Here is a 53,302-nt window from a genome sequence, read left to right on the forward strand (position 1 = left end):
ACCAACCGATCACGCGCGACCCGTCGTCTCCAGAGTTAGCTCGCTTCGGGTGGGAGCGGATCTTTGAGCGTCAGTGCGATGGAGGCGAGTCCACTGAGGAGAATCGTGAACCAGTAGGTTGCGAAGCGATACAGGAGCGCGATAGCGAGTGCGACCGCGCTGTTCATGGGGAAGAGCAACAATAGTGCTCCCGCCAGTGCCGCCTCGACGCCACCCAGTCCGCCCGGAGTCGGAACCACGAACCCGACTTTACTGATTGCAACGGCTGCCATCGCAACACCGAAGGGGATCGATGTGCCGACTGCGGCGGCCGAGATGTAGAGGGCCGCTGCGAACGCGAGCCATGCGACGTGGGCATAGACGAGTGCGATGCTCATTGCGCGTCGATCACGGGAGACGAGATTGAGGGTCGTATAGAACCCTTCGAACCGGGTGACGACGTTCTCACGACGGAAATGGTCAGCTTTGTCGGGTGCGATACGCTCGAGGACGCGTCGAAGCCCGGTCGCGAGTCGCAAAAACGCCTCGAGTACCAGTTCGTGACGCAGCCATACGGTGGCGGTGAACAGGAGGACAGCAACGATGATCACGGCTGCCATAGGTGCGTACTGGCTGAGATCGATCGGTGGCGAGTACACCAGCAGGACGAACGCGAACCCGATCGATCCGAACGTGTAGTAGGGAACGTAGTTGAGGAAGTCTGCACCGACGACGGCGGCGAGGGCTTCTTCGTAGGCCGAATCGTAGTATCGGCTGACGACGGCGGCGATACCGACGCCAGAGGTCACTTGTCCGTACGGCGTCACGTACTTTGCGAACATCGCGGTCAGGAACAGGCCACCGACGAGCCAGTACGGTCGTGGTTTGTCGACGATCGAGAGCAGTCGATGCCAGACCAGGGTTCGACAGAGCAGACAACACAGCGTCGCCACAAACGCCAGCATGTAGAGTCGAACGTTCGCTCGGCCGATTGCTGCGAGTACCTCCTTCCAGCCGACTGTGAGGACGAATAAGACGAGCAAGAGAAGTGAGATCGCCACCGCAACGACGGCTTGTCGCTTCATCGTCTGTTTGTTTCTGTTCCCACCCCACTTACCAGTATGGTCCTGTGGTATCCAGTTCGATCCCGACGAGGAGTTCGTAGAACTGTTCCAATCGCACTACACGAACGTCCGGTGCGAGCGGGCGCTGTCACCCCCGGAAGACCACGGCCACTCGCATAGCCACCAGCACTGAGTGACGACTCCGCCACCTCACGATAGTCTCGCGCTGTCCCCGCCAAACCCGAGGGGTGGCATTTTTTCCGCGAACAATACCGCGAGCAGCAGAACTCCACCGGAGCGAATTTGAGCTGAACACGTCGCGGCCCTTACAAACACGGTGATGAGGAGCGTCTTAACGTAGTTCACAATCTGCGTCCCGAGGAGTCCTCTCGAGCACAGATGACGACTACGAGACGGCATTCGGTGCCCAAGGACGGTTTCGATCTGATAGCGATCGGTCGGTCGTCCGATATCGAACCGTGAGTCCGAACCGATCCAGTCTCAGTCCGACCGAAGCCGGTCGGAAACGTCTCCCGACCGACCTCACTCACAGATTCTCGAGGTCCCACCCGACGAACTCGTCCTCGAGGTCCACCTGCAATCCCTGCAGTACTCGCGCCAGCCCCAGATAGCAGCCCGAAAGCATCCCGACGCCGAGGATGACGGCTTCGTCGTAGTGGGCAGCGAGACGCTCGTGGGTGTCGTCCTCCACCTCGCCTTCGACGAATTCCTCGACGTACGCGACGAGGGCCGCGTGCTCGTCCGCGAGGCGGTCGGGTTCCTCGCGCGAGATGGCGAGAAGTTGCTCCGGCTCCATCCCTTCGTCGAGGGCGACGCGAACGTGCTGGTGCCACTCGTAGGCCGTCTCCGCGTAGTAGGAGGTCGTGAGGATGACGAGCTCCCGTTCGTGCGGCGAGAGACCGCTGTGGTTCCACACGACGGAGCCGTAGGCTCGGAACCCCTCGAGCAATGCGACGTTCCGCCCGAGCGTCCGGTAGACGTTCAGGGTGCCGCCTGTCAACGAGTGGCCGCGGTCCGCGTCGTCTACGTCCGCGTCGGAGAGGGTATCGAGCAACTCTCGTTTCTCGGCCGGCAGGTCCGCCGGATCGACGTAGCTGATTCGTGCCATACCGTGGCGTTTCGCTCGAGGGCCATATAGTCACTTCCAGCGGAGCAGCGACTGGGGTCGATTCGAAACGGCGGCCGTCGGGTCCAAACACGCACATCTCCCGGACGGAGCGTCGAACACGTCCCCTATCGTGTCGTTCCGAGATACATTCTTGACATCCTCCCCGCGCTAAAGCGCGAGGATTCTCGAGTCAAGCGAATCGTAGATTCGCGTACCTCGCAAATCTCCGATTTGCTCAGCGTTGGGATATTACGGTTTGCAACCTGCCTGTTCGCTCGGTACGAAACGCCCCGAGGTTTGATTGAACAGGTAGGCTACTGGCCGTGCCAAACGACCGTTACTCATATCCCCCGTAGGAGGATTCTGAGTTACCTTTCTGCGAATGTTGACTGCAGCGCGTATTCCCGAGCGAGCCGTCCGAGAGCGACGACTCGAGCGGCCCAGCCGAAAACAACACCGAGAACAACGACTGATCCAACGGGCCCACGGGAGGCGTCACAGTCGTGGCAACTGAGCGGCGAACGATTATCCGTCTCGTTCCTGTTGCTCCGTCCGTGAGCAGCGAGACGACCAGCAACGAGAGCGACACGTTCGAGATCGGCGACACGACTATCCACCGACTCGGCTTCGGGGCCATGCGCCTCTGTGGCGAGGCGATCATCGGTCCACCCGAGGATGATGAGACGGCACGTGAGGTCCTCGAGCGCGCGGTTGACTGTGGCATCGACTTCGTAGACACGGCGGATTCCTACGGCCCCGGCGTCAGCGAACGCCTCATCGGCGAGACGCTCGGCGATCCAGACGACGTGCTGGTCGCAACCAAGGCCGGTCTCCTTCGCAATCGCGACGGAGAGTGGCTCGCCCACGGCGACCCGGACTACATCCACAATCAGGTGCTCGCCTCCCTCGATCGACTGCGGACCGACACCATCGATCTCTACCAGTTCCACCGTCCAGATCCGGACACGCCCTACGAGGACTCCGTGCAGACGTTCGCGGAACTGCAGGACGACGGACTCGTCGACCAGGTCGGCGTCAGCAACGTCTCCGTCGAGCAACTCGAGACCGCCCGCGAACACGTCGACGTCGCGACGGTCCAGAACCGGTTCAATCTGGACGACCGCTCGAACGCCGACGTGCTCGAGGTCTGTGCGGAGAACGAGATCGGGTTCATTCCGTGGGCACCGATCGACGGCGACGATCTCGAGGAACACGGCCACCTGCTCGACGGACTCGCCGAGGAACACGACGCGACGCGGCGGCAGGTCGCCCTGGCGTGGCTGCTCGAGCGCTCCGACGTGATCCTCCCGATTCCGGGCACGTCGGATCCGGACCACCTCGAGTCGAACGTCGCCGCCTCGAAGCTGTCGCTTTCGGAGGACGAGATTCAACGGCTGACCGACGCGTCGGAGTGAGAGACGGGGATCACTCGCCGACGTAGACCGTTTGCAGCCGCGAGCCACAGTCCGGACAGCAGAGCGTCTGCCACTTCGTGGGGTCGAGACCCCCAATCGTTTTCGTGCGGCGGGCGTCCTCGAGTGCTATCGCGGCACCACAGCCCTCACAGTCGAAGGGACCGTCCGAGTCGGACATCGACCGATCGTACGCGCGGGTGGGTATTGGCTTGTCGGTCCCGCGATCGACGTTCGAGTAGTCCCAATCGTGCAGTTCGCTTGTCAGCAACCGAAGAGTAAACTGACTGTGTGCGAACGGGTAGCGCATGGGAACCACGGCCGATATCGACGAGTTGGACGACCTCGAGCACGGACTGGCTCGCGTCAACGACACCAAACTCCACTACGTAACGGCCGGCAACGGGCCGCCGCTGGTCCTCTGTCACGGCTGGCCCCAGACCTGGTACGAGTGGCGCGAGGTAATTCCCGCCCTTGCGGCCGACTACACCGTCATCGCGCCGGACCTTCGCGGGATGGGCGACTCCGAGACGCCCCGTGCGGGCTACGACAAGGACACCGTCGCGACCGACGTCCGCGAACTCGTCCACCACCTCGGCTTCGGTGACGATTCAATCGCGCTCGTCGGTCACGACTGGGGGATGCCGACGGCCTACGCGTACGCCGCCCAGTACCGCGACGAAGTCGCCGCACTCTGCGTGCTCGAGGCCGGACTCCCGGGGATCAACGAGGACGGGAAGCGAAAGCTCTGGCACACGCGCTTTCACACCGTTCCGGATCTGCCGGAGCGGCTGGTCGCCGGTCGGGAACGGCTCTACCTCTCGTGGTTCTACACGGAGGGGGCCTACGACCCCTCGGCGATCAGTGACGACGCTCGCGACGAGTACGTCCGCTGTTACTCGCAGGCCGGCGGGCTGCGGGGCGGTTTCGAGTACTACCGGGCCTACGACGACGATGCCGCGAACAACGAAAGTCACGCCGAGGCGCCGCTCGAGATTCCGGTCCTCGCTCTGGGCGGTGCCGAGTCGTTTCGCGAGCTACCGATTCGCGATATGGAGGCCGTTGCGACGAACGTGGAGGGGGAAGTGCTCGAGCGAGCCGGCCACTGGATTCCGGAGGAACGGCCGGCGTACTTCGTAGAGCGGTTGCGTGGGTTTTTCGCGGACGCGATGTAGTTCCGAGAGTGAAAAACAAGCTCGAGGGGTGATATCGACCTCGACGCACGTTCTCGAGGCTTAGGCTACCAGAATGCCTTCTGACCGATCCGCATCCGATTCGAACCGCGAAATCGCCTCGGCGACGTCTTCATCGGTTGCGTTCGGTGGGTGCTGCTCGTCGTCCGTTTCGTCAGTCATTTCTCGTCTCCTTGTCTGCCTCCTGTCTGTATAGTGAGTGGTGGAGATAGTTCACAATCCGTTCCGCTGGGTATCCACACCGCTGGCAGATGCTCTCCCCTTGCTGGGGATCCCACACGGGCTTGTGTTCTCCATCGTCACACGCCGGTTTCATTTGCTATCCCTTCTCTTCCCCATGCGGTCGAACGGAGCCAGCATGCATAGTTGTCAGGTAATGTTCACGTTAGCTCGTAGGTTACCCTCGAGTAATTGCGATTCTCGGTTCCACCCCGACGAATTTCTGTGGCTCACGAGGTCCTTTGCCGGAGCAGTACGGCTACTTCGAGCCATCGAGAACGGAGTGATCGATGGCGTCACAGACGGTCCGGGTGCGAGAATCGAACGACGCCGAGACGTGCTCGCTGACGCTGCGCGCGACTCGTCTAGTTCGATTTCGATCGGACTTTCGACTCCTCCGTGAAGTCGTCGTCAGAAAGTCCGGGTGCGAGAATCGAACCCGCGTCTCAGCCTCCACAAGGCTGAAGGATAACCACTACCCCAACCCGGACACGCTTGCAAGAAAAAATACGCGCGGTCGGACTGAAATACGTTACGACTCGAGTACGCACCCGTGCGACTCCGTACCGCGGGATTTCCAGACGCACTGCCGACGAGGCGGTTGTACGCCATCCCAGCGAGCGTCGACCGGGACGTTTTTCGGCACACAGGCCCTAGCACCGCCAACGCGTGGCCATCACCGACAAAATCTACGTCAAGAATCACCGCCAGCTCAGCTCCCAACTCGAGACGAACATCCCGAAGGGCGCGTTCAAGGGTGCGACGCTGGACATGCTCTTCCAGGGCCAGGGACTCGAGAAGCTCGACGACGCGACCCGCGACCGCGTCCTCGATTTCACGGAGGACTTCCTCGACTGCGGCTGTGACAACAACCCCTACTGTGGCTGCCCGGAACGGAAGTTCCTGCAGTATCTCCTCGAGTTGCGCGCACAGGGGCTGGGGCCGGACGCCATCGTCGACGTGATGACCGACGATTACATGGTGTACGCCTACCCCGGCGACGTGCTCTCCTTTCTCGACAACGCGGTGCGGACGCTCGAGGCGGCCGAGGGGCTCGCCCAAGTCGACGGCGCGGACGAGAAGTACGACGAGATTCGACGGGAGAAGCAGAATCTCACCCGCTGATCGCAATCCTCAGGGAACCACTACGTCGCAGTCCGTGCACGCGCGCTACCGCAAACGCTGACTCCTGTCGCGTTCTATCGCAACTGGTAGGACTCGTCTTCTTCGTCCAGTTCGTCGAGTAACAGCACTTCGTCCTCCTCGTCCTCGAGTCGGTCTTGCAGGTCGTTGACGTAGCCCTTGTACTCGTCGAGCTGTTCCCGGAGGTGGTCGGCCTCGAGTTCGAGCCGTTCGTGCTCGCGGATGAAGCTCTTCGGGACCTCGACGCTCGGCGGGAACGTCCGGTCGCCGTCGTCGCCTCCCGGCCCGGCCGCGCCTCGCGCCTCGAGTTCGTCCTCGGGGACGACCTCGACCTGCCCGTCGTGTTCGACGAGCAGGTCGACGTAGTCCCGAAAGACCGCGGACAACGAGATGTCGCGTTCCTCGGCGATGTCCTGGAGCGCCGCGAACGCGTCCTCGTTCACGCGAAACGAGATCGTCTTGTTCTTGTTGCCCATTGGCATCCATTCGTCGGTCCTGATACTTAACGGTTCGTCAGACGAGATGCCGCGTTCGCCACCTGTAGGCCTCGATGACCGGACAGGCTATCCGACTCCGGGCCGAACGCCACCCATGCTCACCGACACGCCGGGACTACACCACGTGACGGGGATCGTCGGGGACGCCCAGGAGGCGATCGATTTCTACGCGGGCGTCCTCGGCCTGCGACTCGTCACGCAGACGGTGAACTACGAGGACATTCTGCAACACCACCTCTACTTCGGCGACGCGGCCGGGACGCCGGGGACTGTTCTGACACAGTTTCCGGACCCCCACGCCGATCCGGGTCGTCGCGGAAAACCGCAGGTTGCGTCGGTCTCGTTCGTCGTTCCGGACGACGCGCTCGAGTTCTGGCAGACACGGCTCGAGGACCACGATATCACCGTCGAAGGCCCCTCCGAGCGATTCGACGAGCGCGTGCTGCAGTTCGAGGACCCCGTCGGAACGGCACTCGAGTTCGTCGCCGGACCGATATCGGATCCCGACTCCGACCTCGACACCGGTATCGAGCCGTGGACGGCGGGCCCCGTCCCCGAAGCCAGCGCCGTTCGTGGACTCCACGGCGTCTCGCTCCTGTCGGTCAACCCCTACTCGACGGCGAGCACGCTCGAGACGCTCGGCTTCGACCACGAGGCCGAATACGAGAACCGCATCCGGTATCGCGCGTCGGGGGCTCGAGGTTCGGACTCTCGAGCGACGGCGATCGACATCCTCGACCGCGAGGCCCCCTTCGGCCGCGAGGGACCGGGAACGCTCCACCACGTTGCGGTCCGAGTCGACAGCGAAGACGACCTCTACGAGTGGCACGACCTCTTCGATGACCGCGACTACGACGTCTCGCGGGTCAAGGACCGGCACTTCTTCCACTCGCTGTACGTCCGCGAACCGGGCGGCGTCCTCTTCGAACTCGCGACCGAGACCGACGGCGTCGCCGCCAGCGGCGAGACGGGCGGCACCGGCCAGTCGCTGTACCTGCCCGATCGGTTCGAGGCGGACCGCGACCTGATCGAGAGTCAACTTCCCGAACTGACGGCTCGAGACGGAGCCGACCTCGATCGATGACCGGCGCGAATCGATCGATGAGCGCAGTCTCGGGACCCCACGCCGGACAGCCGTTGCTCACAGCCGGTGCTCCTGCACTGGCCGCTGAGGCCGCGTTCGTCGTCTGCCACGGTCGTGGTGCGACAGCTCAGGGCGTCGCCAATCTCTTCGAGCCGACCTATCGCCACGGACTCGCAGTGCTCGCACCGCAGGCCAACCGAAGCCGCTGGTATCCGCGACCGGCGAGCGTCTCGCGAGCGGAGAACGAGCCGTGGCTCTCCTCGAGCGTGGACTGCGTAGCTGCCGCGCTCGAACAGGCCCAGTCGATCGGTATCCCGCCCGAACGAACCGTCCTCGGCGGCTTCTCGCAGGGCGCCTGCGTCGTCGCGGAGTTCGTCCACCGAAACCCGATCCGATACGGCGGCCTCGTCGTCCTCTCTGGTACGCTTCCCGGAACGACCGACGGCCACGAATCGACCGAAATGGACGGCTCACTCGAGGGAACGCCGGTCCTGCTCGGCTACGGCGCGGACGATCCCCACGTCGATCCCGATCACGTCACCGAAACGGTTCGCATCTTTGAACGGGCTGACGCGACGGTCGACGAGCGGCGCTACCCCGAGACGGGCCACGAGGTCACCGACGACGAGTTCGACGCGATCGGCGGACTGTTCGAGCGCGCTCTCGAGTCGTAACGAGCTACGTCGAATCCGGGCCGAGCCCTTTCTCCGAAAGCTCCGCCAGTGCATCCTCGCTTTTCTCGAGGTCGCCGAGTCCCATCCCTTCGAGGACGTGGTCCGCCTTCGTGAACTGGATCTCCTCGTAGTCGACGATCTGGAACCGGTTTCCCCACGGATCGTGGAACTCGAGTCCCGGCACGTCGAGGCGGTCGATCTCGAGTTCTGCGAGTCGCTGCTCGACGCAGTCCGCGTCGTCGACGACGAGTCCGAAGTGGCGGGCGTTGTCGGCCGTCTGGCCGGCCGCATCGGTTTGGACGAGTGCGACGAACTGGTCTCCCATGTCGATGAACGCCTTCGTGTCGCTTCGGCCCCGGAGATCGAACGCGAACAGCGAGCGGTAGAACTCGAGCGCGTCATCGATGTCGCCGACCTCGAGGGCGACGTGGTTCGTTCCCACGAGCCGTACGCGGTCGTCACGGCTGTCGTCTGTCTCGTTCATACTCGTTACTTGTCACTCGAGTCCGGTAACCGCTGTGCTGGCAGCGTCACTTGAGGCAGGACAATTGACTCCAAAAGAACGAAAGAACGGGTCGATCGACCGTTTCAGGCCGGCGCTTCGGCTTCGTCCTCGTCTTCCAGCCCCTCGAGTCCCTCGAGGGCCTGGATTACGTCGTTGCGGTAGTTGATGACGGGCGACTCATAGCGCTCGCGGGCCATCTGGGCGTACTCGTTGGTGGGGGCCGTCGAGCCGCTCTCGGGGGCCTCTTGCTCGGCTTCCCACTCCTCAAACGCCTCGATGCGATCGAGGGTGCGTTCGGCGGTTTCGACGACCCAGCGGTCGCGGGTGGCGTCGTCGACGACCGCGATAGATTCGGGTCGGACGGAGACGTTGACGGTGCCGTCGTCGGTCTCGTAGGTTCGCGGTTTGCCGACGATGGCGACGTACGCCGGCGGTTCGGTGTCCCGCAGCACGGCGGCGGCTTCGGGCTGGTACTGACCGGCGTAGACGAAGAACGTCCCGGTCGGATCGACGACGCGGCCGCGCCAGTACTCGCTGTCGTCGCCGACGTCTTCGGTTTCGGTGAGGGTGCCGACGATGAACACGCGGTTCGCGCGGTCGCCGGTCGGGAGGAGCGCGTAGTTGGGTGCGCGCTCGTCGTCGCTCTCTTTGAAGGAATACGTCGAGTCGTTGAATTCGGAGGCGAAGACGCGGCGGGCGACTTCGCGGGTGAGTTCTGCCTGGCTCATGTTACATCGACCTCGCTTTGATCAGCAGCTGTTCTGGATCGGCTGGCCCGTCGAGCTCTTCGACGTCGTCGGCAAGCACGTAGCGGCCGAACGTCGGTCCCTCGATTCGGTAGTAGGTCCCGACGATGTCGTCCATGATCTCGTCGGCGACGATAGTCGTATCCAGGGCGTCCATCGCCATCTCCTTGGCTTCCTCCAAGCTCAGCCCCGTCAGGTCCTCGGTGGCCTCCTTGTCGAAGATGACCTCGTGTGCGTCGATGCCGTCGTCGACGACCGCTTTGATTCGGAGGTCGAACTCGCCCTCGACCTCGCCGTGTTCGTTACAGCGGCCGTTCTGGAGGACGCGCGTGCAGTCCTCTTTCGGACAGCGCTTGATGAGACCGCTGCCGCTTTGCATGTCGACGAGCGCGCCCTCGATTTCGCTCGTGTCGTCGCCGACCTCGAGCTCCTCGTCGAGTTCTTCGATCACCGTCGTCGAGTTGAGTTTCACCGAGTACCGGCCCTGGTACTCGTCTGTGACGACGTTTCGGAGTTCGTAGACGCCACCTTCCTCGAGTGCGGGGAGGTCGGATTTGGCCCACTTGGTGAACTTGATCGTGCCCGTCGGGTCGCCAAGTAGACCGACCTGCGCGACGGAGTCGCTCCGGGGATCCCAGAGTTCGATGACCTTCGCGGTGAGGTCGATCCACTGCTCGGGTTCGTCGACATCCTCGACGTTGGCGGCCTCGCTGCCACCCCGCGAGATATCCTCGCGCTCGAGGCCGGCTTCCTCGAGGTAGTGGTTGGTGACGCTTCGGCGTGCCTCGTCGATAGGTACCTTGTACTCGTCGACGAGCGTGGTCAGGCGCTCCTCGACGTCGTCGACGCTCACGTCGATGTGGTCTGAAAACTGCGCGTGTATGTCGTCCGCGTGCTGTCGTACGTCGCTCATTGTGTCACGCCTCCTCTTTGGTTTCACTGGGAGGCATACGTCGGTTCGCGCCCAATAGTATTTAAAGTATCGGGGCCGGAGTGAAAGTGAACGTCGCCGAGTCGAACCGGGTGACTGCGGGGAGTCTGTGATCAGTCGTCATCGGGCTCGCTGTCGGAATTCGCGTTCTCGTCACCGCTGTCGCCGGCGTCGGTCTCCTCGTCGTCGCCGTCGGTCTCGCCATCGTCACTGATCGCGTCGATCCCGTCACCATCCGGGGTTTCGACGACGATCTGGATGTGGTCCCCGTCCTGCAGTTCGTAGTCGAGGTCGACCGCCTGTCCGTCGACCGCGATATCGACGCTCGTCTCCGGGTCCTCGTCGTCGTAGGTTTCGCCTTCGATCGTGATCGAGGAGTCGGTGATCGGCATCGTGACGTCCTCCATGGCCGCCTCGAGCGTCACCCGCTCGGGATGCATGTGCCAGACGTTACCGTCGCCCGGGTGGAAGTGGAACGTCCCGCCGAGTTCCTGGTAGTAGTATGCCTGTTGTTCGAAATCGAACGTCTCGCCGTCGACTTCCACGGTGAGCTGGCCGTGGTCGTGGACGCGGCTCTCGCCGTCGTCACTGACGCCCATCATGATAACGTAGCCGACCAGCGCCAGCACGAGCACACCGAGTACCGCGCCGAATCCATACACCGCAAGTCCGAGGGAATCCTCGCCTCCACCGTCTCCGGTCCCCCGATAGTCGTCGACGCGCCGCCGATCGATCCGGCCCAGTTGGCCCTCGTGGTCGCTCGCGAGATGCTCGAGGTAGGCAGCCTCGTCGGCGAACGACGCCTCACAGTAGTCGCACTCGGGCATTGATCGATCTAGGGAGGTCACTGTATTCAATCGGTCGGTCGGCTACCCGAGTCGCTGGATCGCCGCGATTTCGGCCCGCCTGTTGGCGACGGGTCTATAGTTCTCGCGGGCGAACCGGGTGGTAATGTCGGATCGTCGTCGGCTCGAGCAGTTTTTGCGCTCGCGGTTTCGAGAGGCGGGCGAGCAGTACGAACGCGCTCGCGGATCGACGAACGATCAACTCGCGGAGGCACGCGAGGCGTACGAAGCGGCGAAGAACGCTCGCGGCCTGCCGTCGGACGAGGCGGGCCGAGCGAAGATCGTCTGTCGCCGCTACGCCGAGCGCCGAGCGGCGAAGCTCGACGAGCAGTACCGACCGGCGTGCTACGAGGAGGGTCATCCGGACTGCGAAGGCTGCGTGGAGGACGTCCACGAGGGACGAATCGAAACCTGGGGGAACTGACGACTGCGTCTCCGTCTCAGTTACCGTTCGGCACGTCCCCGTCCGTTTTGTCGTCGCTTCTGTCTGCTCGGTCGTCCTCCCGTTCGGGCAGGAACGCCCAAACTACGATGAGTCCGGCGATGACGAGACCGAGGGCGGCCGACTCGAGGACGGTCAGGTGGATGTTGACCCAGACGAGGACCGTCCGTAGCTCGACGACTAACGGGACGGTAAACGCGAGGACGACGAGCAGTGCGCCCTTCGAGATGCGCACTACGGCTTCACCTCCGTGACGGTCGAACTCGCGAGTTCGCCTGCAGTAGCGAGGGCGGTAGTGGTGTACTGCTCGAGCACCATCCCGAGGACCGGGAGCGTATCGACGCTGACCGGGAACGGGTTGATGTCGGGACCGAACAAGCCGCCGCGGTCGATGATGCTCAGGAGCGGGAACGTGTACGCGAAGATTACGAGCACGATCGCGATTGCCGTCCAGAGCTTGAGGTTGTCGAGGACGAGCGGCGCGTCCTCGGGCCCGGACAGCGTTTCGGCGTAGCCGTTTGCCGGGAGGCTATCGCTCTTTCCGTTGAACGCCGTTCCGATGACGTTCGCGAAGAACAGCACGAGCGAGAGCGTCAGCAGGACCCCTCCAAGCGCGATCTGGGCCTGGAGTTCGCCGACGCTGCCGACGGCAGCCTCGAATTCGAAGCCGTCGTACAGCGGTTCGGCGGTCCGACGTGGGATGCCGAGCAGACCGGCGCGGTGCATCGCGTTCGACATGAACGTCATGCCGACGAACCAGAGGACGACCTGTCCGAGCGCGACCGACCGGTTCCAGAGCGCCCTGCCGGTCACCTGCGGGAGGAACCAGTAGGTGGCGGCCATGAACGTCAGGGCGACGGCCGTGCCCACGGTGAGGTGGAAGTGCCCGACGACCCAGAACGTGTTGTGGACGAGGTAGTTGATGTTCATCCCAGCGTTGATCATCCCCGAGAAGCCGGCGGCGGCGAACATCAGGCCGGCCAGCGCCATCCCGGTGAAGACGGGGTCACGCCACGGCAGTGCCTTGAGCCAGCCGAAGTAGCCCTCGCCGCCGCGTTGGCGGGCGCCGTGTTCCATGCTGGCGACGACGGTAAAGGCGGTTAACAGGCTCGGCAACAGGAGGAACATCGTGTTTGTCATCGCAATGAACTTGAACCCTTCCGCGATCCCGGGATCGAGGTACTGGTGGTGGATCCCCGTCGGGACCGAGAGGATCAGGAAGAGCACGAAGACGACGCGAGCGAGCGGGTCGCTGAACAGTTTCCCACCCGAAACCTTCGGCAGCAGGATGTACCACATCATGTACGCCGGCATCAACCAGAAGTAGACGACCGGATGGCCGAAGAACCAGAACAGCGTCCTGGTGAGCAGCGGGTTGACGGAATCGATCAGGCCGAGCGACCACGGCAGGAGGAACAGCAAGATCGCCGTGGCGACACCCAGCGTCGCGAGGTACCACATCAGCATCGTCGTCAGCACCATGAACGTCGGCAGCGGAATGCGCTCGTCGGGATTCTCTTGCTTCCAAGCCCACCACGAGCGGAACCAGTCGGCGCCGGCGAGCCAGGTGCCGACGACGAACAGGACGAGCCCGAGATAGAACATCGGGTGTGCCTGCAGCGGTGCGTAGAACGTAAACAGCACCGTCGCACTGATATCGGTCGCATCGGTGAAGCCAGCCAGAATCGCAACGCCAGTCAGCGTGATTCCGGTCGCCATCAGTCCGTACCAGCCCCAGGTAAACCGGAGGTCTTCGACGCCGCGATCGAGGCTAGTCGTCACCGCCCACGTGAACACGCCGACCAAGAAGAAGATGGTAAACGAGATAACGAGGAAGACGCCGTGGGCGGTAAGAACGGTGTAGTAGTCCGCCGAATCGATAAACCGATAGTAGCCGGTTCGGTGTAGCGTCTGGATGATTCCGAACACGCCACCCAGGGCAAGCGCGAGGAAGGAACTGTAAAACGCTGCTCGGACTACTTTCGCCTCTGCTGGGAACGCCTCGATGTACGTCGCTGTCGAATTAGCCTCACTCATCGTCCTCACCTCCATCGTCGTCGTCCTCGAGTTCTTCGACGACGGTCAGCGTCCCGCTGTCGTCGTAGCCATCGATCGTGAGCGTCCAGTCGTGGTCGCCCTCACCGAGTTCCGTCGAGTCGACCGTAAACGTCGTCTCCTCGGTCGTTTGGCCGGCGACCGTGACGTCCTCCTCGAACGTTTCGTCGCCGATCTCGAGCGTGACTGGCGTCTCGATGTCGTCGAGCATGCGGTTTTCGACCGATGCAGTGATCGTTGCCTCGTCGCCGAGTTCGACCTCGCTGTCGGCCTCGACATCGAGGGTGGTCATGTCGAACTCGTCTTCAGGAATAACGTGGAGTTGCCCCTCCATGTTGTGGTGGTCGGAGCCGCAGTATTCGTTACAGACGACGCCATACTCACCCGGTTCATCGAACTCGACGGTCATCTCCGACACCTCGCCGGGGATGACCATCGTGTTGACGTTGGTGCCGACGACGCTGAAGCTATGAATCACGTCGCGAGCTGTCACGTAGAACGTGACTTCGCTGTTCGCCGGCACTTCGATCACGTCCGGCTGGAAAATGAACGTCTGTGCGACGACGTAAGCCTCGTACTCATTTTCCCCGACCTGTTCGACGCGCGGTTCGCCGAAGCGCTCATCATCGCTCAACTCGCCCGGCTCGATAGTCGGTTCATCATCGCCGACCATCGTGATGCCGAGTCCGACCGCACCGTAGGTGATCGTCGCGATGAAGCCGACGATCAACACCATCGAGGCGATCAGCCACAGCTTCTCGTATGAGTGAATATTCATGCGAGACCCACCACCGGGAGCACGATCCCGGTAACCGTCGGCTCGTTTCCGAGGAACTCAACGAAGTACATGAAGAACCACATGAGCACCAGGATGAGGAAGTACAGCGCGATCAACGCGAGCGTCCCCACTGGATCGTACTCGTCGTGTCCGATCTCACGTATTTGTCCCGATTCCTCTTTGCCTGTCGGCTGATTCATGAGTCGGTGTTTGAATAGCCTTACCTTAAGTACCAGATCAATTCCTACCCCGTAAGAACGAGAGGTATTATTATGACTCTACAAACTAACCGCCTCGACATGGTACTCGAGACGGTTTCTCCCCGAACTTCGCTCGTCGTCGGACTACTGGCGCTCGTGCCGGTTTCTTGGTACGCACTCGGGAGTTCACTCTCGGCGGGCGTTGTCTCTGCAATCAACGTCTTGATCATCCTCGCCTGTCTCTACGTCGCGTTCGAGCCCGTGCCGGACCACCACGACCACGGCTCGAGCGGGACCTCGTAGATGCCGCTCACCGGACTCGAGGAGATCGCTCACGTCCGCCGACGCCGTTGCGGTCGTCGGCGACACGGTCAGGGAGTCGATCGGGATCCACGTCGGTATCGCGATCATCGCCAGCGGGCGCTACTATCTCCGGGGACAGGCTGGCGTGCCCCACGGCCTGCCGGTCGACGCCCCGTTCTTTCGGCGGCTCTCGAACGCCCTCGCGAGCCGGGTCGATCGACTGGTCGGAACGTCCGCAATCGTCGGACTCGGGGCAGTCCACGGACTGCTCCCGTGTCCGATCAGCTACCCGGCCTACCGCTTTGCGTTCGCGCTCGGGGATCCGGTTCGTGGCGCGCTCTCGCTATTCGTCCTCGGCGTCGGGACGATTCCGACGCTGTTTCTGTACGGCATCCACTTCCCGCATCCGCCGATTCCGTTCTACCAACCGCTGTAACTGATCGTTCCCATGAGTCGAGGCCCCCAACGTTCTGAATCCGACGCCGACGGGTCCACACCATCCGACGAGCGCAGTAACCGCGGTGACTCGACTCCGGCCGCTCGTCCCGCTCCCGAGAACGGGGGTGAACGGGAGGACGAAAGTGAACGCGAGGGCGGGAGCGAACGGAACACGTCGGCTGACGAGGGGTGTACGCTCTGTTCGTTCCCGACACCAGCCGAGCCTATTACGGACCCCCACATCGATGGCCGGTTCTGTTGTCGGGGCTGTCTCGAGGTCCACCGCACGCTCGACGACGTCGACGACGCCGATGTCGACGCCGTCCGCGACCGACTCGAGGACGAGCAGTCGAATCTGGACGATCTCGAGGGCGAAGACGCCTTCCTCGCCGTCGATGGGATGCACTGTTCGACCTGCGAGGCCTTTCTCGAGACGCGTGCGACGAATACTGACGGCGTACTGGGTGCAGAGGCGAGCTACGCCACGGACACGCTTCGGCTGGTGTACGAGCCGAATACGCTCGAGGCGGAGACGCTCCCGGAACTGATCTCGGGCTACGGCTACGACGCCCGCGATCGGGCCGACGGCCGCGACGAAGAGCCCCGCGACGCCGCGCTCGTGAAGTTTCTGATCGGCGGCGGCCTGTTCGGGATGATGGTGATGGTCTGGTACGCCGTCTTCCTCTATCCGACCTACTTCGGCTATGAGCCGCTGGCCGACTTCGGCAGCTACGACGGCTACTACGTGGTCGTGAACATCTGGCTCATGACGACGTTCGTGCTCTTCTATACGGGGTATCCGATCCTTCGCGGCGCGTACGTCAGCCTCAGGGCGGGGCTGCCGAACATGGATCTGCTCGTCTCGCTGGCCGCTATCGGGTCCTACGCGTACAGTACGCTCGCGATGGTCCTCGGGCGGACGGATCTATACTTCGACGTGACGGTCGCGATAATCCTCGTCGTCACGGCTGGAACCTACTACGAGGGGCTGATCAAGCGCCGAGCTGCGGGCTTGCTGTCGGAGCTGACCGAAGCACAGGTCGACGAGGCTCGACGCGCCGAGGACGGCGAGATGGTTCCGCTCGAGGCGGTCGAACCCGGCGACAGCTTGCTCGTTCGGCCGGGCGAGCGCGTCCCGCTCGATGGCACCGTCGGCGAGGGGGCGGCAGCAGTCGACGAGTCGCTGGTCACGGGCGAGTCCCTGCCCGTCGAGAAGGAATCCGGGGACTCGGTCCGGGGCGGGACCGTCGTCACCGACGCGCCGCTGGTCGTTACCGTCGGCGAGGACGCCGAGAGCACCCACGATCGACTCGTCTCGCTGCTCTGGGCGATCCAGAGTTCGCGGCCGGGCGTCCAGCGGCTCGCGGACAAACTCGCGACCATTTTCGTTCCGCTGGTCGTGTTCCTCGCGTCCGCGGTGACCGTCGGGTTGCTCGTAACCGGCTCGAGTCCCGCGACGGCGTTTCTCGTCGGTCTCACGGTCGTGATCGTCTCCTGTCCGTGCGCGCTCGGACTGGCCACGCCGCTGGCAATCGCTTCGGGCGTCCAGACCGCGGCAGGACGCGGCATCGTCGTCGCTGCCGAGACGATCTTCGAGGACGCTCCCGACGTGGACATCGTCGTCCTCGACAAGACGGGCACGCTCACGGAGGGGGCGATGTCGGTCGAGAGCGTCCACGTCGAAGCCGACGGCTCCGCCGATTCGAGAGTCGTCCCGGACGAACGGACCGTCCTCCGTCGCGCCGCGGCCGTCGAAGCCCTCTCGGAGCACCCGATCGCCGCTGCCGTCGTCGATGCGGCCCGCGAGTGCGAGGCGATCGATGGTGACGACGAGGCGGATCCGCAGGACGACGACGAACACACCGCCGACATCGACGGCTTCGAGCGCCACGCCCGCGGCGTCGTCGGTCTCGTTGACGGCGAGCGCGTCGTCGTCGGCCACCCAGATCACTGTCGTGACCGGGGACTGTCGATCTCGCCGTCGCTCGAGTCGCGGCTCTCGGCGGCGAGAGCCGCCGGCGACGTCCCGGTCGTCGTCGGCTGGGACGGTCGGGCACGCGGCGTGATCGTCGTCGGTGACGCCACCCGAGAGCGCTGGCGGGAGGCGGTCGAGACGCTCTCCGACGGCCGCGAGGTCGTCGTCCTCACGGGCGACGAGGGCGCGGCGGCGGACCGATTCCGCGATGTCGATGGCGTGAGCGAGGTGTTCGCTGGTGTGCCGCCCGAAGCGAAGGCGGAGACGGTTCGTCGGCTCCGGACTCGAGGCACCGTCGCGATGGTCGGCGACGGCAGTAACGACGCGCCCGCGCTCGCCGCGGCCGATGTCGGTATCGCCCTCGGCAGCGGAACCGAACTCGCGACCGACGCCGCGGACGCTGTGATCGTGGGTGACGACCTCGAGGCCGTTGCGGAGACGTTCGCGCTTGCGGCCGGGACCCACCGGCGGATCCGACAAAACCTCGCCTGGGCGTTCGTCTACAACGCGGTCGCAATCCCGCTGGCGATCGCCGGACTGTTGAACCCCCTCTTCGCCGCGGTCGCGATGGCCGCGAGCAGTTTGCTGGTCGTGGCCAACTCCGCGCGGTCGATTCGGTGAGGAGTCTCGAGGTCAGTAGCTATCGTAACAACTGAAACGAGTTACACATTGATCGTACTACCGCGGTTCTCACTTACTCCGTTCACTCACGGGTCGCTTATGCTCCCCGTCTGCTCACGGGTACTATGCGCCCGTTCGCATGGTCCGCGGGATCAGAGGTCCCGCGTTATTCGCTTTCCGCGGTTCTCGCTCCGAACCGCGCTCGCTCCGAACCGCGCTCGCTCCGAACCGCGTAGCCGTCCTGCGATCGAGTGTGCGTTGGCGGTCAGTGGCTACTACATTCCTCGTCGGCCGTCACCACTTGCTCAACTTCTCGCCGTTCACCGTCTTCGTAGACGTAGGTCGTCTCCGACGCCTCGTCTTTGGTCTGCCGGTGACTGCCGTCACAGAAGGGAAACGACGCCGAGAGCCCGCACTGACAGATTGCGACGTCACCTTTCTCGTCGTCGATATCGTCGGGGCCGAGTTTCCGCGGTCCCGTCGCCTCGAGTTCGACCAGTCGTGTCATGATTCCAATTCGGAGCCGTCGGTGAAAAGCACCTGGCCCGATCGAACGGTTCGATCGCCTCGAGGGACGCTTGGTTGGCGTGGCCGAAACCGTCGTGAACGCAAGCTACTTGGTGCCTGTTTGTAATTCTCGACGTGGAACTACATGAGCGTCCACGATGGAGGAACGTCGATCGCTATCGCACTCGCAGTCGTCAAGACGCTTATCCTGCTCGTGGGTAGCGTTATCACGTTCTTCGCGTACAAGGCCTATCGTCGGACGCGACAGCGCGCGCTGGGCTTGCTCGCCGCCGGCTTCGGCCTCGTCACGCTGGGGCTGGTACTCGCCGGCTTGCTCTACGAACTGCTCGAGGTCTCACTGATGACGGGCATTCTGCTCGAGAGTCTCCTCATGCTCGTCGGCTTCACCGTCATTGCGTACTCGCTGTACGTCTCCTGAGGCGACTACCTAAGGCCCTGCGCCCCGCGAGTACGACCAGTGACCGACGACGAGTCACCGGTGACGGATGATCCGTCCGACCGTGCCCAGCCGTGGCACTCGGACGATATATCGCCGGTTCTGCGATCGATCGGTAACGGACTTTCTCCGGGACGGTGCCTCGACGTCGCCACCGGAACCGGGCGGAACGCCCTCCCCCTCGCGGCGCGCGGCTGGACCGTCGACGCCGTCGACCTCTCGAGTGCAAAACTGGAACGGGCGCGCGAACGGGAACGGGGCCGTACACGACGGACTGGCCAGCCACCCTCGGAACCCGTGAACTGGATCCTGGCCGACGTCGACAGCTACTGCTTTCCGGGCGGCGTCTACGACTTGCTCACAGTGAGTTTTTTCGACGCGCGCGATCGGTTGTCGGATATCGTCGACGCGCTCGCCCCCGGCGGCGTGCTCTGGTACGAACACTACCTCGAGTCGCCAGCGGCGGAGTCCGGCGCAAGGAATCCGTTCCGATTCGAGCCGAACGAACTCCTGACGGCATGCTCGCGTTCGAAGCTGACGGTTCTGTACTACGCCGAGTACGTTGTCGGTGACGAGCCACGCGTGGTGCTGGTTGCGCGCAACGAGGACGGCGTCCGCCGTTGGCGACCGACGCTTCCGGCACCGTAGTCGACGGCGTTACAGCCAGGTCGGTCCGAGACGTCCTCGTCGTCCTGCTCGTGCTATCGTAACAACTCGAACTGTTCACACACCGATCACATAGTCGGCGTTCGATCGAGTGTGCACTGACGTCCAGTGGCTACTGTAGGTGTGTTGGCGTCCAGTCGAGTAGATTCGCCGCTTTCGGGTTCGAGAGCGCCGGACTGTGCTCGCTCGAGTGCGGTCTCCTTGGGGAGTCCGCCATCTTTCATTTCGAGGAACTTTGCGGTCGGTCCCCCGAAGTAGTTCTCGCCGTCCACACGGTGAAACGCTCCGTGGTCGCCGTGGTTGGCCGCGAGCGTCGTCTCGACCATCCGGGGCGACGTCGCGTGCGTCCACGTAGGAGCCGACGTTTCCGCACGAGTCCGCCGCCGAGAGATTGGTGTACTGAAACGGAGTCATCCGCTGAACTCATGCTCTCGCACGCCCGTTGGTCTTGCTGCCGATATCTGATCGAATTCTGGTATGAATTAGCTGCAGGATAGAGATCAGATGTGTGGTTACATCTCATTACACCTCACAGAGGCTGAATCGTCTGTTGAATAGTGGTATTTGCTGATGGTTCGATAGCAAACCAGTTCAGCTAGCAGTAGTAGACCCAAAAGCTATGTTTTTCCGAGCAATCGATTTCCTCGTAATCGCCGAAGGCACGCCTGTACGGGCTGATTTTCAGTTCCACATCCGCTTCGGGGACTGTGACATTACTGAGTTCTCCACATTTCGGACACGTGACTTTCCGCGTTTTTGATGTTTGTATCTTCATCGGTCAGATGGCATACAACGTGATTTTTCGCGTGATACGCCGTCAATCTGCTTGGGGTTATGTCTCATGGACTCGTACTGTCGCCCATCGGGCACTAATACGATGGGAAACGTTAGGTAGCTACCTTCTGCAGTTTGTGCAGTCGCTGACAACCGTGCAGATGATACAGAACGCCCAACCGCTGCAAGCAGGAGACCGCCGCTATAGGTGTCTCTTGATTGCATGCGGCCCCAACATTCACTGGCAATGATGCGATTGTTCTCTGTCGTTCTGATCGTGAATCAACAAATCCCTACAGCGCTCGTCTACGACTGCTCACGAGTTGATTCTGCCAATTTCCTATTATCTGCGATTGAGAGGAGCCAATAGTTTTGACCGTGGTTGGTGAAACGTTACCATGGTTGCTGATAGCACGAGGCGATTAAGTCCAGACTCGCCAATCGGTGATATCGCGTATCTCGCGCGGTCGGAGCATCGCATCCCGGCACTCGTCGCGCTGGCAGAGCGTCCCCGGAGTCGTTCTGAACTCTGCGAGTTGACCGGTGTCTCCTCCTCTACGATCCGACGAACGTTGACCGAATTCGAAGACCGGTGCTGGATCCGCAAAGACGGGTGCGAATACGTAGCAACTCGGCTGGGAGAGGGGACCGCAACTGAGATGGACGACCTGATCAACTGGGTCGAAACCGAACGAATGTTGCGAGACGTCTGGCACTGGCTCCCCGATGCAGTCAGTAAAATTCCAACCGAGACGTGGGCGGAACTGAACGTTACTGTCGCGGACCCCGATGCCCCGTACCGTCCGGTGACGCGATTCGAATCGCTTCTCGAGGAAACGACTATGTTACGCTATCTTCGGCCCGAGGTTGCGTTGATGGACCCCTGTTTTGATATTCTCTGTCAACAGGTCGACGACGGGGTGGACGTGACGTTGATTGACCGACCAAAGTGCCATGCATACTTTCTGTCGATGTACCCAGAGCGCAGTTCCGAATTGTTACAACGGGACAATTTCACGGTACTTGAACACGACCAGTTGCCGCCGTATGGAACCGGTCTGCTCGATGAGCGTGTTATCATTAGTTGTTACGAGCAGGACAGCGGGGTGGTTCAGGCAGTGGTCGATACCGACGTATCGGTGGTCCGCGAGTGGGCCCACTCGATCTACGAAAGCTACCGATCCGATGCTCGGCCGATCGAATCCAAGCAGCTTGCCGAGTGATTCCCCAGCGTGATAGTTGACTTATGGAATGCAAGCGGAGAGTCCGAATATGACGGAGGATACGAGTAACAGCTGTGAGGTGGTTCGAGAGACCGGAGGCCTCTCGTCATCAAGCGAACCCTTCGGTTTCGCGGACCTCGCGAAGCTTCACTTCGCTCGGTTGCTTCGACTCGCGTGCCTCAAATCCCGGATCTGGCTTTCGCTCCTCACGATTGTTCGTCGTAGAAAGCCTAGGCCGGGATTTGAACCCGGGCTCTCGTCCTTACCAAGGACGCGCTTTACCGCTAAGCTACCCAGGCGCGCATTCCTCAGTTGTCTCGAGTCGTCTTTAGGGCTTTCGATTCGCCACCGGGCGTGGGTGGGTGTGTCTCGGTCGGCCGACACCCGTCTCATACGGTTTGCTGTACCGATGTACCGGTAGGACTGCAGGACGGGTCCCGGTCCCACCGGAAACGACTTACAGCGGACAGTATCAGGGGTCGGTCGCCGACGTCGCTCGATCGGTTGTGTGCTCCTCGAGCGACTGCTCGGAGCGTGTCGGCTCGAGGTCGGCGAGGTACGTTGCGGCCGGCGGGAAGGGGGCCTCGACGCTATCAGCGATTTCGTCGACGGTCGCGAGTAGCCGTGGAGAGGGCGTCTCGCCGACGGCAGCGGCGCCGGTGAGCACCGCGAGTTCGAGGATGTCCCGTTCCAGGTTGGCATCGATGGTTGCGGGATCCGTTTTCCCACCGTTTCCCGTGGTCCGTCGGGACTGGTCGCGGCCGAACGCTTGGACGGTCCGGACGGCTTTGCCGGCGGCGTCGGTGCGGGCGAGCAGGTAGAAGCCGCGGGCGACGAGGATGTCGGCCGCGAGGATCTCGAGGTCTCCCGTCTCGGCGCTGTCGTCGCCAGTTCCGTTCTCGATCCACGGCTCGTCGTGTGCGAGGGCCCTCGTCAGCCGCAGGCCCTCGTAGATGAGCTGGACGCCGGCAGCCTGGGTGGCGACCCCGCTCGTGTCGTCGAGTTCGTCGCTGTACTCGGTCCCGCGATCGGACGCTGGTGTGTCGACGTCGAGGACGCTGCGTCCGTCGGCCGCCGTCGCCACAGCGCTCTCGATCGTGAGCACGCCGGGAACCATCGAGGCCTCCGCGAGGCTAGCTTCGATGTAGTCGTGTAGCTCGGGTGGTTCCACGTCTGCGACGGCCTCGTAGGCGGCACGCCGACAGCTGTCGGCTTTCTCCATCAGCAGAGGCTTACGACGGTGTAGCCAAAGACCTTTGGAAACGTCCGATCGATTGGTGACATGATCGATCAGGAGGTCGATACCGACCGTTCCGTCCGTACCGTGGCGTTCGACCGCCCCGACGCGCGAAACGCGCTGACCGTGACGGGCCTCGAGACGCTCGAGCGCGCGATCGGCGATGCCGACGAGACCGTGATCTACCTCACTGGGAACGGGCCCGCCTTCTGTGCCGGTGCGGATCTCTCCGCGGTCGGCGACCTCAACGGTGACCGCGAGCGAGCCGTCGAGTTCGCTCGATTGGGCCAGCGCGTCGCCCGAACTATCGAGGACTCGCCGGCCGTCGTCGTCGCCGGGATCGACGGCCCCGCACGCGGCGGCGGTCTCGAGCTTGCACTCGCCTGTGACGTCCGCGTCGGAACCCCTGACTCGACCTACGGCGAGCCCGGTGTCACGTTCGGCCTCTTCGGCGCCTGGGGTGGCACCGTCCGCCTGCCGCGCGTAGTCGGTGAGGGCGACGCCCTCGAGTTCGCGCTCTCGGGTCGGACCGTCGACGCCGAGGAGGCGCTGCGGATGGGGCTGATATCCCGAATCGAGGACGAGCCGCGAACCGTCGCCGAGGAGATCAGCGAGAACGCCGACGACGCGCTCACCGTTCTGAAACGGCGGCTTCGAGATGACCGGGAGCGCGCGACTCAGGAGCGACTCGAGGCGGAGGCGTTCGGCGAACTCGTCGAGAACCACGCCGACGATATCGACGCCGTACTCGAGTGACGACCATCGAAGGCGTATTCGCGTGACAACCGCGGAGCCTGGGGCCGGAGCAGTAGACGTGTGTGCGACCCAACTATTTTTATTGTACCGGTGAGACCGATGGCTAATGCCCGATTCAGTGTTCCTCTCCGGCGACCGTATCGATCTTCGACCGATCGAGGAGGACGACCTCGAGTTTCTGCAACGGGAGATCAACGATCCGAAAATATGGCGGGCGATCGGCCGCTCGCGCCCGGTCAACGGGCCACAGGAACGGGAGTTTTTCGAGAACGTCGTCTGTGACGACGATACAGTAAACCTCCTCATCGTCGCCGATTCGTCGCCGGTGGGCACGATCGGCTTCAACACGATCGAGTGGGAGCCCCGGCAGGCGGAGATCGGCTACTGGGTCGCCCCGGAGCACCACGGACAGGGGTACGGCACCGACGCGGCGACCTGTCTCGTCACCTACGGCTTCGACCAGCTCGGTCTGCACAAGATCACCGCTCGCGTCTTCGAGTTCAACGAGCCCTCGAGGCGGCTCCTCGAGTCCGTGGGTTTCACCCGCGAAGGCGTCCACCGCGACGACGTGTTCGTCGATGGTGCGTTTCAGGACACCTACTGGTACGGGCTGCTCGAGGATGAGTGGCGGTCGCAGGCGGCGTAACCCTGGGTGGTGGTAGGCGATCAGTCCAACGGCTCGGGTGCCGGCGGCACCTGTCGTTTGTGCTCGCTGCGCTCGTACATCCCGCGGATCTTTTCGACCGTTTGCACCTCAATCTCGAGCAGCCGAGCAGTTGCGGCAACCGAAAGCGGGCCGTCGATGTGTGTCGCGAGGATCGAGTCGAGCGTCTCGTAGCTGACGCCCATCTCGTCCTCGTCGGTCTGGTCGTCCCATAGCTCCGCCGTCGGCGTTTTCGTGACGAGATCTTCGGGCACGCCGACGTGGGTGGCCAGCTGGCGAACCTGGGCCTTGTAGAGGTTGCCGATCGGGTGGCAGTCGACGGCCCCGTCGCCGTACTTGGTGAAGTAGCCGACCGCGGCCTCGCTACGGTTGCCGGTCCCCAGTACCAGCCGCGCCTCGTGGTTCGCGACGAGATAGTTCAGAACGGCGCGAACGCGCGCTCGAGCGTTACCGACGGCCTCGCGGTCGCCTTCGGCTTCGGGGTAGGCCGCGAGCAGCGAGTCGACGATCGGTTCGATTTCGATCACGTCGTAGCTGATCTCGAGATCCTGGGCGACCCGTTCGGCGTCGCTCATGTTCTCGCCGCTGCTGACGGTCGCCGGCAGAACGAGTCCGTGGACGTTCTCGGCCCCGAGTGCGTCGACGGCGAGATAGGCGGTGAGCGTGCTGTCGATTCCTCCCGAGAGGCCGAGGACGGCTCCCTCAGCACCTGCGGCGTCGACTCGGTCGCGAATGAAATCGGTGATGTGGTCGCGGTGCCGATCCAGTTCCGCTTCCGAAAAGCGAAGGTCGATCATAGGCGATGCTACGGGTGGCTCGTTCTAATAGCCTCCCCCTACGGGACAAAAGTGTACGAGTGTTTGGTTCTCGAGACGTTGGCGACGAAGGGGCTGCGGGGAGCGCTACGTTGAAGTGCGGTCGGCGGCTACGAACGGGTAACTCATAAATAGAGTGAGCGCAGTGCGCCGGTGGTGAGCAAATCCGAAGGATTTGCGATCCTCGGCGCGAGTGAATGAAATGAACGAGCGCCGGTGGTCTAGTGGCAGGACATAAGCTTCCCAAGCTTATAGCCCGGGTTCAACTCCCGGCCGGCGCATTTTTGATAATCTCTTCGGATACCGGTCGCTCGAGCCCTGAATCCACCGAAAATGACAGTACCAACCGATCGACGAAACCCAATAGAGCGCCCTACTCGTAGATGCCCATCGCTTCGATCTGCTCTTGGTACCGGTTTCGGATCGTGACCTCGGTCACCTGCGCGACGTCGGAGACCTCGCGCTGGGTCTTCTTTTCGTTACAGAGCAGGGAGGCAGCGTAGATCGCCGCTGCGGCGTAGCCGGTCGGCGACTTCCCCGAGAGCAGCCCCTTCTCGGTCGTCGTGTCGATGATTTCGTTGGCTTTCACCTGGACTTCTTCGGAGAGTTCGAGCTCCGAGCAGAATCGGGGCACGTACTTCTTCGGGTTGACCGGCTCCATCTCGAGGCCGAGTTCCTGGGCGACGTATCGATACGTGCGGCCGATCTCCTTGCGCTCGACCCGGGAGACGGCGGCGACTTCCTCGAGCGAGCGCGGGATGCCCTCCATGCGGCAGGCGGCGTAGAGCGTGCTGGTCGCGACGCCCTCGATGGAGCGCCCGCGGATGAGGTCCTCGTCGAGTGCGCGTCGGTACATCACGCAGGCGACCTCGCGGACGGATCGCGGGATCCCGAGCGAGGAGGCCATGCGGTCGGTTTCCGAGAGGGCGAACTGCAGGTTGCGCTCGCCGGCGTCCTTCGTACGGATTCGTTCCTGCCACTTGCGCAGGCGGCGCATCTGGTTGCGCTTGTCCGAGGAGATCGATCGCCCGTAGGCGTCCTGGTTCTTCCAGTCGATCGAGGTCGTCAGGCCCTTGTCGTGCATCGTCTGGGTCGTCGGCGCGCCGACGCGGGACTTGTTCTGCCGTTCGGAGTGATTGAACGCGCGCCACTCCGGGCCGCGGTCGATGTTTGCGCCTTCGACAATGAGTCCACACTGATCACAGACGAGTTCGCCCTGGTCCTCGCTCTTGACGAGCGTGCCACCGTCACACTCGTCACACACCCGCTCATGCGTTGCTTCGTCCGTTTTCTCGTCAGTTTCAGAATCACGTTGGCGTTGGCGGGTGGAACTTGCCATTTCATGTAGATAGCGAGTTGCAGGACCTTAAGGCCTCGCCGTCAAATAGTGACCACATTTACTTAGTCCCGTTCTGCTAGAGGTTGTGTCTCGAGCCGTAATCTGTTGTGGCGAACGGCTGCGGCACCGCGAGAGCGACGCCTCAGAAGTAGCCGAGCAGCGTCCCGCCGAGGACGACGACCCACATGACGACGCCGGCGATCAGCATGTCGTTGAACCGCGACTCGCGCGTTGCGCGTTTGGCCGCACCGCCGGCGATCAGCCCCAGCGCGACGACGACAAGCATTCGCTGGAGAACGACGTCGACGGGCAGCGAGTCCACGCCAAGCAGGCCGTAATCCAGCCAGATGGCCGCAGCGAGCGAGCCCGAGGCGACGATGGCGGCGTCAAGCCGCCGCGTAAGCGTTCCGGCAATCAGATACGTCGCCACGGGGATCCCGAGGGCGATCACCGGATACAGCAACGCGGCGATCATGTGCGGCGTCATGAACCCGGCGTTGCGCTCGAGCGCGATCCCGGCCAGTCGCACGCCGAGGAACATCGCGAGGATGGTAAACACGAGGATGATGTGGCCAGCCTCGAGTCGGTCGTAGGCGGCCGCGATCCGACGGCGGTCGACGTCGGTCAGGTGGTCGTCGATCGCATCGGGCGTGTGATCGGAGACCTCTTCGGAACCGGTTTCTCTGCTAATGCCGGTACTGGCGGTCCTAGCACGTCGCCTGGCCACGAGGCCGACACCCGCGGGCAGGAGGATCATGCCGGTGAGATCGACGACAGTCGCCCAGCCGTCCGAATCCGAGGGCCCGTCGTTGTCGAGGTAGATACGGCGCACGTCCTGATCAACGTCGATCCGCGGGTGATCCATGAAGTCCCGCTCGATTTTTGTCTGGGCGGCTTCGACACCGTCGACGCGGTGGCGAAGCGTGAACCAGTCGAAGTGCTCGGTGTGGGCCTGCATCGCCACCCACTGATCGTCCGAGTTCGGGCTCTCGTAGAGCCGAATGTGGTATCGCTGGCCGTAGTAGTCTCCGTCCTCGAGCTGCCCCGACTCGTCGGTCCAGTAGGCGTCCTCGTCAGGACCCGGATCGACGTACGCGTAGCGGGTCGTCCCGTGGGCGTCACCCCACTCGATTCCCGTCGCGTGCCGGTCGTGTTCCTCGAGGAACTCCTGTTCCTGGAGGACGGTTTCGTTGTCTTCGTACTCCGCTTCTACCGCTTCGATCTCTTCCCAGTCTCCGTCGGACTCTTCGGTCATCATCCGCAGGATGTCGTCGCTGTCTCCGCGAACGATGACGTTGAGCGGACTGCGCTGCTGGAAGCGCTCTGCCGGGCTGAGGTACCGCCAGAACTCGCTGTCAGACTCCTCGAGGGAGGTCATGCTCGGCGAGACCTCCGTTTCGTCGGGTGCGACGGTGTCGGTCGAAGGGGAGAACAACAACGACGGTCCGCCGACGAAGAGAAAGGAGAGCGCGAGTAACGTGACGGCGATGACGAGCGAACGGCGCATTCGAACTCACCTAGTGACTACCGACATATCAATATAGGTGGTCGATTCGCGCCGATATCGATGCCAACACGGCTGCTACTGCCGGTTACTGTGAATCACTCGACCACAACGGTTGACAGGTTCGATGAAACGGTGACCACCAGCCGGAGACGCTGACTGGAACTCGGCTACTGCATCAGCCGTCGACGTCCGGTCCGACCGTTAGAACGGGGACCGGCGCCCGCCGAACGACGCGCTGGGAGACGCTGCCGACGACGTTGGTCTCGTACTCGTCGCCGCTCGTTCCCATAACGATCAGGTCGACGTCGTGGTCGCTCGCGTAGTCGACGATTTGCTCGGCGGGATGTCCCGTCTCGATCGATGTCTCGACCTCGAGACCGCGGCCGAGAGCCGCCGTTGCCGCGTCGTCGACCGCGTCACGGGCGTTCGCCCGGAGATCGGCTCGAACCGCGGCGACGCGGTCGTCGTCGAGCACCAGAAACGCCCGATCGTCGACGATCGAGAGCACGTGGACCGTCGCGGATCTCGTCGCTGCGATGTCGATCGCGTGCGTTGCGGCGACCGCCGCCTGATCGCTTCCGTCAGTGGGAACGAGGATTGTGTCGTACATTGCGACCCTACTCGAGAGTCTCGAGCGGGGTGAAAAAGCAGTTGCTGTGATTTTTCACTGGTGGGAACGCCGTTGGCACTTCGCCGGACACGCCAACGCTCGGGACACTGTTCGTCGGAAACGGCGAGGGTCGAAACGCTAAACGCCCGGAATGCCGAGTGCCTCCGGCGCGACGATCCCAACCAGTGACGTTGCGTAGACGATCGCGACGGCGACGACCCAGGCGAGGATACCGATCGCGGCGGCGGTTCCCCACCCGCCGGGGTATCTCCAATGGATCACGCCGACCCAGGCGACGAGCATTACGACGATCCCGAGCAAGGGGATCCAGCCGGCGAAATAGCTCGTCGCCGCCCAGACGGCCGCGCCGATCAGTGCGGTCACCGCGGCGTTGGCGATCCCCGCGTCTCGGTCCAGGACGATCCGGACGCCGCCCAGAATCGCGACCGTCCCGACGACGAGACTGAGACCGAAGATAACGGCGGCATCGATGGCAGACATCGGTTCAGGAGTGGATCAGGGCTTCCAGCTCAGCTCGATCTTGATCGTCTCGCGGCTGCCCCGAAGCATCGAGCTCCGTTCGACGACGTCCACGGAGCAGTCGACCTCCTCGGGCGGATTGAGCGATACCGTCTTATTGCCGACGTCAACATGGACCTCCTCGCTACCCCGGTCGAACTCCTCGGAGAGCCCCGCGAGGTACGCGGCGAGTTCGGATCGAGTGAGTTTCTCGTCGGCCGTTGTCCGTTGAGCCATAGCCATCGGTGACGGCGAGAGGCGCAAAAGTATGAGCAACGAACGCGGTCCTAACACGCTCTTACTAGTGAATGAGTGCCGTCACACCCCCAACGCAGCGTTCACAACTGGTCTCAGAAGAGGTTCGCCTGTTGATAGACCGAGATCCCCTCGTTCGTGATCTCGTAGGGCTTTTTCTCCCGGGAGTGGTTCGCGTCCCGGATCTTCTGGATCTCGATCGCGAGTTGGGGTTCGCGAAAGTCGTCCGGTCGTCGGGCAGCCATCGACGAATCGACCGGAGTGTTCGAGGACATGCTCATACGAGGTGGGCGACGCACGCGTCACCGTTCAGCTAGCTCGAGTGTGCCCCATGACGATGAATGTTGTTGCCGGACGGGTTCTCACGGGACCGCGGGTGTCGCGCCGCCGCCCAAACCGACTGTTCCGACACGGGCAAAACGTGGCTTTTTGACGACGGGACGGCTACTCGCCGGCAATGGACGCCGCCGTCGGCATCGTCGCACAACGGGACAACGAGCGCGCACAGGGACTCGCCGCGAAACTGGTCGAGACGCTCGAGCGCGGCGTCGACCACGGGGGAACGAGCGGCGTAGAAACGGTCGTCGACGACGCGACCGGCGAGGCGATCGGCGAACCCGCAGTGCCGGTCGCCGCGATGGCCGACCGGGACCTCGTCGTGAGCATCGGCGGCGACGGCACGCTGCTGTTCGTCGCACGAGAGGTTGGCTCCACGCCGATTCTCGGGGTCAATTTCGGCGAGGTGGGGTTTCTCAACGCCGTCGCGCCTGCCGACGCCGTCGACGTTGTCACCGATCTCGTCTCGCAGCGTCGCGAAACCGGCGCATTCGAGGGCCGCAAACTCGCCCGACTCGAGGCGAGCGCTCCCGACGGCGACTGGACGCTCGAGCCGGCGCTCAACGAGGTCGTCGTCCACGGCAAGCGACGAGGCCACGGCGGCGGCGCGACGATCGAGGTTCGGGTCGACGGCGACCAGTACACCGAGAGCCGCGCCGATGGCGTGCTCGTAGCGACGCCGACCGGCTCGACCGCGTACAACCTGAGCGAGGGCGGGCCGCTCGTCCATCCCTCGATGGACGCCCTCGTCGTCACGCAGATGGCCGCTGCGGACGCGATGCCGCCGCTGGTCGTCGACCCCGAAACGGATCTCGAACTCACCGTCTCCGGATCAGACACCGCCTACGTGATCAACGACGGGCGGAATCGACAGCAACTCGAGCCCCCCGCGACGGTCGCCGTTTCACTCGCAGACGATCCCGTCACGCTCGTCGGCCCGCGAGAGGATTTCGTGGAGAGCCTCGGGAAACTCGAGTGAGTCAGCGACGTATCGGGTGAGTGTAGTAGCCACTGGATGGCAGGTCTGGGTGGCCTGCGCTGTCTCGCGATGAGCAGATCGCTCGAGTGCCTCTCCCTTCGGTGCAAAGACGTCATCAGTACAGCCGATCAGAACCCGACTCCCCCTCGAGATCCGTCATGGCAACCGATTCGACACGATCCTCTTCTCAGTCGAGTAACTGCTCGAGTTGGGCCGGCGGCACGGCACCGCGAGCGACCTGTTCGCCGGAAACGAACGTCGGGACGCCGGTGATCCCGCGCCGCTGGGCCACGGAGAACCGGTCCTCGAGTTCGGTTCGAAGCCCCTCGTCGTCGATCGCGGACCGGACTTCGCCGACCGGTAGCCCGACCGCCTCAGCGATGTCGGCCAGCACCTCCTCGTCGCCGATATCTCGCCCGTCTTGCCAGAGCGCATCGTAGACCGCTTCGTCGAAGGCCGCCCACTGGTCGGGGTACTCCTGTTTGACGTACCACGACGCCTGCTGGGCCGACAGCGAGTCGACCTCGATCGCCAGTTCCTGAGCCATCTCGACGCCGTACTCCGCTTGCAGCCGACGCACGTTCTGTTTTGCCTGTTCGAAGTACTGGTCGTCCTTGCCGTCCTCGGCGTCGTGATCGATCGAGCCGTCCGGGTTCCGCTTCCCGCTGCGGAGATCGAACGGCCGCCAGTCGACCTCGAGTGGCTCTTCGTGCTGTGTGCGATACTGCTCGAAGGATTTCTTCCCCAGATAGCAGAACGGACAGACGTAGTCGGCGTAGAGTTCGACTCGCTGAATTTCGTCGGACATACACGCAGTAGGGGGTCGAAACTCAAAAGCCGACGGCAACCGGCACGCTCCGCACGCGACGTCCCGAACCGACTAGTGGGGCACGTCCCGTAACTGGCTACTGGGGCACGTCCCGTAACCGGCTAATGGGTGCAGACCGCAGGGGACGGTATGCGATTCACGCCAGGTCCGACGACGGTCCCGCCGGCGGTCCGAGAAGCGATGGCCGCGGAGCAGCCGAATCCCGATCTCGAACCCGAATTCGCCGAACGATACGACGATGTCTGTGCGAAACTCGCGGAGATCTACGACACGTCCCACGACGTCGTCGTTCCCGGGGGAGAGGGAATCCTCGGCCTCGAGGCGGCCATCGCCTCGCTGGTCGCCCCCGGCGATCGGGTGCTCTGCGTCTCGAACGGACTCTACGGCGACGGGTTCGCGGACTTCGTCAACTCCTCCGACGGCGAGGCCGAACTCGTCTCCGCGCCGTACGACGAGGGGTACGATCTCGAGACGATCGCGACGGCGCTCGAGGACGCCGACGACGCGGGCGATCCGTTCACACTGGCGACGCTGGTTCACTGCGAGACGCCCACCGGGACGCTCAACGAGATGGGGCCCGTCCTCGACCTGCTCGAGGAGCACGACGTCCTGAGCGTCGTGGACGCCGTCTCGTCGCTCGGTGGGACGCCAGTTCCCACCGACCGGATCGATGTCTGTCTCGGTGCCTCCCAGAAGTGTTTCAGCGCGCCACCGGGGCTGACAACGGCCGCGATCAGCGACCGCGCGTGGGCGGCGATGGAGGAACGCGATCCGTCCTCGCTCTACACGAACTTCCTCCCGTGGCGGGACGTCTCCGGGGGGTTCCCCTACACCCACCTGGACGCGAACGTCGCCGCACTCGACGCGGCGCTCGATCGACTGCTCGAGGAGAGCCTCGACTCCGTTTTCGAGCGCCACGAGGACGCCGCCGAGCGGTGTCGAGAGCGAGGGGCCGAACTCGGACTCGAGCTGTATCCCGACCACGAGCGATCGTCTCCGACGGTGACGGCGTTTCACCTCCCGGGCGAGGCCACGCGAGTACAACGACGAGTCGCGGACGAGGCGGATATCGTGCTAGCGACCGGACTCGGCGAGATGGAAGACGACATCCTTCGGTTCGGGCACATGGGGTACAACGCTGAAGTCGAAAAGGTCGATCGGGCGATGGACGCCGTCGAAGCCGTACTGGAGTAGTGCTCGCCTCGAGTAGATGGCGCAGCAGTAGAACGGCTTAGCTCCCGTTTGCGTCCCCGGCCGCAGCCGCACTTGCGCTCTCGTCGGTCGTCCCCGTCACGTCCGGCAGGTTGGGATCTCGGTACGGATTTCGGCCGTAGGCGGGCAACTCCTCCTCGAGTTGCTCTTTGAGCACGCGTCGAAGCCGATTCAGGCTCGTCGTGTCCAGTCCGTAGTCGGCTGCGAGGCGTTTGAACGTCTCCTCGTCGGTGATATCGTGGGCTCGGTACTGACCGAACAGCTCCTCCATGCGGTCGGGCGACAGCGCCTGCGTGTCGATATCGTCCAGTCCGAAGTACTGCTGGCGGTCGACATCGACGACGTGGCGGATGACGACCAGCGCGACCTTTGGGATTGCCCGCTGACTACCGAACTCGGTGAGATCGATCTCGTCCATGACGCCCAGCGCGAGGTCACGCTGCCACGGCGTCACGTCGAGGGCGTTACACAGCGCCTGTGTCGTCCGGAGACGATCGAGGTGGTGGGCGCGCTCGCTGTAGCCCGGCGTCGCGCCGTGTTGCTCGTCGTGGAGCCGACGGATGCTTTCGGAGAGATCCGCGTCGGGGGATTCCGCGCGGCCGATGACGGTCGCACTTGGCGTGACGACGCCCCACTGTCGGACCGTCGAGTCGCGCTGGACGTCCGCCCGGGAGAGCGACCCGGAGCCTGGCCGCGTCTCGAGGCGGCGGTCCTCGTCGTACTCGAGTCGCTGGCCGTCGCCGACGGCGGGAGGGTGGTCGACGCCCGGGGGTTCAGCACCGTCGTCTCTCATTACCTCCCGCTCAGACAGGCAGACGGAAAAAGGCTCGCTCCAGTTGGCTGGTCTCTCAGGCAGACTGACACCACGGGCTGACTGATCCTAGAACGGATAGGTCTCCGCGCCGCTCACGGCGGTTTCTTCGATATACGCAGCGCTGGGGCTCTCGAGTATATGGGGTCCGCGAAAAGCTCTTCGTAGCTTAACCTTGTGACCAAAGACACTTAAAGAACGTGCGGTCGTGGTGACACTTGACTTCAGTGAGCGGAAATGTCGCCACTGGACGGTGTGAGTGCAGGAGAACGACCGTCTTCCCGTCGTATCTACACCTTGTGACCAGAACCACTTAAAGAACCGCGGAGCCACGACAGTCCGGTGTGAATGCAGACTACGATTAGCAGTGGCTGGTCAGTTGAGTACTCCACGAGAAGCGACCGTTCTTCCGTCGTATCTACACCTTGTGACCAGAAGTACTTAAAGAGCGAATCGACTTCCTACTCGGTCGCAGCGATCATCTCGTCGACGGACTCGTCCAGTCTCGTGACATCTGGTCCCTCTCGTGCGTGAATCTCGGGATCAATCCCTTGTGGCGGATGGGCGAACTCGTGGCCGACGGCGTCGCCGATTTCGACGGCTCCTTCCCCCGCTCGCTTCCGCTCGAGTAACTCACGAGCCCTCTCGATCCGTTCCGCGTCGAAGACCGCTGGCGCTTGCTCGGTCAGGAACGCCTCGAACTCGAGCGCCGGCAGGTCGTGCTCGCCCCGCTCACCGGCCGCCCTCAGGTATCGAGCCGACATCGCGGCCCGACAGATCGTCAGGTTCCGTTTCACCGTGGGTTTCGTCTGCGTCTCGGCGTACCGTTCGTCGTCAGCCGAAATCGTCGCCGTTCCGTCGTCGGTTTCGACGACGTAGGCGTCGTCGTCCTCGAGCACCTCGAGGATCGGAAACAGTTCGTCGTCGGTGGACACCAGGTGGTGGGAAACGTACTTGCGGTAGTTGCTGGTTGCGATGCCGCGCCACGCGTGATAGAGATCCATGGGGTTGTACGCCTCCTCGATGTATTCGGCGAGTTCGGTCGGATCGTAACCGGTGCGATAGCGAATCGGACTCCGGAGCAGATCGATCGCGCCGTCGTTGGAGTCCGCGAGCAGTTTCGCGAACGTCCGGACGTCCCAGCCCTGACATTCGATCTCGGCGGTCCTTGCGTCGGTGTCGCTCGCCGCGTGGATCGTCGTCGGGGGCGTCTCGAGGTGGGCGTACTGCCGTAAATCGTCCGGTACGAAGACGAAGCCGACGTCGTAGTCACTCTCGGAACTTGCCGCACCCCAGGCGTGGCTGCCGCGGGCGGCCGCCAGCGCGATAGAGACGTCGCGATCGCGTTCGATCGCGGTCAGCAACTCGTCGACGCTTTCTGAGACGTGGTCCGGAACGGTGGCCATAGCTGTCGCTCGAGTACTGGAAAATAACGAATCGAAAACGCGGTGTGACCGCGCCGAAATGCCCTTCGTAGCTTTACCTTGTGACCAGAGGCACTTAAAGGACGCCGGCTATCGGCGTCGGTCCCAACCCTGAGAACACATTTACGTGATAATGGATTAATGCTGGAACGATGACTGATATGAGTCCGTCTTCACGGTGGCTTCCCAATCGCCCGCCGTCAGTAACTGAAATCTCTCTGGCAACCGTCTTCTCCGTCACGTGGGTCCCTCTTCAGTTCGTTCGCCTCGAGGCAGTCTCTTGGCCGTCCGTAGCGGTCGGCTTTCTGTTAACAGCTGTGTTAATTGGACCGGTCGCCAGCTCATCGTTCGGCAAACGAATCGAGGATCGGGCTCAGTCCGTTGGATTGATTTGGCGTGTTCTCGGCTTGGCGACCATCATCGTGGTTCTCATATCGATAGCGAGGTACGCGGTATCAGAGCCGGCGGGCATCAGCTTCTCGTTGGGCGGAATCTGTGCCGCGAGCACGGTTGCTTGGGCGCAACTGATCCGATTCCGATCGATTTCGCGCTAGTCGCAGTGAGATAACCAACCACTCGAATTGCGGTCGCATCCATACACGGCCATTTAATTCTCCGAACGTGACGTTGACCAATAGAACCTCTGCGATAGCACATCGCAGCCGTTGCTGCCCGACGTGAACACCTGAGAAGCGAGCGTTCTCTCGTCATAGCTCCACCTTGTGACCAGAAGTACGTAAAGCGAAATTGAACGGGCACTCTCGAGCAGCCGCGGATACTCGCCAGTGGCGAATCGGTGAGTCCGTAGAAGCCTGCGTTCTCCCGTCGTATCTTCACCTTGTGACCAGAAGCACTTAAAGGACGGTCGAGAGCTGGACGCGAGTCGAAGATCGATTCAACCGATCGAGACCGGCAAGAGTGCCAGACTGTCCACCGAGGACTGCAGCTTTCGAAAGGTTGAATCGCCCCCTCCCCTGAATGCGGACAATGAGTCACCAACTCCCGGACGTGCAGGCAACGTCGCCCGACGTCACCGTCGGCCTGAGTCAGGTCGGCGTCACCGGCGTCGACAAACTCGTCAAGATCGCCCGCGAGGGTAAACGCCCCATCGTGCTCACCGCCGAGTTCGAGGTCTTCGTCGACCTTCCCGGCTGGCGCAAGGGCGCGGACATGAGCCGTAACATGGAGGTCATCGACGAAATTCTCGAGGAGGCCACCCGCGAGGAGGCCTACCGCGTCGAGGACGTCTGTGGCGACGCCGCCGAACGGCTGCTCGAGAAACACGACTACACCTCCACCGCGAAGGTCTCGATGGAAGCGGAGTTCATGCGCCGCGAGCAGACGCCCGCGAGCGACCGCGAGACCCAGCACACGGTCGATATCATCGCCGCAGCCACGGCGACGGAGGAGGGAACCCGCGAAGAGATCGGCGCGGAGGTCACCGGGATGACCGTCTGTCCGTGCTCGCAGGGGATGTCGGCCTCGCGCGCGAAACAGACGCTCGAGGATCTGGGCGTCGAGCAGGGGACGATCACCGACTTCCTGGACCAAGTCCCGCAGCCGGGTCACTCCCAGCGCGGCCACGCGACCCTGACCATCGAAGCGAGCGGCGACCCCGAGGTCGACCTGAACGACGTCATCGACATCGCGCGCGACGCGATGAGTGCCCGGATCTACAATCTCGCGAAGCGACCGGACGAGGATCATATGACTTTCGACGCGCACTCGGACGCGAAGTTCGTCGAGGACTGCGTGCGCGCGCTGGCCGAAGGCGTCGTCGACGAGTTCGACCACCTCGCGGACGACGCTGTGATCACGATGAAACAGTCCAACGACGAGTCGATCCACCAGCACAACGCCCACGCCGACCGCGTCGTTGACATGGGCACGCTGCGCGAGGAGGTCAACGGCGACTTCGAGCGCTAAGCCGCCGATCGATATCCGTCACTGTCCGTTTCTGTTCGTCTGCAGTCCTTTCGTCGGCACGTCCATCGGTAACGGCATGGGCTTCGTCCGGCCTCTCGCTCGAGATGCTCGATAACTCGGTTTCTGTGCTTTCGGACGATCCGCCGCCGAGTCGGCTGCGCGAGTAGCGGTACAGCACCGGCACCGCTGAGTCGATTCGACGTGTGCCAAACGACGGACTCCACGAGTCGGTATCGGTGCCGTCCGCCCGCTATCGGGGGTCCATTCGACGGCGTCCCGTCAGCAGCGCGGCGAGACAGAGGGCGGCGAGGGCGACGGCACCGCCGAAGCCTGGCATGCTATCGTCGTCGCCGTCATCGCTGTCGTCCGCGGACGCACTCTCAGTATCGTCGTCGCCGTCGTCGCTGTCGTCTGCAGATGCACTCTCAGTATCGTCGTCGGTACTCTCGTTGTCCGCATCGGTGTCTTCCTCGACATCGAGTTCGATCCCGCCGTCGAGGGCTGCCTCGATGAACAGTTCGTCGGTGTGTTCGTCGTGGAGGTTCCACACCGCCACGTTGCCGTCGACCTCGTGGGCGTTCGAATCGGTGATTTCGCCGGGCATGTTCACCTGATACGTAATCTCGGAGAGTTCGGGATCGTCGTCGGGATCCTGAACGTTGAACTCCTCGTAGACGACTGTTTCGTCGTCCGCCTCGACATCGATGTGCGGTTCGCCGCTCGTATCGACGTCTTCGAGCGTTACCGATAACTCGTACCCGCCGTCGGTCTCCGTCACCGTTACCGATGCGTTGCCGACCCACTCGTCCGCTTCGAACAGCGATTCGTACCACTCTTCAACCGTTTCGTAGCCGTCCGCCTCGGCGAACATCATGTACTCCTCGTACGTCTCGTCTGTCAGTCCCATAGACACTTCCATCTGCTCGAGCGACCCGTCTTCGGAGACGGTCACTTCCATGCTCCCAGAGCCGACGTCCTCCTCTGCCGCGACGGGTGCCGCTACGCCGCCGAACGCCATCGCCAGTAGAACGAGCGCCGCTACCCCGATCGTTACGGTCGATCCGTCAGTGAGTGAACGCATACGCGGACTTTCTGCGTAGCTATCATAAATGTGTTTGCTCGGTGAGTTGCCGTTGTCCGCTGCGTCGATCAGTGAGTATCCACACCGACGTTAAAACTCGAGCGGGTCCGCCTCGTCCCAGCGCGGGACGAACTCCTCGTGAACGTTCGCCGCGAACTCGGGATCCTTGAGATCGATCATCCCGAACGCGTCGCCCGAGGAGAGTGGGTTTGGTACCTGAATACACACTTCGACGCCGTCGATGATGTTGAACGAGCCAGAGACGTCGTCGTTCGTTCGCACGTCGAACTCGTCGCGCTGCTGGAGGGTCTCCCGGTAGCGTCGGCCCACCTCCTCGGAGAGCGACGAGACCATCTGGCGAGTCATCAAGAGATCGACTGTGACGCCCCGATCGAGGGCGTCTTCGACCTCCGCGTTAACTTCCTTGCTGACGGCCTGTAAGTCCCACTGCGGGGCCGGATCCGCGGAGACCATCACGATGTGGTCGTCGGCGGCTGCGAGTCGCTCGAGGAGGAGATCGATCGTCTCGTCGGGACCGACGGCGGCCGTCCAGAACTGGTCTTCGACCGGCTCCGCCGCATCGAGTTCGTCGGCCAGATCGTCGACGATCGACTCGTACTGGTCGGCCTTCTCCTCGAGTTCGCGCTTCTTGTCGTCGAGCAGCCGATCGAGGGCCGTCGACGGCTCGACGGCGACGTACTTCTTCGGCCGGCTCGCGGTCTGACTCCGGACGAGGTTGTACTGTTCGATGCTGTTTAACACGTCGTAGATCCGCCCCATCGGCACGTCGCTCGCCCGCGACAACTCCTTGGCCGTTGTGGGGCCGGTGTTGAGGAGCGCTCGATACGCTCGAGCCTCGTATTCCGAGAGCCCGAGATCCCTGAGACTGGACATGTGCTGACAGACCAACCGAAGAAACATAAACGCTGTGGTGGTTTGATAGCCGAGTGATTCACCCGGTGTGGTCGTGGAGTCGGGCGTTACTCGAGGATCGACTGCACGCGTTTGCTCAACTCGGCCGGGGTTTTGGCGGGCTCCGAGACGGTTTCACCGCGTTCGACTCGAGCCGTTTCCGACTCGAGATCGGCGGCGTTGGGAACGACGACCTTCTCGTGATCGGCCAGCCTGAGCGCCGCCCGATGTAGGTCGGTTCCGGGGCCGGTCGCGATGCGGATCACCAGCGGCCCCTCGAGCAATCTCGCGGTAGCGGTCGCATATCGGGCGATCTGTACGCCGAAGCGGTCGCTCGCGCCGGCAAACGCCTCGAGCGTTTCTCGCGCGACGTCGCGGTAACGCTCTTCGTCGGTCAGGACCGACAGTTCCAGTAGCGCGTCCGCGAACGCGACGTTCGCGTCGAGTGGCCGAAGCGGGCGGTCGACCAGTCCGACGCCCGTCGCCGGCCCGTCGAGGAACGACGCCTCGTCGTGAAGCCGATCGATCGTCGCGTCCGCGACCGCGGTGGCGTCCTCGAGGACGTCTCCCTCGAGGGTGCTCGCGGCGGTCGTCAGCGCAGCCAGCGTGCGCGCCTGCGTGGTAAGCAGAGGTGTTGGGGTTCCGTGTTCGTCGGTTTCTATGCCTCCCTCGAGGGCGTGCGCGGCGACGCCATCCGTGAGCAGGTCGTTTCGCAGGGTCGCGAGTGTGCGTTCGGCGTATCGCCGAGCGCGTTCGTCGTCGGTGTAGGCGTAGTAGGTCAGGAGCCCCTCGATCGCCAGCGCGTTCGGCCCGGCGAAGACGCCGTCGTCGACCGGCGGCTCGTCGGCGGCAGCGCGGTCGGTCGCGTCGAGGGCGTGTGCGGCGTCGTCACCGGGGGCCTGACTGTTCGCGAACGCGTCGGCGCCGTCGTTCCACAGCGTCGTCGTAAGGTACTCAACGGTGCGTTCGGCGGGCTCTCGATACTCGTCTTTGCCCGTGTGCAGATAGGCGTTCGCGAACGCGCGCACGAGCGCACCGTTGGAGTCCAGCAACTTTTCATACTGCAGTCCCGACCAGTCGCGATCGGTCGCGAAGCGGTAGAAGCCGCCGTCGTACTCGTCTAACAGGTTCGCGCCGACGGCGTCGAACGAGCGAAGCGCCATCTCCCGGTCGCGCTTGAGCGCGAACTCGAGGGCATCGGGGAGCGGAAACTTCGGACTCTGACCCCACCCGCCCGCGACATCGTCGTAGGTCTCGGTCAACTGACCGAGCATCGCGGATTCGACGTCGGTCGTGAGTTCGCCTGCGGGCGGGCTGTCTTCCCGGAGCGGCCGCGGAACTCGTCCAGCGCCGCTCCCTTTGGTGTCCCACATGGTTCGGACACTGTCCAGTACCTGTCGCATTCCGTCGGGACCGAGGTAGCCCGCGCCGGTCAACACCGTCCCGTCGGGGGCGAGAAAGACCGTCGAGGGAAAGCCGCCCATATTGTACCGATCGCGAACGCGCGGGTAGCGATCCACGTCGACCCGAATCGGGACGAAACTGTCGTTGACGTTCGCCGCGATTCGCGGCTCCGCGTAGGTTTCTCGGTCCATCTCGTGGCAGTGGTCACACCACGTCGCAGTGAGCGAGAGCAAGACGGGAACGTCCGTTTCCGCCGCCTCGTCGAAGGCGTCCGGTCCCCACTCGCGCCACTCGACACGTGTCGGATCGTCCATACCGACACCTCGGGTGTCCCGGGCGTAAGCCCTTCGTTCGATGAGAGGCTCCGAATTCGTGGTGTCAGACCTCGAGGCCGAACCGTTGCTCGAGGCCGGCGAAATCCCCGAACGCGAAACGAGAGTAAAGCGTTTTCACCCTCCCCCGGCTATATCGGGGCATGCTCCGGTGGATCTTCGCGCTGTTGCTCATCCCCTTTCTCGACGCGGTGATTCTCGCTGTCGTGGTCAGCCAGACGACGTACATCGGCTGGGTGGGAATGGTGTTGCTCGTCGTCCTGACCGGACTCGTCGGCATGTTGCTCGTCCGCGCCGAGGGTCGCCGAACCATCCGGAAGATGCAACGGTCGCTGATGGAGGGGAAGCCACCAACCAACGAACTGCTCGACGGTGGCCTGCTGATCGCCGCCGGTGCGTTCCTGCTCACGCCCGGCCTGGTTACGGACCTCATCGGCTTCCTGCTCGTGATCCCGCTGACGCGGATTCCGATCCGCGCTGGACTCAAACGCTTCGTGATCGTCCCCTACGCGGACAAGAAGACCGGCGGCTTCGCCAGCGGACAGGTCTGGACGATCGGCTTCCCGGACGAAGGGATGGCTCGAGGGGGACAGGGGAGCTCGAGTGAGACCGGAACGTACGACCTCGGTGTCGACGACTATTCCGTCGACGACGGGACCGATGACGAGTCGTACACGATCGATTTCGGCGACGAACGGACCTCGGACCTGTCGGACGAATCGGACGACGACGGCGATGACCGCCCCACGCGGTAGCGGTTCGCACGGGCCACCAAGAAAGAAACGCTTAAACATCCCACCCGGCAACTACTGATTGCGACGCGGGCCAATAGCTCAATCAGGTTGAGCGCCACTCTGATAAGGTGGAGGCTCTCGGTTCAAATCCGAGTTGGCCCATTTCTGCTGCGAACAATGCGAACGTAGTGAGCCGTGAGCAGCAAAAATACATCCTACTCGGATTTGAGCCTTGGAAGTCACAGCCCGGGAGTGAACGAAGTGAGCGACCCGGAATGTCTTCCTTCGGTTCAAATCCGAGTTGGCCCATACTTTTGCGGCAAACAAATTCGTGAGCCGCGAGTACGTGCTGCCGCGAGGATTTGAATTACGCGAGTCGCATGCCCGGGAAGCGAGTGGAACGAGCGACCCCGAACGTCTCGAGGTGGTTCAAATCCAGCTGGCTGCCGAACTGGTCTCTGAGGGGAGCCAGCCGCTACGCCGTCGGGGGCTGCTCGTCGGTCCCGGAGCCGTCGTCATCTCCCTCGGCATCGGCATCGCCGCCGGCGTGAGCACGTTCCTCGAATCGACGCTGTCGCACGTCTCGAATCAGTCGCGGCTCATCGAGATTGCACAATATTCACACAACCCTTATATCGTCACGGCCCCTACCAAGGGATAATAAAATGGCTAACTCGATGGCAGAGCAACTACAGCAGGACATGGTGTGCGAAGGGCTGCTGGAGTGTATTCACGGGCTCAAGCAACTCGACAAGGACTGCTTCCGCGTGATGGTCGAAAGCGAGGAAGCGCTGACGATCGACGAGGTCGCCGATCGGGTCGACCGCGAGCGCTCGACTGCGTACCGATCGATTCAGCGACTGCTCCAGAGCGGCTTCATCCAGAAAGAGCAGATCAACTACGAACAGGGTGGCTACTACCACGTCTACTACCCGACGGACCCGGCCCAGATCGCGAACGATATGCAGCGAATGCTCAACGACTGGTACGCGAAGATGGGGCAACTCATCCAGGAGTTCGAGGACAAGTACGAACACGCCGACGCCGGCACCGAAGTTCCCGCCCGGTAACGGTCCGGACGTTGGCAACCCCGGGACGACTCTCGAGTCTCTACGACGGACTGCCGTTCGACGGCGCTCCCTGCACAGCGTCTCTCTTCTCGTCCAGTTCTCTGTTCCGAACTGCTTTCCTTGGCGGCCATTGCCGCCGATGGGGATATCGATCAGCGCACAGTACAGCAATGAACTTAAGAGTGAGTATCGTGTACGATTGGGCGCTATGAGCAATATTAACCTCGAGCCGACGGAACTCTCACGACGTCTCGAGAAGGACGATACGGAGGCCCCCTTCGTCCTCGACGTCAGGAACGAGGACGACTACGAGGAGTGGCGGATCGACGGGAGTACGAACGTTCCCATTTACGACGAACTCCTGGCGTACGACTACTCTACGCTCGAGGAGCACGTAGACGAACTCCCGAAAGACACGGAGATTGCGGTCGTCTGCGTCGCCGGCATCACGTCCGCGCGAGCCGCGGAGTTCCTCCGCGAACACGGGTTCGACGCGACGTCGGTTGCCGATGGAATGAACGGCTGGGGACGCGTCCACCGCCAGTACGACGTCGACGCCGCCGACGGCGTCGTCCAGATCGTCCGGCCTGGCACGGGGTGTGTCTCCTATCTTGCCCACGACGGCGACGAGGCGGTCGTCGTCGACCCGAGTCAGTACGTCGATCGGTACCTGAACGCGGTCGACGAGCGCGACCTCGAAATCGTCGGCGTCGCGGACAGCCACGCCCACGCGGACCACGTCTCGGGTGCCCGCCGCCTCGCCGGCGAACTCGACGTGCCTTACTACCTCCACGGGGACGATGCCGGCGCACTCGAGAACGTCACGGAACTCACAGACGGCGAGACGATCTCTGTCGGCGATCGCGACCTCGAGGTACGCTACACGCCGGGACACACTCCCGGCAGCGTCGCGTTCCGGTTCGGCGACGCGCTGCTATCCGGCGACACGCTGTTCCTCGGCAGCGTCGGTCGTCCCGACCTCGAGGACGGCGCGGAGGAGGCCGTCCGCGAGGCCGCCGGCCAACTGTTCGACAGCCTCGAGCGGCTGACGGACCTCGAGGACGAGACCGTCGTTCTTCCGGGTCACTTCAGCGACGAATCGATTCGCCCGCTCGCGACCGAACTGGGCGATCTCCGCGCGGAAACGGCAAACGAACTCTTGAGCTACGTCGCGGACGGTGACGAGGACGCCTTCGTGGAGACGATCGTCGAGAGCCTCGCAGACGAGCCGGCGAATTACAACGAGATCAAGCAGATCAACTGGGGCAAAGAGCAGCCTGGCGGCGATGTCGAGGCGCTCGAACTCGGCCCGAACAACTGCGCCGCGAACTGAGGTGTCGACGTGACGTCGGCCGTCGGTGCTTTCGGCGCTACTGTCTCAGGACGCGCCGGGGTCCACCTCCGAGGCGCTGGATACCGGCACGGATACGCGTGTTTCGGGAGGCCGCCCGAGAACGCGTTTGAGGGCATCACGTCACTCCGACCGGGTCGAGTCCGCTGCCGGGCAGCGACGCAACGTCGACGGAACTCGTCCGTGTGAGTGATCCGCACAACGCTTATTCAACACAGAAAGTAAGCTCCGGTATCGAAGCGACCTCGAATCCCGCCTCGGTCGCCGTCGAACAGCCGGGGACGTCGACGGAACGGCTGGACGTTCGGCGGCAGGCGGTATTCGTCACCCTCACGTTTTTCGGGATGATTGGGGGGCTCCTGGGCAGCTGGTTCGGTGCTCCGTCGTCGCTCGTCTGGGGCTTTTATGCGGTCGCCTACGTGTTCGGTGGCTGGTACGAACTCAAAGGGAGCATCGCTGCCCTTCGGGAGCCCGCGGTAGAGACCGATCTCCTGATCATCATCGCCGCCCTCGGTGCGCTCTACATCGGTGCGCCGTTCGAGGGCGCGATGCTGCTGTTCCTGTTCTCGCTGTCCGGCATGCTCGAGGAGTACGCGATCTCCCGGCTCATCCACATGGTCGAGCGGGTCTAGGACAAGAAAGCGCCGACCCAGCAACTCATTGATCGCTTCGAGCAGCCGTACGTGCTGAGCGTCTTCGCGATGACCGCGATCGCGATCGCGCTCCGCAATGGGGCCGGCCGGCGGGGCGACGCGTGTGTGAGATTGACGGCGCTGGAGGTCGCTACGTTCAGTATGGAAACGACCGACCAGTCGTTCGACTTCCTCGTTATCGGCTCGGGATCCGGACTGGACGTGGCGAGCGCCCTCGCGAACCGTGGCCAATTGGTCGCGGTCGTCGAGAAGGGACCGCTCGGCGGGACCTGTCTCAACCGCGGCTGCATCCCGTCGAAGCAACTGCTGTACCACGCGGAGGTGATGGAAACCGTCGAGCGAGCCGACGAGTTCGGCATCCACGCCGACGTAACCGGCGTCGACTTCGCCGACATCGTCCGCGAGGTGAACGAGGACGTCTCGAGCAGCGCCGAGTCGATCCACCACGGGCTACGAACCTCGAGTCAGCACACGCTGCTCGAAGGCGAGGGGCAGTTCGTCGACGATCGAACGGTCGAGATCACTGACGGACTCGACGCCGGTACGCGCGCCCGGGCCGAGACCGTCCTGATCGCGGCGGGAACGCGGCCAGCGATTCCGCCGATCGACGGCATCGAGTCCGTCGACTATATCACCAGCAGGGAGGCGCTGCAGTTAGAGACGCCGCCCGAGGATCTCGTGATCGTCGGCGGCGGCTACATCGCGGCTGAACTCGCACACTTCTTCGGAACGTTCGGCAGCGACGTGGCCATCGTCGGTCGGCAACAGCATCTCCTCCCGACGGCCGACGAAGACGTCGCGGCCGCGTTCACCGAGCGCTACGCCGATCGGTTCGACGTGTACACGGGCTACGAGGCGGTCGCAGCCGAGCAATCCGACGGCGAAGTGACCGTCGAGGCTCGAGCGTACCCGCCGGCGTGGGACGACGTATCCAGTCGCGGGGACGAGCGTAACGGTGAGGGAGAAGACGAGGACGACGTAACCGTGACCGGCGACACCCTGCTCGTTGCGGCGGGCCGACGACCGAATTCCGATCGCCTGAACCTCGAGGCGACCGGCGTCGAGACTGACGAACATGGCTTCGTCGAGACTGACGAATACCTGCGCACGACGGCCGAGGGAATCTGGGCGCTCGGGGACATCGTCGGTGAGTACCTGCTGAAACACAACGCGAACCACGAGGCGCGAACTGTCGTCAGGAACCTGCTCAGCGACGACCTCGAGGCGGTCGACTACACTGCGATGCCCTTTGCCGTCTTCGGATCGCCAGAGGTCGCCGGCGTCGGCGCGCGGGAGGGTGAACTCCGCGATGCGGGGCGGGAGTATGCCACCGCGACCTATCGGTACGAGGACACGGCTCGCGGCAAGGCGATGAAAGTGGAGGGGTTCGTCAAGGTCAGTATCGAACCGAACGGCGAGATTCTCGGTTGTCACATCGTCGGCCCCGAGGCGTCGAATCTGATCGAGGAGGTCGTCGTCGCGATGAAAGCGGGGACGGGTACCGTCTGGGACATTCGCGAGTCGGTCCACGTCCATCCCGCGCTCTCGGAGGTGGTCGATCGGGCGTTCTCGGGGCAGTTCACTCGCCACGGAGCGGGGACACACGATCATCACCACGACCACCAGCACGGTCACGACCACGACCACGAACCCGATCACGGCCACGAGTAACGAGAACGGCGTTCGCTCGGTGGATTATGTTACCGTCGGAAAACGAATCGCGATCGGACGCGCTCGCTCGAGTCGGCCGCCGAGGAGTACCTGATCGACAGCGGTTCGGCACTCCGGTACCGGTCATGATCGACGCCTACGACGTCGGTCCCGCGAAGACCGACGACCTCGGGGCCGTTCTGCATTCGGCCGACGACGGAGGCGATATCGGTGGCGGAGACCGTATCCTTAGCGTGACGCGTGCGTCTCGAGGGCGTCGACGAGCGGTTCGGCGGGCTGGAACCCGTCGTCGAAGCGGGCGACTTCCTCGCCGTCTTTCAGGACGACGAGCGTTGGGACGCTCTGGATGTTAAACTGCGCCGCGAGGTCGGGAACGAGACCGGCGTTCACTATCGCCACGACGCCCGGCGCGTTGCGGGCGACGCCGCCGAGTACCGGCTCCATCGACGCGCAGATGCCACAGCCGGACGTGACGAACTCGAGCAGGACGAGGTCGCGTTCCTCGAGCAGGTCGTCGTAGTCGGCGACGTCGTTCAACTGGACGGGCTTTTGGGTCGTGCTGCCGTCGTCGGTCGGTTCCGAAGGCGTTGTTTCGGTCATTATCGTCAGTAGGGCTCGAGCGCACATATATGTATTGCACACATCGAACAATACCGATTCGAACCGGACCGTGTGTATTATATTCGTTATTTTCTGACCATCATTACTCGATGTAGCCGCTATTTATGAACGATCGTGATACGGTAGCGTATGGAACCCACCGTTCAACGTCGTTGTCTACTTCTGATTAGTAGTTCGTTGATTCTCCTCACGATTGGGATCGGCTACTGTGTTGTCGTCGGGACCTGTCTGGCTGACTTTATGGTCGTAATCACGGGTCTCGTTCTCGGATGGATCTCCCTCTTTTACTGCGTCGGAAAGTCATCCATCTGGGGATAGCCATCCCAGGCTCCGACGACGAGCGGAACGGCAGCCGTCGATGACGAGCCGTTTGCGTTCTCCGGGTCGTCGGTTCCGTCGAACGACGGTGGGCCACGAATCGCCACCGCACCCGCGGCTCCAATGGTTCCCAGACTGCCGACGGCGACGAGGACGTCCCGTCGCCGAATCTACTGGCTGTACAGGGCGAGTGCTCCGAGGCTTGACCTCGGGGGTGAAGCCCGTCAACAGATTTAAAATTCGACGTGCAGAACCTGAAATAACGGGCGTAGTAGGCGTTAAAGACCGTAATGCGAACCGCCCGTCTGAAGGGAATGCGTCACATCTCAAACCACCTCGACATCGGGTTGCGGTTGCGACGGGTGGTGTCGGGCCTCGTGGACAGGTCGACCGCATTCCTCGTGAACCACTTGAGGCTACCAGACCGATGGTTCGCAGGAAGTGTTCATCCCAAATCTGCGGGAAGCCTGGGGGTCGTTCGGAAGATCGAAGATCTTCCGTGACTGAGCGGAGCGAAGCTCCGCGATGTCCGCGAGACCTCCGGTCTCGCTTGATGACGAGAGAGCTTTGCTCTCTCGAACCACTTGACCCCGAGGCGGTTCACGCGGTCACCACCGTTTCGAAGTCCTCGACAACTTTCGACGTCGCGATGGTCGCTCCGTCCGGATACACGCGTTCGACCAGCCCGCGCTCGTTGACGAGGAAGATGTAGCTGTAATGGGGGAACATGTACTCGAGATTCTCGTACTCGTCGGCGTCGCGCTTCTCGATCGGGAGTCCGTAGCGGTCGTCGACGATCGATTTCGCGTCCTCGTAGCGTTCGGGCCGCAAGAAGTGCCAGTTTCCGGCCTCGAGGTCGACGCCCTGCTGGCCGGCGTACGTTTGCAACACGTCTTCGGTGTCGCGTTCGGGGTCGAACGTCATCGCGAGGAACGCGGCATCGTCGACGTACCCGTTCTCGGCCGCGACTTCCTGCGCGCGTCGCAACCGCAGCATCAGCGCGGGACAGACGCCGTCGGGACACGATGTGTAGAAGAACGTTACCAGCATCGTCCGCTCGCCCTCGAACTGATCGGTCGAAACGGTCTCACCGGTCAGGGGATTCGGGACGCTCGCCGTGGGGAATTCGTCGCCGTAACTCGGATGCGTCGCCTCGCTCAGATCGCGCTCCGGCGACTCGAGGACCTGCCCGTCGTCGGTTCCCGCGGGAGAGATGGCGTCCAGACAACCTGCAGTAGCGGCGACGCTCGAGGCGGCGATCGATCGGAGGTACAGCCGTCGGTTCATAGGGTAGCGTTTCGGTGCCACGTCTAAATCCGGGACGGCGATTCCCCGAGTCGGAAAAACTGCCAGCAGCGAGGAAGAACGGGACGGAGGTGCCCTCTGAGAGCCGCTATAGTAACAACTGAAACTATGTACACACTGATCGCACAGCTCGCGGATCGTTCCTCCCCGTCTGCTCACGGCGGCGCTGCCGCCGTTCGCACGGTATGCGAGACCGACGGTCTCGCACTATTCGCATGGTCCGCGGGATCGAGGATCCCGCGTTATTCGCTTTGCCGCGGTTCTCACTCACTTCGTTTGCTCACGGGTCGCTTGCGGTCCCCGTTCGCTTTGCTTCGGTTCTCGCTCACTCCGTTCGCTCCGAACCGCGTCCGCTTCGAACCGCGCTGCCGTCGTGCGATCAGGTGTGTATTGACTTTCAGTGGCTACTATAGATCACTTCGTTAGTGAGATGAGAACGAGCACCATTCCGCTCGAGACGATGACTGCCTGCACGAGGGCGGCAGACGCGACGGTCGTCCCGAAGGCGTGGTAGATGAGTCCCTCACAGATCGCACCGGCACCGATGAAGACGAATCCGCCGGAGACGTACAGCATCGGCGTCTCACCGCTGCGGCGATAGCCGTGATACGCCAGATACGCGATCACGAGACTCAAGACGAGCGTGATCAGCTTGGCGAGCAGGAACGATGCGTCCATCAGTCCTCACCTCGGAGCCCGCTCCAGAGCGCCGTGAAGTTGTCTGCGAGTTCGTCACGAGTCTCCATCGTCAGCGAGAGTTGGCCGTCAGTGATGTCGATGTGGAGTTCCTCGAGTGCCGTCTGGAACTCGCTTCGGTGGGAGCCGTCCGAGTCGATGGTTCGGCGTTCCTCGATGAGGCCGTGTTCCTGCAGCGTCGAGACGCGGCGGTAGATCGTCGTGAGCGAGGCGTCACACTCCTCGCTGAGGGTTTTCGCGGTCTTCGGTCCGTCTCGGTCGGCGGCGAGGATGATCTTCCGTGCGTACTCGTCCGCGAGGATCTGGAAGATTTCCGCCGAGTCCGAGGAGCCACCGTCTTGCACAGGATACACCCCGTCGTTCAGCGGCAAATAGGCCACGATTTGCTGATCCAGCAAATCACCGAGAGCGTCTTGTATGCGGGACTCATGGGGCCGTCGCGTCACAACTGATCTTTCGAACCTGTTCCGTCTCTCGGCGGTAACCAGATGGTATCGAACCAGAACGCCTCGAGCGCTCGGACGGCGTCCACGAACTCGCCTCGGTCGCTCGATTTTCGGACGTACGCGTTTGCGTAGCGCGCGTACGACTGTGTGATCACTTTCTCGTCGATCCGCTCGGAACAGACGAGCACGGGAATCTCCGTCCAGTCGGTATCGAATCAATCGAGGAGCGTTCGCCAGTCCATCCCCGGAAAGTCGTTCTCGAGCACCTCGAGAACGAGTCGGGAGGTGAGACAGGTTACGATGCACAGGTCGGACACGATCGACTGTGTCGAACGTAGATCAACCCCGCTAACAGTGCCACAGAGAGCGCACCGAGAGCCGGACGCAACGGATCGAAGTACGTCATGAGGGCGGACGAGCTGAACAGCGCGAGCAGGACGACGTTACAGATCGGACAGCCGACCGCCAGGAACCCCCCGACGAGTCCGCCGATCGCCAGGCGATCCTCGCCTTTTGTGCCGTCGCTACCGCTCTCGTCGGCGTCTTCGAAGTCCGGACCTACCACCTCGGTCGTCAGCCGCTGTGCGGTGTAAACGCCCGCGAGCAGTGCCGTCAGCGTCAGAAACAGGTAGTCAACGGGTGTCCGCGGGACCATCCGGACGTACAGCGGATTCGGAATGAGTCCGGTGACGAGTCCGAACAGCAGGAACACGCCGATCGCGGCGGCCGTTCCCCATCCCGTCGCTCGCCGGTCCGATCGGATCGACCGGAAGACGTTCCGCAGCGTCATTTCGCTCCCTCCGTCGCGATGGCACACCGTTCGGGGTGGCCCGCCCGTCCGAGGAAGAACAGCAACAGCAGGAGACCGCCGACGCGAACCAGCGTGCCGTCGTACGGAAGTGCCGCGAGGCCCCCGGCGAACCCGAGAAAACCAAGGAGGCCGGCGCCACAGCTCGCACACCCCGAGGCGAGGAGCCCGGGGACGACCCCGGAGAGGTCCGTGAGACTCGAGGGACCGACGATTCGCAACTGCGCGACGACGTTGACGACCGCGATCCCCGACAGCAGCGCGTAGAGGACGATGATCCCGAGTCCGGTCCAGCCGTCGGTTCGGTACACCGTCTCCGTGAGCGAGACGACGACGTACTCGAACCAGTGGAGACCGTCGCCGAGCATCTGGAGCGAGAACGCCGGCATCGTACTCAAGATCAGGAGGATGTAGGTGGCGACCGTCACGAGTACCAGTCCGATCGTTCCTCGCCACGTCTCGAACGGATACGAGGCCGCTTCGAAGAGGTTCGTCAGATACCCCTTGAGCGAGTCGCGCGTGAACATTCGATCGAACCGATGCAGGGACGACTCAAATCTCCGACTCCGATTTGCCGACTCAGCAAATCGGCGGTTCCGTTACGACCCCGGGTCGGAAACGTTCACGGGAACATCGATGTCCCTGGATCAGCCATCCCGTCGTGCCTTCCTCGCCGGCTCAGTCGTGACGCTCGGTGCCGGCGGCGCCTATTATCTCACGCGATCCGACGACGACGCCCATGATATCTCCCCGTCGTTTCACTCGAGCGACGAGACGTCAGCGTTCGGCGTCGATCTCGACGGGAAGCCGATCATGGGAGCGCCGGATGCGCCGCTCGAGATCTACTACTGGACGGACTTCCAGTGTCCGTTCTGCGAGCAGTTCGAGCGGGAGACGCTCCCCGACCTCGTCCGGAACCACGTCGAGCCCGGCGACGTTCGCATCGTCTTGATCGCCTTGCCGTACTTCGGCGCGGACTCGGTGACTGCCGCGGTGGCGAGCAAGTGCGTCTGGGAGCAGGTCCGCGACGAAGAGCCGTCCGCGTACTGGGACTGGCACGCGGCGGTATTCGAGGAACAGGACGAGAAGAATTCGGGCTGGGCGTCGGCCGAAAACCTCCTCGAGTACACCCGCTCCGTCGACGCGGTCGACGCGGACGCCCTCGAGTCGTGTCTCGAGGACCGACGGCCGGAACTCGAGGACACGATCGAGACCGACGCGGACCGGGCGACCGAACGCGGCGTGTCGGGCACGCCGACGTTCGTCGTCTTCGATCCGGACGCCGAAGCCGCCGGCTCGCTCGTCGGCGCACAGCCGCCCGAACGCTTCGACGAGGCGATCGCACGGATCGAGGACGGCTGACGACGGCCACGATTTACGGTCGTTCGGGTGGTATCACCGCTCGAACCGATGGTTCAGCAGACGTCGATTTCGTTTACCAGCACTGGTGTCACCTGCCGCGGGGAGTTGTTCGCACCGACCGCCGCGGAGGAGCCGCCGGTCGTCGTGATGGCCCACGGGTTCGGCGGCGAACGGACGTGGCGACTCCCCGCGTTCGCTCGGCGGTTCGCCGAGCACGGCCTCGCCGCGCTGGTCTTCGACTACCGTACGTTCGGGGACAGCGACGGCACGCCACGGAACCTCATCAGCCCGCGACGCCACCTCGAGGACTGGCGCGCCGCCGTCGCACACGCCCGATCCCGCTCCGACATCGACGGCGAACGACTCGCCCTCTGGGGGACGTCCTTCAGCGGCGGTCACGTCGTCGCGACCGCGGCACGCGATCCGGCCGTCGACGCGATCGTCGCGCAGGTGCCGTTCACCGATGGGCTCGCAACTGCGGGCAACCTGATCCGACGGGGCGGCCTCTCCTACGCCCGTGGCGCGCTCTCCGGCGCAGTCACCGATCTCGCGCGGACGGCGGTCGGTCGGGACCCCCACTACGTTTCGATCGTTGCCGACCCCGACGAGTTCGCCGTGATGAACACGCCCGACGCAAAGCCCGGCTACGAGTCGATGGTTCCCGACGACGCGACCAGTCGAAACGAGTGTCCGGGGCGAATCCTCGCAACCGTCCCTGCCTATCGACCGATCACAGCGGCCGGCGACGTCTCCTGCCCTGCGTTCGTCGTCGAGGCGGCGGGAGACACGATCGTCCCGTCGTGGACCGTCGACCGACTCGTCTCGAAACTCGACGACGTCGAGCGTCTCAGGCTCCCGGTCGGCCACTTCGAGGTTTACCGCGGCGACGCGTTCGAACGTGTCGTCGATCGCCAGCTCGCGTTCCTCGAGCGAACGCTGATCGCCTAGCCGACGGCGCGATTCGAAGCCTCCGGAACGTCTCGCTTCGGAATGGACCGGCGAGCGGTGAGGAATTCGTGGCGGCCACGGCCGATTGCGGCGGTCCGACGCGAACAGAGACCGCCCACGTGACGCCGCCGGAACCGATTACTCGAGCGTCGCGATGAGCAAGAAGGTCTCGGGTCGGACGGCCTCGTGCTCAATAGTGAATCCGGCGTCGCGGAGGGCCTCTACCGCTTCGTCAGCGCTGTATCGCTCGTCGACCGGCGGCCCGTTCTCGCCGGTTCCGGTGGCCGCCCAGTCGACGATCACGAGTCGGCCGTCAGCGGCGAGGACCCGTCGGATCTCGGCCAGCGACTCGTCGCTCGCGAACTCGTGGTAAGTCATCGTCGAGAATGCGGCGTCGATGGCGCCATCGTCGAACGGCAGGTCGGCCACGTCGCTGGTCACGAGGTCGACGTTCTCCGGAACGCCCTTTTTTTGGTAGAACTCGTGCATCTCCTCCTGGACGTCGACCGCG

59 protein-coding genes, 4 tRNA genes and 5 pseudogenes (1 of these 68 only partly in view) are annotated in these 53,302 nt (G+C 63.3%); 27 read left to right on the top strand and 41 right to left on the bottom strand.

The window, feature by feature from the left end:
• Nucleotides 1-35: 35 nt before the first annotated feature.
• From NATTI_RS0110225 to NATTI_RS26950, 3 genes and pseudogenes are all read right to left on the bottom strand, one after another.
• Nucleotides 36-1,064 carry a lysylphosphatidylglycerol synthase transmembrane domain-containing protein gene (locus tag NATTI_RS0110225; RefSeq protein WP_006087793.1) on the bottom strand — a complete coding sequence of 343 codons (1,029 nt, stop codon included), beginning with the start codon at nt 1,062-1,064 and terminating at the stop codon, nt 36-38.
• Nucleotides 1,065-1,590: 526 nt separating this feature from the next.
• A complete protein-coding gene (locus NATTI_RS0110230; RefSeq protein WP_006087794.1) occupies nt 1,591-2,172 on the bottom strand; it encodes a carboxymuconolactone decarboxylase family protein in 582 nt (193 codons plus the stop codon).
• Nucleotides 2,173-2,421: 249 nt separating this feature from the next.
• A pseudogene (locus NATTI_RS26950) lies at nt 2,422-2,568 on the bottom strand (RNA-guided endonuclease TnpB family protein); the annotation flags it as partial.
• Between the two features lie 158 nt (nt 2,569-2,726).
• Here NATTI_RS26950 and NATTI_RS0110235 point away from each other — a divergent pair.
• Nucleotides 2,727-3,587 carry an aldo/keto reductase gene (locus NATTI_RS0110235; protein WP_006087795.1) on the top strand — a complete coding sequence of 287 codons (861 nt, stop codon included), beginning with the start codon at nt 2,727-2,729 and terminating at the stop codon, nt 3,585-3,587.
• A 10-nt stretch (nt 3,588-3,597) separates the two neighbouring features.
• On the opposite strand, the gene NATTI_RS26775 is transcribed toward NATTI_RS0110235, so the two are convergent.
• Nucleotides 3,598-3,765, bottom strand: coding sequence for a hypothetical protein (locus tag NATTI_RS26775; protein ID WP_193787772.1), 168 nt, complete (start codon nt 3,763-3,765; stop codon nt 3,598-3,600).
• Between the two features lie 127 nt (nt 3,766-3,892).
• On the opposite strand from NATTI_RS26775, the gene NATTI_RS0110245 reads away from it, so the two are divergent.
• Nucleotides 3,893-4,759: an alpha/beta fold hydrolase gene (locus NATTI_RS0110245; protein WP_006087797.1), complete on the top strand. Its 867-nt coding sequence runs from the start codon at nt 3,893-3,895 to the stop codon at nt 4,757-4,759.
• Nucleotides 4,760-5,414: 655 nt separating this feature from the next.
• On the opposite strand, the gene NATTI_RS0110255 is transcribed toward NATTI_RS0110245, so the two are convergent.
• Nucleotides 5,415-5,486: transfer RNA gene (locus NATTI_RS0110255), tRNA-His, on the bottom strand.
• 179 nt (nt 5,487-5,665) lie between these two features.
• Between NATTI_RS0110255 and NATTI_RS0110260 the strand changes: the two genes are divergently transcribed.
• The gene (locus NATTI_RS0110260; RefSeq protein WP_006087798.1) at nt 5,666-6,121 is read left to right on the top strand and encodes a DUF5814 domain-containing protein; all 456 of its coding nucleotides are present in this window, start codon (nt 5,666-5,668) and stop codon (nt 6,119-6,121) included.
• Nucleotides 6,122-6,195: 74 nt separating this feature from the next.
• Here NATTI_RS0110260 and NATTI_RS0110265 read toward each other — a convergent pair whose 3' ends face one another.
• Nucleotides 6,196-6,615, bottom strand: coding sequence for a hypothetical protein (locus tag NATTI_RS0110265; protein WP_006087799.1), 420 nt, complete (start codon nt 6,613-6,615; stop codon nt 6,196-6,198).
• A gap of 115 nt (nt 6,616-6,730) precedes the next feature.
• On the opposite strand from NATTI_RS0110265, the gene NATTI_RS0110270 reads away from it, so the two are divergent.
• Together NATTI_RS0110270 and NATTI_RS0110275 are read left to right on the top strand one after the other, a co-directional pair.
• Nucleotides 6,731-7,720, top strand: a complete 990-nt coding sequence (locus NATTI_RS0110270; protein ID WP_006087800.1) for a VOC family protein — start codon at nt 6,731-6,733, stop codon at nt 7,718-7,720.
• Nucleotides 7,717-8,394: an alpha/beta hydrolase gene (locus tag NATTI_RS0110275; RefSeq protein ID WP_006087801.1), complete on the top strand. Its 678-nt coding sequence runs from the start codon at nt 7,717-7,719 to the stop codon at nt 8,392-8,394. The genes NATTI_RS0110270 and NATTI_RS0110275 overlap by 4 nt, the downstream gene beginning before the upstream one ends.
• Before the next feature lie 4 nt (nt 8,395-8,398).
• Here the strand turns inward: NATTI_RS0110275 and NATTI_RS0110280 are convergent, their stop codons facing one another.
• From NATTI_RS0110280 to NATTI_RS0110295, 4 genes are all read right to left on the bottom strand, one after another.
• The gene (locus NATTI_RS0110280) at nt 8,399-8,878 is read right to left on the bottom strand and encodes a VOC family protein (RefSeq protein ID WP_006087802.1); all 480 of its coding nucleotides are present in this window, start codon (nt 8,876-8,878) and stop codon (nt 8,399-8,401) included.
• A 104-nt stretch (nt 8,879-8,982) separates the two neighbouring features.
• Nucleotides 8,983-9,627 carry an RPA family protein gene (locus tag NATTI_RS0110285; RefSeq protein WP_006087803.1) on the bottom strand — a complete coding sequence of 215 codons (645 nt, stop codon included), beginning with the start codon at nt 9,625-9,627 and terminating at the stop codon, nt 8,983-8,985.
• Nucleotide 9,628: 1 nt separating this feature from the next.
• A complete protein-coding gene (locus NATTI_RS0110290; protein WP_006087804.1) occupies nt 9,629-10,558 on the bottom strand; it encodes a hypothetical protein in 930 nt (309 codons plus the stop codon).
• Between the two features lie 131 nt (nt 10,559-10,689).
• A complete protein-coding gene (locus NATTI_RS0110295; protein WP_006087805.1) occupies nt 10,690-11,403 on the bottom strand; it encodes a ubiquitin family protein in 714 nt (237 codons plus the stop codon).
• Between the two features lie 124 nt (nt 11,404-11,527).
• On the opposite strand from NATTI_RS0110295, the gene NATTI_RS0110300 reads away from it, so the two are divergent.
• Nucleotides 11,528-11,845 (top strand): DUF7091 family protein, encoded by a 318-nt coding sequence (locus NATTI_RS0110300; protein ID WP_006087806.1) that lies wholly within the window; start codon nt 11,528-11,530, stop codon nt 11,843-11,845.
• A 16-nt stretch (nt 11,846-11,861) separates the two neighbouring features.
• Here NATTI_RS0110300 and NATTI_RS0110305 read toward each other — a convergent pair whose 3' ends face one another.
• The 4 genes from NATTI_RS0110305 to NATTI_RS0110320 are packed head-to-tail and all read right to left on the bottom strand — an operon-like array spanning nt 11,862 to nt 14,896.
• Complete coding sequence (locus NATTI_RS0110305) at nt 11,862-12,098, bottom strand: hypothetical protein (RefSeq protein ID WP_006087807.1); 237 nt, start codon at nt 12,096-12,098, stop codon at nt 11,862-11,864.
• A complete protein-coding gene (locus tag NATTI_RS0110310) occupies nt 12,098-13,900 on the bottom strand; it encodes a b(o/a)3-type cytochrome-c oxidase subunit 1 (RefSeq protein ID WP_019991798.1) in 1,803 nt (600 codons plus the stop codon). Before NATTI_RS0110310 ends, NATTI_RS0110305 begins: the two co-directional genes overlap by 1 nt.
• Nucleotides 13,893-14,696 (bottom strand): cytochrome c oxidase subunit II, encoded by an 804-nt coding sequence (locus NATTI_RS0110315; protein ID WP_006087809.1) that lies wholly within the window; start codon nt 14,694-14,696, stop codon nt 13,893-13,895. Before NATTI_RS0110315 ends, NATTI_RS0110310 begins: the two co-directional genes overlap by 8 nt.
• The gene (locus NATTI_RS0110320; RefSeq protein ID WP_006087810.1) at nt 14,693-14,896 is read right to left on the bottom strand and encodes a hypothetical protein; all 204 of its coding nucleotides are present in this window, start codon (nt 14,894-14,896) and stop codon (nt 14,693-14,695) included. The genes NATTI_RS0110315 and NATTI_RS0110320 overlap by 4 nt, the downstream gene beginning before the upstream one ends.
• A 99-nt stretch (nt 14,897-14,995) precedes the next feature.
• On the opposite strand from NATTI_RS0110320, the gene NATTI_RS0110325 reads away from it, so the two are divergent.
• From NATTI_RS0110325 to NATTI_RS0110335, 3 genes and pseudogenes are all read left to right on the top strand, one after another.
• Nucleotides 14,996-15,199, top strand: coding sequence for a hypothetical protein (locus NATTI_RS0110325; RefSeq protein WP_006087811.1), 204 nt, complete (start codon nt 14,996-14,998; stop codon nt 15,197-15,199).
• A gap of 25 nt (nt 15,200-15,224) precedes the next feature.
• A pseudogene (locus tag NATTI_RS0110330) lies at nt 15,225-15,635 on the top strand (sulfite exporter TauE/SafE family protein); the annotation flags it as partial.
• Nucleotides 15,636-15,647: 12 nt separating this feature from the next.
• On the top strand, nt 15,648-18,233 hold the full coding sequence (locus NATTI_RS0110335; protein WP_006087813.1) for a heavy metal translocating P-type ATPase: 2,586 nt from the start codon (nt 15,648-15,650) through the stop codon (nt 18,231-18,233).
• 265 nt (nt 18,234-18,498) lie between these two features.
• Here NATTI_RS0110335 and NATTI_RS0110340 read toward each other — a convergent pair whose 3' ends face one another.
• Nucleotides 18,499-18,741 carry a CDGSH iron-sulfur domain-containing protein gene (locus NATTI_RS0110340; protein WP_006087814.1) on the bottom strand — a complete coding sequence of 81 codons (243 nt, stop codon included), beginning with the start codon at nt 18,739-18,741 and terminating at the stop codon, nt 18,499-18,501.
• A gap of 144 nt (nt 18,742-18,885) precedes the next feature.
• Between NATTI_RS0110340 and NATTI_RS0110345 the strand changes: the two genes are divergently transcribed.
• Both NATTI_RS0110345 and NATTI_RS0110350 read left to right on the top strand, forming a co-directional pair.
• Nucleotides 18,886-19,179: a DUF7521 family protein gene (locus NATTI_RS0110345; RefSeq protein WP_006087815.1), complete on the top strand. Its 294-nt coding sequence runs from the start codon at nt 18,886-18,888 to the stop codon at nt 19,177-19,179.
• Nucleotides 19,180-19,218: 39 nt separating this feature from the next.
• Nucleotides 19,219-19,845, top strand: coding sequence for a class I SAM-dependent methyltransferase (locus NATTI_RS0110350; RefSeq protein ID WP_006087816.1), 627 nt, complete (start codon nt 19,219-19,221; stop codon nt 19,843-19,845).
• A gap of 86 nt (nt 19,846-19,931) precedes the next feature.
• Here the strand turns inward: NATTI_RS0110350 and NATTI_RS0110355 are convergent, their stop codons facing one another.
• Together NATTI_RS0110355 and NATTI_RS27630 are read right to left on the bottom strand one after the other, a co-directional pair.
• A complete protein-coding gene (locus tag NATTI_RS0110355; RefSeq protein WP_006087817.1) occupies nt 19,932-20,189 on the bottom strand; it encodes a hypothetical protein in 258 nt (85 codons plus the stop codon).
• Nucleotides 20,190-20,458: 269 nt separating this feature from the next.
• A complete protein-coding gene (locus tag NATTI_RS27630; protein WP_081603631.1) occupies nt 20,459-20,638 on the bottom strand; it encodes a hypothetical protein in 180 nt (59 codons plus the stop codon).
• A gap of 397 nt (nt 20,639-21,035) precedes the next feature.
• Between NATTI_RS27630 and NATTI_RS0110360 the strand changes: the two genes are divergently transcribed.
• A complete protein-coding gene (locus NATTI_RS0110360; RefSeq protein ID WP_027119117.1) occupies nt 21,036-21,860 on the top strand; it encodes a helix-turn-helix transcriptional regulator in 825 nt (274 codons plus the stop codon).
• A gap of 227 nt (nt 21,861-22,087) precedes the next feature.
• On the opposite strand, the gene NATTI_RS0110365 is transcribed toward NATTI_RS0110360, so the two are convergent.
• Nucleotides 22,088-22,159, bottom strand: a tRNA-Thr gene (locus tag NATTI_RS0110365).
• Between the two features lie 173 nt (nt 22,160-22,332).
• Entirely contained in the window at nt 22,333-23,082 is a 750-nt protein-coding gene (locus NATTI_RS0110370; protein WP_006087819.1) for a DUF7114 family protein, read from the bottom strand.
• Nucleotides 23,083-23,142: 60 nt separating this feature from the next.
• Here NATTI_RS0110370 and NATTI_RS0110375 point away from each other — a divergent pair, with 60 nt between their 5' ends.
• A complete protein-coding gene (locus tag NATTI_RS0110375; protein WP_006087820.1) occupies nt 23,143-23,853 on the top strand; it encodes an enoyl-CoA hydratase/isomerase family protein in 711 nt (236 codons plus the stop codon).
• 106 nt (nt 23,854-23,959) lie between these two features.
• Nucleotides 23,960-24,499 (top strand): GNAT family N-acetyltransferase, encoded by a 540-nt coding sequence (locus tag NATTI_RS0110380; protein WP_006087821.1) that lies wholly within the window; start codon nt 23,960-23,962, stop codon nt 24,497-24,499.
• 20 nt (nt 24,500-24,519) lie between these two features.
• Here the strand turns inward: NATTI_RS0110380 and NATTI_RS0110385 are convergent, their stop codons facing one another.
• Nucleotides 24,520-25,314, bottom strand: coding sequence for an NAD+ synthase (locus NATTI_RS0110385; protein WP_006087822.1), 795 nt, complete (start codon nt 25,312-25,314; stop codon nt 24,520-24,522).
• Between the two features lie 228 nt (nt 25,315-25,542).
• On the opposite strand from NATTI_RS0110385, the gene NATTI_RS0110390 reads away from it, so the two are divergent.
• Nucleotides 25,543-25,613, top strand: a tRNA-Gly gene (locus NATTI_RS0110390).
• A gap of 92 nt (nt 25,614-25,705) precedes the next feature.
• Here the strand turns inward: NATTI_RS0110390 and NATTI_RS0110395 are convergent.
• From NATTI_RS0110395 to NATTI_RS0110420, 6 genes and pseudogenes are all read right to left on the bottom strand, one after another.
• The gene (locus tag NATTI_RS0110395; RefSeq protein WP_027119118.1) at nt 25,706-26,671 is read right to left on the bottom strand and encodes a transcription initiation factor IIB; all 966 of its coding nucleotides are present in this window, start codon (nt 26,669-26,671) and stop codon (nt 25,706-25,708) included.
• Between the two features lie 142 nt (nt 26,672-26,813).
• Nucleotides 26,814-28,178: a hypothetical protein gene (locus NATTI_RS0110400; RefSeq protein WP_006087824.1), complete on the bottom strand. Its 1,365-nt coding sequence runs from the start codon at nt 28,176-28,178 to the stop codon at nt 26,814-26,816.
• 175 nt (nt 28,179-28,353) lie between these two features.
• Nucleotides 28,354-28,788: a universal stress protein gene (locus NATTI_RS0110405; RefSeq protein ID WP_006087825.1), complete on the bottom strand. Its 435-nt coding sequence runs from the start codon at nt 28,786-28,788 to the stop codon at nt 28,354-28,356.
• Nucleotides 28,789-28,926: 138 nt separating this feature from the next.
• The gene (locus tag NATTI_RS0110410; RefSeq protein ID WP_006087826.1) at nt 28,927-29,289 is read right to left on the bottom strand and encodes a hypothetical protein; all 363 of its coding nucleotides are present in this window, start codon (nt 29,287-29,289) and stop codon (nt 28,927-28,929) included.
• Nucleotides 29,290-29,304: 15 nt separating this feature from the next.
• Nucleotides 29,305-29,544 (bottom strand): amphi-Trp domain-containing protein, encoded by a 240-nt coding sequence (locus NATTI_RS0110415; protein ID WP_006087827.1) that lies wholly within the window; start codon nt 29,542-29,544, stop codon nt 29,305-29,307.
• Between the two features lie 113 nt (nt 29,545-29,657).
• Nucleotides 29,658-29,795, bottom strand: a pseudogene (locus NATTI_RS0110420) (ATPase domain-containing protein); the annotation flags it as partial.
• A 224-nt stretch (nt 29,796-30,019) separates the two neighbouring features.
• Between NATTI_RS0110420 and NATTI_RS0110425 the strand changes: the two are divergent.
• Nucleotides 30,020-30,877, top strand: a complete 858-nt coding sequence (locus NATTI_RS0110425) for an NAD(+)/NADH kinase (protein ID WP_006087829.1) — start codon at nt 30,020-30,022, stop codon at nt 30,875-30,877.
• Nucleotides 30,878-31,064: 187 nt separating this feature from the next.
• Here the strand turns inward: NATTI_RS0110425 and NATTI_RS0110430 are convergent, their stop codons facing one another.
• Nucleotides 31,065-31,685: a DsbA family oxidoreductase gene (locus NATTI_RS0110430; RefSeq protein WP_006087830.1), complete on the bottom strand. Its 621-nt coding sequence runs from the start codon at nt 31,683-31,685 to the stop codon at nt 31,065-31,067.
• Nucleotides 31,686-31,835: 150 nt separating this feature from the next.
• On the opposite strand from NATTI_RS0110430, the gene NATTI_RS0110435 reads away from it, so the two are divergent.
• On the top strand, nt 31,836-32,900 hold the full coding sequence (locus NATTI_RS0110435) for a pyridoxal-phosphate-dependent aminotransferase family protein (protein ID WP_006087831.1): 1,065 nt from the start codon (nt 31,836-31,838) through the stop codon (nt 32,898-32,900).
• 37 nt (nt 32,901-32,937) lie between these two features.
• Here NATTI_RS0110435 and NATTI_RS0110440 read toward each other — a convergent pair whose 3' ends face one another.
• Together NATTI_RS0110440 and NATTI_RS0110445 are read right to left on the bottom strand one after the other, a co-directional pair.
• A complete protein-coding gene (locus NATTI_RS0110440) occupies nt 32,938-33,711 on the bottom strand; it encodes a hypothetical protein (RefSeq protein WP_006087832.1) in 774 nt (257 codons plus the stop codon).
• A gap of 479 nt (nt 33,712-34,190) precedes the next feature.
• Entirely contained in the window at nt 34,191-35,135 is a 945-nt protein-coding gene (locus NATTI_RS0110445; RefSeq protein WP_019991799.1) for a nucleotidyltransferase domain-containing protein, read from the bottom strand.
• 1,005 nt (nt 35,136-36,140) lie between these two features.
• Here NATTI_RS0110445 and mptA point away from each other — a divergent pair.
• Nucleotides 36,141-37,079: a GTP cyclohydrolase MptA gene (gene mptA / locus NATTI_RS0110455; RefSeq protein WP_006087834.1), complete on the top strand. Its 939-nt coding sequence runs from the start codon at nt 36,141-36,143 to the stop codon at nt 37,077-37,079.
• Between the two features lie 250 nt (nt 37,080-37,329).
• Here mptA and NATTI_RS0110460 read toward each other — a convergent pair whose 3' ends face one another.
• The 3 genes from NATTI_RS0110460 to NATTI_RS0110470 form a co-directional block, all read right to left on the bottom strand.
• Nucleotides 37,330-38,160, bottom strand: coding sequence for a PGF-CTERM sorting domain-containing protein (locus tag NATTI_RS0110460; RefSeq protein WP_006087835.1), 831 nt, complete (start codon nt 38,158-38,160; stop codon nt 37,330-37,332).
• Nucleotides 38,161-38,250: 90 nt separating this feature from the next.
• Complete coding sequence (locus NATTI_RS0110465; protein WP_006087836.1) at nt 38,251-39,054, bottom strand: TrmB family transcriptional regulator; 804 nt, start codon at nt 39,052-39,054, stop codon at nt 38,251-38,253.
• 86 nt (nt 39,055-39,140) lie between these two features.
• Nucleotides 39,141-40,790 (bottom strand): DUF255 domain-containing protein, encoded by a 1,650-nt coding sequence (locus NATTI_RS0110470; protein ID WP_006087837.1) that lies wholly within the window; start codon nt 40,788-40,790, stop codon nt 39,141-39,143.
• A gap of 161 nt (nt 40,791-40,951) precedes the next feature.
• Between NATTI_RS0110470 and NATTI_RS0110475 the strand changes: the two genes are divergently transcribed.
• From NATTI_RS0110475 to NATTI_RS0110505, 7 genes and pseudogenes are all read left to right on the top strand, one after another.
• Nucleotides 40,952-41,563 carry an FxsA family protein gene (locus NATTI_RS0110475; RefSeq protein ID WP_006087838.1) on the top strand — a complete coding sequence of 204 codons (612 nt, stop codon included), beginning with the start codon at nt 40,952-40,954 and terminating at the stop codon, nt 41,561-41,563.
• A 67-nt stretch (nt 41,564-41,630) separates the two neighbouring features.
• A tRNA-Ile gene (locus tag NATTI_RS0110480) sits at nt 41,631-41,704 on the top strand.
• A 169-nt stretch (nt 41,705-41,873) separates the two neighbouring features.
• Nucleotides 41,874-42,203: a hypothetical protein gene (locus NATTI_RS0110485; protein ID WP_019991802.1), complete on the top strand. Its 330-nt coding sequence runs from the start codon at nt 41,874-41,876 to the stop codon at nt 42,201-42,203.
• A gap of 4 nt (nt 42,204-42,207) precedes the next feature.
• Nucleotides 42,208-42,612: a helix-turn-helix domain-containing protein gene (locus NATTI_RS0110490; RefSeq protein ID WP_006087840.1), complete on the top strand. Its 405-nt coding sequence runs from the start codon at nt 42,208-42,210 to the stop codon at nt 42,610-42,612.
• Between the two features lie 208 nt (nt 42,613-42,820).
• Entirely contained in the window at nt 42,821-43,945 is a 1,125-nt protein-coding gene (locus NATTI_RS0110495; protein WP_006087841.1) for an MBL fold metallo-hydrolase, read from the top strand.
• Nucleotides 43,946-44,196: 251 nt separating this feature from the next.
• Nucleotides 44,197-44,688 (top strand): annotated as a pseudogene (locus NATTI_RS0110500) (heavy metal translocating P-type ATPase); the annotation flags it as partial.
• 69 nt (nt 44,689-44,757) lie between these two features.
• Complete coding sequence (locus NATTI_RS0110505) at nt 44,758-46,287, top strand: dihydrolipoyl dehydrogenase (protein WP_027119119.1); 1,530 nt, start codon at nt 44,758-44,760, stop codon at nt 46,285-46,287.
• Nucleotides 46,288-46,515: 228 nt separating this feature from the next.
• Here NATTI_RS0110505 and NATTI_RS0110515 read toward each other — a convergent pair whose 3' ends face one another.
• The 8 genes from NATTI_RS0110515 to NATTI_RS0110555 all read right to left on the bottom strand — a co-directional run bounded on the left by NATTI_RS0110515 (nt 46,516) and on the right by NATTI_RS0110555 (nt 51,008).
• Complete coding sequence (locus NATTI_RS0110515; protein WP_006087844.1) at nt 46,516-46,887, bottom strand: thioredoxin family protein; 372 nt, start codon at nt 46,885-46,887, stop codon at nt 46,516-46,518.
• A 305-nt stretch (nt 46,888-47,192) separates the two neighbouring features.
• Nucleotides 47,193-47,333: a hypothetical protein gene (locus NATTI_RS27320; RefSeq protein WP_019991805.1), complete on the bottom strand. Its 141-nt coding sequence runs from the start codon at nt 47,331-47,333 to the stop codon at nt 47,193-47,195.
• 493 nt (nt 47,334-47,826) lie between these two features.
• Entirely contained in the window at nt 47,827-48,513 is a 687-nt protein-coding gene (locus NATTI_RS0110525; protein ID WP_006087845.1) for an SCO family protein, read from the bottom strand.
• A gap of 432 nt (nt 48,514-48,945) precedes the next feature.
• Entirely contained in the window at nt 48,946-49,209 is a 264-nt protein-coding gene (locus NATTI_RS0110530; RefSeq protein WP_006087846.1) for a DUF7521 family protein, read from the bottom strand.
• Nucleotides 49,209-49,571, bottom strand: coding sequence for an ArsR/SmtB family transcription factor (locus NATTI_RS0110535; RefSeq protein ID WP_006087847.1), 363 nt, complete (start codon nt 49,569-49,571; stop codon nt 49,209-49,211). The genes NATTI_RS0110530 and NATTI_RS0110535 overlap by 1 nt, the downstream gene beginning before the upstream one ends.
• 98 nt (nt 49,572-49,669) lie before the next feature.
• On the bottom strand, nt 49,670-49,861 hold the full coding sequence (locus tag NATTI_RS0110540) for a response regulator (protein ID WP_006087848.1): 192 nt from the start codon (nt 49,859-49,861) through the stop codon (nt 49,670-49,672).
• Between the two features lie 107 nt (nt 49,862-49,968).
• Nucleotides 49,969-50,463 (bottom strand): hypothetical protein, encoded by a 495-nt coding sequence (locus NATTI_RS0110550; protein WP_006087849.1) that lies wholly within the window; start codon nt 50,461-50,463, stop codon nt 49,969-49,971.
• The gene (locus tag NATTI_RS0110555) at nt 50,460-51,008 is read right to left on the bottom strand and encodes a hypothetical protein (RefSeq protein ID WP_006087850.1); all 549 of its coding nucleotides are present in this window, start codon (nt 51,006-51,008) and stop codon (nt 50,460-50,462) included. The genes NATTI_RS0110550 and NATTI_RS0110555 overlap by 4 nt, the downstream gene beginning before the upstream one ends.
• 109 nt (nt 51,009-51,117) lie before the next feature.
• Between NATTI_RS0110555 and NATTI_RS0110560 the strand changes: the two genes are divergently transcribed.
• The gene (locus tag NATTI_RS0110560; RefSeq protein ID WP_006087851.1) at nt 51,118-51,843 is read left to right on the top strand and encodes a DsbA family protein; all 726 of its coding nucleotides are present in this window, start codon (nt 51,118-51,120) and stop codon (nt 51,841-51,843) included.
• Nucleotides 51,844-51,891: 48 nt separating this feature from the next.
• Complete coding sequence (locus NATTI_RS0110565; protein WP_006087852.1) at nt 51,892-52,791, top strand: alpha/beta hydrolase; 900 nt, start codon at nt 51,892-51,894, stop codon at nt 52,789-52,791.
• Between the two features lie 138 nt (nt 52,792-52,929).
• On the opposite strand, the pseudogene NATTI_RS25330 reads toward NATTI_RS0110565, so the two are convergent.
• A pseudogene (locus tag NATTI_RS25330) lies at nt 52,930-53,302 on the bottom strand (class I SAM-dependent methyltransferase) (it continues 180 nt past the right edge of the window).

Source organism: Natronorubrum tibetense GA33 (assembly GCF_000383975.1).
Lineage (GTDB): Archaea > Halobacteriota > Halobacteria > Halobacteriales > Natrialbaceae > Natronorubrum > Natronorubrum tibetense.

What these genes read in the sequence shown, in the direction of transcription:
- NATTI_RS0110225 (WP_006087793.1), bottom strand. Translation starts at nt 1,064, where the DNA reads ATGAAGCGACAAGCCGTCGTTGCGGTGGCGATCTCACTTCTCTTGCTC.
- NATTI_RS0110230 (WP_006087794.1), bottom strand. Translation starts at nt 2,172, where the DNA reads ATGGCACGAATCAGCTACGTCGATCCGGCGGACCTGCCGGCCGAGAAA.
- NATTI_RS26775 (WP_193787772.1), bottom strand. Translation starts at nt 3,765, where the DNA reads ATGTCCGACTCGGACGGTCCCTTCGACTGTGAGGGCTGTGGTGCCGCG.
- NATTI_RS0110245 (WP_006087797.1), top strand. Translation starts at nt 3,893, where the DNA reads ATGGGAACCACGGCCGATATCGACGAGTTGGACGACCTCGAGCACGGA.
- NATTI_RS0110265 (WP_006087799.1), bottom strand. Translation starts at nt 6,615, where the DNA reads ATGGGCAACAAGAACAAGACGATCTCGTTTCGCGTGAACGAGGACGCG.
- NATTI_RS0110270 (WP_006087800.1), top strand. Translation starts at nt 6,731, where the DNA reads ATGCTCACCGACACGCCGGGACTACACCACGTGACGGGGATCGTCGGG.
- NATTI_RS0110275 (WP_006087801.1), top strand. Translation starts at nt 7,717, where the DNA reads ATGACCGGCGCGAATCGATCGATGAGCGCAGTCTCGGGACCCCACGCC.
- NATTI_RS0110280 (WP_006087802.1), bottom strand. Translation starts at nt 8,878, where the DNA reads ATGAACGAGACAGACGACAGCCGTGACGACCGCGTACGGCTCGTGGGA.
- NATTI_RS0110285 (WP_006087803.1), bottom strand. Translation starts at nt 9,627, where the DNA reads ATGAGCCAGGCAGAACTCACCCGCGAAGTCGCCCGCCGCGTCTTCGCC.
- NATTI_RS0110290 (WP_006087804.1), bottom strand. Translation starts at nt 10,558, where the DNA reads ATGAGCGACGTACGACAGCACGCGGACGACATACACGCGCAGTTTTCA.
- NATTI_RS0110295 (WP_006087805.1), bottom strand. Translation starts at nt 11,403, where the DNA reads ATGCCCGAGTGCGACTACTGTGAGGCGTCGTTCGCCGACGAGGCTGCC.
- NATTI_RS0110300 (WP_006087806.1), top strand. Translation starts at nt 11,528, where the DNA reads ATGTCGGATCGTCGTCGGCTCGAGCAGTTTTTGCGCTCGCGGTTTCGA.
- NATTI_RS0110310 (WP_019991798.1), bottom strand. Translation starts at nt 13,900, where the DNA reads ATGAGTGAGGCTAATTCGACAGCGACGTACATCGAGGCGTTCCCAGCA.
- NATTI_RS0110315 (WP_006087809.1), bottom strand. Translation starts at nt 14,696, where the DNA reads ATGAATATTCACTCATACGAGAAGCTGTGGCTGATCGCCTCGATGGTG.
- NATTI_RS0110320 (WP_006087810.1), bottom strand. Translation starts at nt 14,896, where the DNA reads ATGAATCAGCCGACAGGCAAAGAGGAATCGGGACAAATACGTGAGATC.
- NATTI_RS0110325 (WP_006087811.1), top strand. Translation starts at nt 14,996, where the DNA reads ATGGTACTCGAGACGGTTTCTCCCCGAACTTCGCTCGTCGTCGGACTA.
- NATTI_RS0110335 (WP_006087813.1), top strand. Translation starts at nt 15,648, where the DNA reads ATGAGTCGAGGCCCCCAACGTTCTGAATCCGACGCCGACGGGTCCACA.
- NATTI_RS0110340 (WP_006087814.1), bottom strand. Translation starts at nt 18,741, where the DNA reads ATGACACGACTGGTCGAACTCGAGGCGACGGGACCGCGGAAACTCGGC.
- NATTI_RS0110345 (WP_006087815.1), top strand. Translation starts at nt 18,886, where the DNA reads ATGAGCGTCCACGATGGAGGAACGTCGATCGCTATCGCACTCGCAGTC.
- NATTI_RS0110355 (WP_006087817.1), bottom strand. Translation starts at nt 20,189, where the DNA reads ATGGTCGAGACGACGCTCGCGGCCAACCACGGCGACCACGGAGCGTTT.
- NATTI_RS27630 (WP_081603631.1), bottom strand. Translation starts at nt 20,638, where the DNA reads ATGAAGATACAAACATCAAAAACGCGGAAAGTCACGTGTCCGAAATGT.
- NATTI_RS0110360 (WP_027119117.1), top strand. Translation starts at nt 21,036, where the DNA reads ATGGTTGCTGATAGCACGAGGCGATTAAGTCCAGACTCGCCAATCGGT.
- NATTI_RS0110370 (WP_006087819.1), bottom strand. Translation starts at nt 23,082, where the DNA reads ATGGAGAAAGCCGACAGCTGTCGGCGTGCCGCCTACGAGGCCGTCGCA.
- NATTI_RS0110375 (WP_006087820.1), top strand. Translation starts at nt 23,143, where the DNA reads ATGATCGATCAGGAGGTCGATACCGACCGTTCCGTCCGTACCGTGGCG.
- NATTI_RS0110380 (WP_006087821.1), top strand. Translation starts at nt 23,960, where the DNA reads ATGCCCGATTCAGTGTTCCTCTCCGGCGACCGTATCGATCTTCGACCG.
- NATTI_RS0110385 (WP_006087822.1), bottom strand. Translation starts at nt 25,314, where the DNA reads ATGATCGACCTTCGCTTTTCGGAAGCGGAACTGGATCGGCACCGCGAC.
- NATTI_RS0110395 (WP_027119118.1), bottom strand. Translation starts at nt 26,671, where the DNA reads ATGGCAAGTTCCACCCGCCAACGCCAACGTGATTCTGAAACTGACGAG.
- NATTI_RS0110400 (WP_006087824.1), bottom strand. Translation starts at nt 28,178, where the DNA reads ATGCGCCGTTCGCTCGTCATCGCCGTCACGTTACTCGCGCTCTCCTTT.
- NATTI_RS0110405 (WP_006087825.1), bottom strand. Translation starts at nt 28,788, where the DNA reads ATGTACGACACAATCCTCGTTCCCACTGACGGAAGCGATCAGGCGGCG.
- NATTI_RS0110410 (WP_006087826.1), bottom strand. Translation starts at nt 29,289, where the DNA reads ATGTCTGCCATCGATGCCGCCGTTATCTTCGGTCTCAGTCTCGTCGTC.
- NATTI_RS0110415 (WP_006087827.1), bottom strand. Translation starts at nt 29,544, where the DNA reads ATGGCTCAACGGACAACGGCCGACGAGAAACTCACTCGATCCGAACTC.
- NATTI_RS0110425 (WP_006087829.1), top strand. Translation starts at nt 30,020, where the DNA reads ATGGACGCCGCCGTCGGCATCGTCGCACAACGGGACAACGAGCGCGCA.
- NATTI_RS0110430 (WP_006087830.1), bottom strand. Translation starts at nt 31,685, where the DNA reads ATGTCCGACGAAATTCAGCGAGTCGAACTCTACGCCGACTACGTCTGT.
- NATTI_RS0110435 (WP_006087831.1), top strand. Translation starts at nt 31,836, where the DNA reads ATGCGATTCACGCCAGGTCCGACGACGGTCCCGCCGGCGGTCCGAGAA.
- NATTI_RS0110440 (WP_006087832.1), bottom strand. Translation starts at nt 33,711, where the DNA reads ATGAGAGACGACGGTGCTGAACCCCCGGGCGTCGACCACCCTCCCGCC.
- NATTI_RS0110445 (WP_019991799.1), bottom strand. Translation starts at nt 35,135, where the DNA reads ATGGCCACCGTTCCGGACCACGTCTCAGAAAGCGTCGACGAGTTGCTG.
- mptA (WP_006087834.1), top strand. Translation starts at nt 36,141, where the DNA reads ATGAGTCACCAACTCCCGGACGTGCAGGCAACGTCGCCCGACGTCACC.
- NATTI_RS0110460 (WP_006087835.1), bottom strand. Translation starts at nt 38,160, where the DNA reads ATGCGTTCACTCACTGACGGATCGACCGTAACGATCGGGGTAGCGGCG.
- NATTI_RS0110465 (WP_006087836.1), bottom strand. Translation starts at nt 39,054, where the DNA reads ATGTCCAGTCTCAGGGATCTCGGGCTCTCGGAATACGAGGCTCGAGCG.
- NATTI_RS0110470 (WP_006087837.1), bottom strand. Translation starts at nt 40,790, where the DNA reads ATGGACGATCCGACACGTGTCGAGTGGCGCGAGTGGGGACCGGACGCC.
- NATTI_RS0110475 (WP_006087838.1), top strand. Translation starts at nt 40,952, where the DNA reads ATGCTCCGGTGGATCTTCGCGCTGTTGCTCATCCCCTTTCTCGACGCG.
- NATTI_RS0110490 (WP_006087840.1), top strand. Translation starts at nt 42,208, where the DNA reads ATGGCTAACTCGATGGCAGAGCAACTACAGCAGGACATGGTGTGCGAA.
- NATTI_RS0110495 (WP_006087841.1), top strand. Translation starts at nt 42,821, where the DNA reads ATGAGCAATATTAACCTCGAGCCGACGGAACTCTCACGACGTCTCGAG.
- NATTI_RS0110505 (WP_027119119.1), top strand. Translation starts at nt 44,758, where the DNA reads ATGGAAACGACCGACCAGTCGTTCGACTTCCTCGTTATCGGCTCGGGA.
- NATTI_RS0110515 (WP_006087844.1), bottom strand. Translation starts at nt 46,887, where the DNA reads ATGACCGAAACAACGCCTTCGGAACCGACCGACGACGGCAGCACGACC.
- NATTI_RS0110525 (WP_006087845.1), bottom strand. Translation starts at nt 48,513, where the DNA reads ATGAACCGACGGCTGTACCTCCGATCGATCGCCGCCTCGAGCGTCGCC.
- NATTI_RS0110530 (WP_006087846.1), bottom strand. Translation starts at nt 49,209, where the DNA reads ATGGACGCATCGTTCCTGCTCGCCAAGCTGATCACGCTCGTCTTGAGT.
- NATTI_RS0110550 (WP_006087849.1), bottom strand. Translation starts at nt 50,463, where the DNA reads ATGACGCTGCGGAACGTCTTCCGGTCGATCCGATCGGACCGGCGAGCG.
- NATTI_RS0110555 (WP_006087850.1), bottom strand. Translation starts at nt 51,008, where the DNA reads ATGTTCACGCGCGACTCGCTCAAGGGGTATCTGACGAACCTCTTCGAA.
- NATTI_RS0110560 (WP_006087851.1), top strand. Translation starts at nt 51,118, where the DNA reads ATGTCCCTGGATCAGCCATCCCGTCGTGCCTTCCTCGCCGGCTCAGTC.
- NATTI_RS0110565 (WP_006087852.1), top strand. Translation starts at nt 51,892, where the DNA reads ATGGTTCAGCAGACGTCGATTTCGTTTACCAGCACTGGTGTCACCTGC.